Annotated in this window: 49 protein-coding genes (1 of these 49 running past the window's edge); 18 read left to right on the top strand and 31 right to left on the bottom strand. The window is 66.7% G+C overall.

The window, feature by feature from the left end; all coding sequences use genetic code 11:
- On the top strand, positions 1-431 hold the 3' end of the coding sequence (locus A5752_RS15805; protein WP_067087437.1) for a winged helix-turn-helix transcriptional regulator. 436 nt of this gene lie to the left of the window's left edge; 431 of the gene's 867 nt are visible here — the last part of the coding sequence; the start codon falls outside the window, past its left edge; its stop codon occupies positions 429-431.
- 111 nt (positions 432-542) lie between these two features.
- On the top strand, positions 543-992 hold the full coding sequence (locus A5752_RS15800; protein WP_067087341.1) for an Hsp20/alpha crystallin family protein: 450 nt from the start codon (positions 543-545) through the stop codon (positions 990-992).
- Between the two features lie 82 nt (positions 993-1074).
- Here the strand turns inward: A5752_RS15800 and A5752_RS15795 are convergent, their stop codons facing one another.
- Positions 1075-1695, bottom strand: coding sequence for a GNAT family N-acetyltransferase (locus tag A5752_RS15795; RefSeq protein WP_067087336.1), 621 nt, complete (start codon positions 1693-1695; stop codon positions 1075-1077).
- Positions 1677-2093 carry a hypothetical protein gene (locus A5752_RS15790; protein ID WP_067087333.1) on the bottom strand — a complete coding sequence of 139 codons (417 nt, stop codon included), beginning with the start codon at positions 2091-2093 and terminating at the stop codon, positions 1677-1679. Before A5752_RS15790 ends, A5752_RS15795 begins: the two co-directional genes overlap by 19 nt.
- Positions 2094-2171: 78 nt before the next feature.
- Here A5752_RS15790 and A5752_RS15785 point away from each other — a divergent pair, with 78 nt between their 5' ends.
- Positions 2172-2618 carry a cupin domain-containing protein gene (locus A5752_RS15785; RefSeq protein ID WP_067087330.1) on the top strand — a complete coding sequence of 149 codons (447 nt, stop codon included), beginning with the start codon at positions 2172-2174 and terminating at the stop codon, positions 2616-2618.
- A 3-nt stretch (positions 2619-2621) separates the two neighbouring features.
- Here the strand turns inward: A5752_RS15785 and A5752_RS15780 are convergent, their stop codons facing one another.
- A complete protein-coding gene (locus tag A5752_RS15780; RefSeq protein WP_082963913.1) occupies positions 2622-2987 on the bottom strand; it encodes an RNA-binding S4 domain-containing protein in 366 nt (121 codons plus the stop codon).
- 117 nt (positions 2988-3104) lie between these two features.
- On the opposite strand from A5752_RS15780, the gene A5752_RS15775 reads away from it, so the two are divergent.
- Positions 3105-3683, top strand: coding sequence for an SDR family oxidoreductase (locus tag A5752_RS15775; RefSeq protein WP_067087325.1), 579 nt, complete (start codon positions 3105-3107; stop codon positions 3681-3683).
- Positions 3684-3690: 7 nt separating this feature from the next.
- On the opposite strand, the gene A5752_RS15770 is transcribed toward A5752_RS15775, so the two are convergent.
- Positions 3691-4464: a VOC family protein gene (locus tag A5752_RS15770; protein ID WP_067087322.1), complete on the bottom strand. Its 774-nt coding sequence runs from the start codon at positions 4462-4464 to the stop codon at positions 3691-3693.
- 138 nt (positions 4465-4602) lie between these two features.
- Entirely contained in the window at positions 4603-5505 is a 903-nt protein-coding gene (locus A5752_RS15765) for an amidohydrolase family protein (protein WP_067087320.1), read from the bottom strand.
- Positions 5506-5509: 4 nt separating this feature from the next.
- Here A5752_RS15765 and A5752_RS15760 point away from each other — a divergent pair, with 4 nt between their 5' ends.
- Complete coding sequence (locus tag A5752_RS15760) at positions 5510-5830, top strand: DUF1330 domain-containing protein (protein ID WP_197500640.1); 321 nt, start codon at positions 5510-5512, stop codon at positions 5828-5830.
- Here A5752_RS15760 and A5752_RS15755 read toward each other — a convergent pair.
- The 12 genes from A5752_RS15755 to A5752_RS15700 all read right to left on the bottom strand — a co-directional run bounded on the left by A5752_RS15755 (position 5827) and on the right by A5752_RS15700 (position 20448).
- Positions 5827-7263: an aldehyde dehydrogenase family protein gene (locus A5752_RS15755; protein WP_067087317.1), complete on the bottom strand. Its 1437-nt coding sequence runs from the start codon at positions 7261-7263 to the stop codon at positions 5827-5829. The two genes, A5752_RS15760 and A5752_RS15755, sit on opposite strands and share 4 nt — an antisense overlap.
- Positions 7264-7290: 27 nt before the next feature.
- Positions 7291-9006 carry a thiamine pyrophosphate-binding protein gene (locus tag A5752_RS15750; protein ID WP_067087314.1) on the bottom strand — a complete coding sequence of 572 codons (1716 nt, stop codon included), beginning with the start codon at positions 9004-9006 and terminating at the stop codon, positions 7291-7293.
- A 19-nt stretch (positions 9007-9025) separates the two neighbouring features.
- Entirely contained in the window at positions 9026-9979 is a 954-nt protein-coding gene (locus A5752_RS15745; RefSeq protein ID WP_067087312.1) for an acyl-CoA dehydrogenase family protein, read from the bottom strand.
- Complete coding sequence (locus tag A5752_RS15740) at positions 9979-11145, bottom strand: acyl-CoA dehydrogenase family protein (RefSeq protein ID WP_067087311.1); 1167 nt, start codon at positions 11143-11145, stop codon at positions 9979-9981. The genes A5752_RS15745 and A5752_RS15740 overlap by 1 nt, the downstream gene beginning before the upstream one ends.
- Entirely contained in the window at positions 11142-12068 is a 927-nt protein-coding gene (locus A5752_RS15735; RefSeq protein WP_067087310.1) for a Gfo/Idh/MocA family protein, read from the bottom strand. The genes A5752_RS15740 and A5752_RS15735 overlap by 4 nt, the downstream gene beginning before the upstream one ends.
- On the bottom strand, positions 12065-12982 hold the full coding sequence (locus tag A5752_RS15730; protein ID WP_067087432.1) for an acyl-CoA dehydrogenase family protein: 918 nt from the start codon (positions 12980-12982) through the stop codon (positions 12065-12067). The genes A5752_RS15735 and A5752_RS15730 overlap by 4 nt, the downstream gene beginning before the upstream one ends.
- A gap of 5 nt (positions 12983-12987) precedes the next feature.
- On the bottom strand, positions 12988-14139 hold the full coding sequence (locus A5752_RS15725; RefSeq protein ID WP_067087308.1) for an acyl-CoA dehydrogenase family protein: 1152 nt from the start codon (positions 14137-14139) through the stop codon (positions 12988-12990).
- A 2-nt stretch (positions 14140-14141) separates the two neighbouring features.
- Positions 14142-15362 (bottom strand): CaiB/BaiF CoA transferase family protein, encoded by a 1221-nt coding sequence (locus tag A5752_RS15720; RefSeq protein ID WP_067087429.1) that lies wholly within the window; start codon positions 15360-15362, stop codon positions 14142-14144.
- The gene (locus tag A5752_RS15715) at positions 15355-16302 is read right to left on the bottom strand and encodes an SDR family NAD(P)-dependent oxidoreductase (RefSeq protein ID WP_067087306.1); all 948 of its coding nucleotides are present in this window, start codon (positions 16300-16302) and stop codon (positions 15355-15357) included. The genes A5752_RS15720 and A5752_RS15715 overlap by 8 nt, the downstream gene beginning before the upstream one ends.
- A 72-nt stretch (positions 16303-16374) precedes the next feature.
- A complete protein-coding gene (locus A5752_RS15710; RefSeq protein WP_067087304.1) occupies positions 16375-18219 on the bottom strand; it encodes a flavin-containing monooxygenase in 1845 nt (614 codons plus the stop codon).
- Between the two features lie 3 nt (positions 18220-18222).
- Positions 18223-19593, bottom strand: a complete 1371-nt coding sequence (locus A5752_RS15705; protein ID WP_067087301.1) for an aromatic ring-hydroxylating oxygenase subunit alpha — start codon at positions 19591-19593, stop codon at positions 18223-18225.
- A 9-nt stretch (positions 19594-19602) separates the two neighbouring features.
- Complete coding sequence (locus tag A5752_RS15700; RefSeq protein WP_067087298.1) at positions 19603-20448, bottom strand: SDR family NAD(P)-dependent oxidoreductase; 846 nt, start codon at positions 20446-20448, stop codon at positions 19603-19605.
- A gap of 139 nt (positions 20449-20587) precedes the next feature.
- Here A5752_RS15700 and A5752_RS15695 point away from each other — a divergent pair, with 139 nt between their 5' ends.
- From A5752_RS15695 to A5752_RS15670, 6 genes are all read left to right on the top strand, one after another.
- Positions 20588-22195, top strand: a complete 1608-nt coding sequence (locus A5752_RS15695) for an SMP-30/gluconolactonase/LRE family protein (RefSeq protein ID WP_067087295.1) — start codon at positions 20588-20590, stop codon at positions 22193-22195.
- Positions 22192-22929 (top strand): GntR family transcriptional regulator, encoded by a 738-nt coding sequence (locus A5752_RS15690; protein ID WP_067087292.1) that lies wholly within the window; start codon positions 22192-22194, stop codon positions 22927-22929. Before A5752_RS15695 ends, A5752_RS15690 begins: the two co-directional genes overlap by 4 nt.
- Positions 22930-22937: 8 nt before the next feature.
- Positions 22938-24482: an AMP-binding protein gene (locus A5752_RS15685; protein ID WP_067087290.1), complete on the top strand. Its 1545-nt coding sequence runs from the start codon at positions 22938-22940 to the stop codon at positions 24480-24482.
- Positions 24483-24502: 20 nt separating this feature from the next.
- Entirely contained in the window at positions 24503-25282 is a 780-nt protein-coding gene (locus A5752_RS15680; RefSeq protein ID WP_067087423.1) for an SDR family NAD(P)-dependent oxidoreductase, read from the top strand.
- The gene (locus A5752_RS15675; protein ID WP_067087426.1) at positions 25279-26739 is read left to right on the top strand and encodes an acyl-CoA synthetase; all 1461 of its coding nucleotides are present in this window, start codon (positions 25279-25281) and stop codon (positions 26737-26739) included. Before A5752_RS15680 ends, A5752_RS15675 begins: the two co-directional genes overlap by 4 nt.
- A gap of 89 nt (positions 26740-26828) precedes the next feature.
- Complete coding sequence (locus A5752_RS15670; RefSeq protein WP_156613914.1) at positions 26829-27116, top strand: hypothetical protein; 288 nt, start codon at positions 26829-26831, stop codon at positions 27114-27116.
- A gap of 82 nt (positions 27117-27198) precedes the next feature.
- Here the strand turns inward: A5752_RS15670 and A5752_RS15665 are convergent, their stop codons facing one another.
- The 8 genes from A5752_RS15665 to A5752_RS15630 all read right to left on the bottom strand — a co-directional run bounded on the left by A5752_RS15665 (position 27199) and on the right by A5752_RS15630 (position 37150).
- A complete protein-coding gene (locus A5752_RS15665) occupies positions 27199-27645 on the bottom strand; it encodes a type II toxin-antitoxin system Rv0910 family toxin (RefSeq protein WP_067087284.1) in 447 nt (148 codons plus the stop codon).
- A 3-nt stretch (positions 27646-27648) separates the two neighbouring features.
- On the bottom strand, positions 27649-27891 hold the full coding sequence (locus A5752_RS15660) for an antitoxin (protein WP_067087283.1): 243 nt from the start codon (positions 27889-27891) through the stop codon (positions 27649-27651).
- A gap of 10 nt (positions 27892-27901) precedes the next feature.
- Complete coding sequence (locus A5752_RS15655) at positions 27902-30307, bottom strand: cation-translocating P-type ATPase (RefSeq protein WP_502686739.1); 2406 nt, start codon at positions 30305-30307, stop codon at positions 27902-27904.
- Positions 30308-30321: 14 nt separating this feature from the next.
- Positions 30322-31905 carry a serine hydrolase gene (locus A5752_RS15650; protein ID WP_067087276.1) on the bottom strand — a complete coding sequence of 528 codons (1584 nt, stop codon included), beginning with the start codon at positions 31903-31905 and terminating at the stop codon, positions 30322-30324.
- Positions 31906-31992: 87 nt separating this feature from the next.
- Positions 31993-33111, bottom strand: a complete 1119-nt coding sequence (locus A5752_RS15645; protein WP_067087273.1) for an MBL fold metallo-hydrolase — start codon at positions 33109-33111, stop codon at positions 31993-31995.
- Entirely contained in the window at positions 33111-33845 is a 735-nt protein-coding gene (locus A5752_RS15640; protein ID WP_067087271.1) for an enoyl-CoA hydratase, read from the bottom strand. Before A5752_RS15640 ends, A5752_RS15645 begins: the two co-directional genes overlap by 1 nt.
- Before the next feature lie 27 nt (positions 33846-33872).
- Positions 33873-35996 carry an amylo-alpha-1,6-glucosidase gene (locus A5752_RS15635; protein WP_067087267.1) on the bottom strand — a complete coding sequence of 708 codons (2124 nt, stop codon included), beginning with the start codon at positions 35994-35996 and terminating at the stop codon, positions 33873-33875.
- On the bottom strand, positions 35993-37150 hold the full coding sequence (locus tag A5752_RS15630; protein WP_502686738.1) for a glycosyltransferase family 4 protein: 1158 nt from the start codon (positions 37148-37150) through the stop codon (positions 35993-35995). The genes A5752_RS15635 and A5752_RS15630 overlap by 4 nt, the downstream gene beginning before the upstream one ends.
- Positions 37151-37269: 119 nt before the next feature.
- Between A5752_RS15630 and A5752_RS15625 the strand changes: the two genes are divergently transcribed.
- Together A5752_RS15625 and A5752_RS15620 are read left to right on the top strand one after the other, a co-directional pair.
- The gene (locus A5752_RS15625; RefSeq protein WP_067087264.1) at positions 37270-38739 is read left to right on the top strand and encodes an acetyl-coenzyme A carboxylase carboxyl transferase subunits beta/alpha; all 1470 of its coding nucleotides are present in this window, start codon (positions 37270-37272) and stop codon (positions 38737-38739) included.
- Between the two features lie 34 nt (positions 38740-38773).
- Positions 38774-39466 carry a hypothetical protein gene (locus tag A5752_RS15620; protein ID WP_067087261.1) on the top strand — a complete coding sequence of 231 codons (693 nt, stop codon included), beginning with the start codon at positions 38774-38776 and terminating at the stop codon, positions 39464-39466.
- A 7-nt stretch (positions 39467-39473) separates the two neighbouring features.
- Here the strand turns inward: A5752_RS15620 and A5752_RS15615 are convergent, their stop codons facing one another.
- From A5752_RS15615 to A5752_RS15600, 4 genes are read right to left on the bottom strand one after another with little or no spacing between them, the layout of a single operon-like run.
- Positions 39474-39719: a hypothetical protein gene (locus A5752_RS15615; protein WP_067087258.1), complete on the bottom strand. Its 246-nt coding sequence runs from the start codon at positions 39717-39719 to the stop codon at positions 39474-39476.
- Positions 39716-39931, bottom strand: a complete 216-nt coding sequence (locus A5752_RS15610; protein WP_067087255.1) for a DUF3072 domain-containing protein — start codon at positions 39929-39931, stop codon at positions 39716-39718. The genes A5752_RS15615 and A5752_RS15610 overlap by 4 nt, the downstream gene beginning before the upstream one ends.
- 28 nt (positions 39932-39959) lie before the next feature.
- Entirely contained in the window at positions 39960-40406 is a 447-nt protein-coding gene (locus A5752_RS15605) for a hypothetical protein (protein WP_067087252.1), read from the bottom strand.
- A 12-nt stretch (positions 40407-40418) separates the two neighbouring features.
- Positions 40419-40961: a TetR/AcrR family transcriptional regulator gene (locus A5752_RS15600; protein ID WP_067087234.1), complete on the bottom strand. Its 543-nt coding sequence runs from the start codon at positions 40959-40961 to the stop codon at positions 40419-40421.
- Between the two features lie 102 nt (positions 40962-41063).
- Between A5752_RS15600 and A5752_RS15595 the strand changes: the two genes are divergently transcribed.
- On the top strand, positions 41064-42197 hold the full coding sequence (locus A5752_RS15595) for an FAD-dependent oxidoreductase (protein ID WP_067087230.1): 1134 nt from the start codon (positions 41064-41066) through the stop codon (positions 42195-42197).
- On the opposite strand, the gene A5752_RS15590 is transcribed toward A5752_RS15595, so the two are convergent.
- Entirely contained in the window at positions 42175-42567 is a 393-nt protein-coding gene (locus A5752_RS15590) for a hypothetical protein (protein ID WP_067087227.1), read from the bottom strand. The two genes, A5752_RS15595 and A5752_RS15590, sit on opposite strands and share 23 nt — an antisense overlap.
- Before the next feature lie 53 nt (positions 42568-42620).
- On the opposite strand from A5752_RS15590, the gene A5752_RS15585 reads away from it, so the two are divergent.
- The 4 genes from A5752_RS15585 to A5752_RS15570 all read left to right on the top strand — a co-directional run bounded on the left by A5752_RS15585 (position 42621) and on the right by A5752_RS15570 (position 46554).
- The gene (locus tag A5752_RS15585; protein WP_067087224.1) at positions 42621-43724 is read left to right on the top strand and encodes an epoxide hydrolase family protein; all 1104 of its coding nucleotides are present in this window, start codon (positions 42621-42623) and stop codon (positions 43722-43724) included.
- On the top strand, positions 43725-45104 hold the full coding sequence (locus A5752_RS15580) for an NAD(P)-binding protein (RefSeq protein WP_067087221.1): 1380 nt from the start codon (positions 43725-43727) through the stop codon (positions 45102-45104).
- Between the two features lie 303 nt (positions 45105-45407).
- Positions 45408-45743 carry a hemophore-related protein gene (locus A5752_RS15575; RefSeq protein ID WP_197500639.1) on the top strand — a complete coding sequence of 112 codons (336 nt, stop codon included), beginning with the start codon at positions 45408-45410 and terminating at the stop codon, positions 45741-45743.
- Between the two features lie 157 nt (positions 45744-45900).
- Positions 45901-46554, top strand: coding sequence for a methyltransferase family protein (locus A5752_RS15570; RefSeq protein ID WP_090275735.1), 654 nt, complete (start codon positions 45901-45903; stop codon positions 46552-46554).
- A gap of 59 nt (positions 46555-46613) precedes the next feature.
- Here A5752_RS15570 and A5752_RS15565 read toward each other — a convergent pair.
- Positions 46614-57671, bottom strand: an 11058-nt coding sequence (locus tag A5752_RS15565) for a non-ribosomal peptide synthetase (RefSeq protein ID WP_156613912.1), incomplete at its 5' end; no start/stop codon positions are given.

The following is a 57671-nucleotide window of genomic DNA, read 5'->3' as shown; positions in this document are numbered from 1 at the left end:
CGCGTCGACGCTCGGAGTCCGACCAGCACGCCGCGGCCGGCCTCTTCCCGCAGACGATGAGCGTCATGGGCAACCGCTGGGGCTTCGCGCTGCTGGTCGCGGCGTTCGTCGGCGTACGACGGTTCACCGACTTTCAGGTCCAGCTCGGCGCGCCGCCTGGGTCTATCGCCGACCGGTTGGCGATCTTCACCGCCAACGGCGTGCTCATCGACACCGGCAACCGGTACGACCTGACCGAGAAGGGTCGCGCGCTGTTCCCGGTGCTGATCTCTGCGCTGCAGTGGGCCCAGCGGTGGTTCCCGGACCCCGAGGGGCCCGCCGTCCTGCTGACACACACCACGTGCGGCGACCCCTTCACCGCCGTCTTCGCGTGCGATCAATGTGGCCGGGGGCTGGCCGGCGCACAGGTCTCGATGGTTCCGAATTCGTGAAGAATTTGTGCTAGCACTCTCATAGTGAGAGTGCTAAACTCGCTGGTGCGCACAGTGATTTGGCTGCCCGCCAGGGTGGCGGGCTCTGAGATACGTAGGAGGTGAATTGCTGTGCTTCGCTTTGATCCGTTCACCGAACTAGATGCTCTGACCCGGGGTCTGCTGACGAATCAGACCGGATCAAACCGTTCACCCCGGTTCATGCCGATGGACCTCTGCAAGGTCGATGACCACTACCTACTGACCGCCGATCTCCCGGGCGTCGACCCCGGTTCGGTCGATGTCAGCGTCGACAACGGCACTCTGACCATCTCCGCACACCGCACGGCACGCTCGGATGACGGGGTGCAGTGGCTGGCCAACGAGCGATTCTTCGGCACCTACCGCAGGCAGCTGAGCCTTGGCGAAGGCATTGACGCGTCGAAGATCTCGGCCACCTACGAGAACGGCGTGCTGTCCGTGACCATCCCGATGGCCGAGCGCGCGAAGCCGCGCAAGATCGACGTCGCCCACGGCGGCGGCCAGAAGTCGATCGAGACCACGACCGTCGAAGCCGGGTAACCGCACCTAGTCGAGACTGCGGTCAGATCGCGTTCCCGTCCGGTTCTGCGATCTGACCGCTGTCTCGGCGCGTCTCCGCGCGTCACGCGTGACGGTTCAACCGGTACTGCAGGTTGTTTCGCACGGCCGGCCATTCGACGTCAAGGATCGAGTACACGACCGTGTCGCGGCGCGACCCGTCGGGCAGCACCTGGTGGCTGCGCAGGATCCCGTCCAGTTTGGCGCCGAGCCGCTCGATGGCCGCACGGCTGGCCATGTTGAAGAAGTGAGTACGGAACTCGACTGCGACACAACCGAGTTCGTCGAACGCATGGCCGAGCATCAGCAGCTTGGTCTCGGAGTTGACGCCGCTGCGCCTCGCCGAGGCCACGTACCACGTGTTGCCGATCTCGAGCCGCCGGTTGGGTGCGTCGACGGCCATGTAGCTCGACGACCCCACCAGAGTCCCGTCGTGACGCCGCACCACGAACGTCAACCCGGTGTCGGGTGCCTGCACCGCCAATCGGGCGTCCACCCACCGCTCGACGTCTTCCGGTGCGGGCGCTGCGGTGAACCACAGCCGGCCGAGCTCACCGTCGGCGGCGACCGCCGCGATCTCCGAGACATGCTCTCGGCGCAGCGGTTCCAGGGTCACCCAGCGGTCGCCGGTCAAACCGACCGGCTGGACGAAACCGCTTCCGCCGTCTACCCGACCGTCGCCCACGAGGTCACCATCGCCCAGACCGACAGGACGGCCGCGACCACGGCCATGGCAGCGCCGATGTAGAGCCCGTAACCCGCGGACACGGGCGAGTACACGTAGAGCCGGTAATACCACACGGCCAGCACCACCAACAGAACCGAAATCGCCAGCGCGGCAGTCGATGCGAGGCGAGCCGAGAAGCCGCGGGCCGACATCGCCCCCGCGACGATCAATAACGACGCCAGCAGCACGATCAGCTGGCCCACCCCGAAGCCCGGCTTCGGCGCGGGCAGGTCACCGAAGATTCCACCGATCGCACTGACCCGACCGCCGTTCGCGGTCAACCACGGCAGCCATCCGCTCACGGAGACAATCGCCCCGCACAGGGCGACCAGCCATCCGGGGCGCACGCGCGGCATGCCACGAGCCTATCGGCTGGATCGCGCCGCAACGGTCTCTAGTCTTGAGTGTCCGACACCGAAAAGGCAGGTACTGGAATGGCCGATCTTCCGGACTGGGCACAACGCCTCGACCTGTCCCCCCACCCGGAGGGCGGCTGGTACAGGGAGACGTGGCGCAGCGACCTGACGGTGCCGCAGTCCGCGCTGCCGCCGGCCTATACCGGCCCGCGCAGTGCGGGCACCGCGATCCTCTTTCTGTTGATGCCGGGCCAGCAGTCGGCGTGGCACACCGTGCGCAGTGCGGAACTGTGGTTGTTTCACGCGGGCAGCCCGCTGCTGCTCGAGGTCGGACCCGAGCAGGACCGTGCCGCAGCCCATCTACTGGGCACCGACATCCTCGCCGGTGAGCAGCCCCAGTTCGTCGTGCCGCCGGGCCACTGGCAGCGCGCCCGCCCCCGCGACGACGAGCCGAGCCTCGTCAGCTGCGTGGTGGTGCCGGGCTTCGATTTCGCCGACTTCGAACTCGCGCCCCCTACCGGCTGATCGTCATCGCAGGCCCGCGCGCAGCCGTTCCAGCATCCGGCGGTCCCGCTTGGTCGGCCGCCCCGCACCGCGGTCGCGGGCCGCGAACTGCATCGTCTCGCTGACCGCCGGCTTCGGCGTCCGGTCGAGGTAACACGTCGACGCGTCCGCTGCGCCCACCCGCTTCTGAATCACCCGCAGCACCTCGACGACGCGGGTGGTCTGCCCGATTCGAGCCCGGACCTCGTCGCCGGGCGACACCATGGTCGCCGGCTTGGCGGGTCGACCGTTGACCCGGACGTGCCCACCGCGACACGCCTCTGCGGCATCCGGCCTGGTCTTGGCCAGCCGGACCGACCACAACCACCTGTCTACGCGGGTCGACTCCACGTCACCATCATGAACCCTCCACGGCAACCTTATTGTGACCTTATTTCTGCCTTATTTTTCTTAGAAAGAGGTGTACGGTGAGTCCACGCGGGCGCTCAGCGACGGAAGGAGCCCGACATGGATCACGATCCCGAACGCATCGTTCTGGTCACCGGCGGCTCGAGGGGGCTCGGCGCACGGGTCGCGCGCCAGCTCGGCAGCGTGGACACCCACGTCGTGGTGACACGCGACGTCTCCGACGAGGTCGAATCCGCGGAGGTGATCGAGGGCATCGCATCCCGCTTCGGCCGGTTGGACACCTTGATCCTCAACTCGTCGGATGTGCTCGACACCGGGGCGGATCCCGAGTGCGCGATGCGCCTGAACCGCGATGCCCAACGGCGCCTCGCGCTGGCGGCGCTCCCGTTGATGCCGGTCGGCGGCCGGATCGTGTTCGTCACCAGCCACCAGGCCCACTTCTTCCCCGACAAGGCGGTGCCCAAGGGCTATACCGCCGTCGCGGCGAGCATGCGGGCTGGCGAAACCGCCCTGCTGACAAGGCGTTCGGAGTTCCGCCAGGCCGGCGTCCAGCTCACGGTGGTGTCCGGCGACATGAGCCACATGACATTTGCCGACGCCGTCGTCGAAGCGGCCACCACGGCGAACCCGGCGAGCATCGTGTTCGTCGGCAGGACCGACTACTTGATGACCGCCTGACACTCGCTTACTGCAGCGAGCTCAGGTTGAAGGCCGCGCCGGTGCAATCAGCCACCGCGGCCAGCCGCCCGTAGGGCGTGTCCTCGGCGTCGCGGATAACGCTGCCGCCGTTGTCGAGTACCAGCTGCACGGTCTTGTCGACGTCGTCGGCGCCGAGGAAGAAATTCCAGTTCGACGGCTGTTCCGCGGGCAGGAACGCGCTGCCGTCCATCAGGCCCAGCAGCGCCTCGCCGCCGAAGCTCGCTGTGCTGTACCGGAATTCGTCGGTGTCGGATACCGTGTCGACCTGCCAGCCGAACAGCTCGCGATAGAACCGTTGGGTGCTGGCGTAGTCGCGGCCGGTCCACTGGAAGTACACCGGCGCGCCGTGTTCGTTGACGATCTCGAATCCGCGGTGCCCGCCCGGCTGCCACAGCCCGACGAACGCTCCGCTGGGGTCGGACAGCATTCCCATCCAACCCTTGTCCTGGATCTCCATGACGGGCGCTCCGCAGGTGGTCGCGCCCAAGGCGATCGCGGCATCGAGCGTGGCCTTGGCGTCGGTGGTGTGGAAGTAGGTGGTCCAGCCGTCGGGGCTGTTCCACTGCGGATCATTTGGCATCAGGCCGGCGATCGGCCTGCCGTCCTTGGACGCGGTGACGTAGCCGCCGAACTCGGGGCCCGCCGACTCGAACTTCCAGCCGAAGACCTCAGCGTAGAAGGCTTGCGAGCGTTCGACGTCCGAGGACGCCAGGTCGATCCAGATCGGAGCGCCCACAGGGGCGGAATTGCGGACGGGCACGGCGGTCTCCTTCGCGGTGAGTGGTCAGTCACCGGTGCAGACCGCCGTCGTCTCGAAAACTCAATCGCCATCTTCGGCGAGCAGACGCAAAGCTGCCCAAAATGCCGCGAAAAGGGACAGTTTTGCGTCTGCTCCCGGTCAAGGGGTGACGCCGAGGACCCGCAGCGCGTTCTCCTTGTAGACCAACGACTGCACCGCCGGATCGACGTCGAGGGTGTCGAAGTCGCTGCGCCACCGGTCGATCTGGATGTACGGGAAGTCCGTGCCGAACAACACCTTCGTCCGCAGCTGCCTGCTCATCGCGCGAACGAGCTGCGGCGGGAAGTACTTCGGGCTCCAGCCGGACAGGTCGATGTACACGTTGGCCTTATGAGTGGCGATCGCGATCTGCGAGTCGACCCACGGCACCGCGGGATGGGCCATCACGATCGTCAGGTCCGGGAAGTCGGCGGCGACGTCGTCGAGCAGCATCGGATCGGAATAGCGCAACTTGATGCGGTGCCCGCCCGGTAGTCCCGACCCCATCCCGGTCTGGCCGGTGTGGAACAACGCGGGCAGCCCGGCCTCGGTGATCGCCTCGTAGATCGGGTAGAAGCGACGATCGTTGGGCTCGAACGCCTGCATGCTCGGATGGAACTTGAAGCCCTTGACCCCGTAGTCGCGGACGAGTTCGTGGACCCGGTGCACCGCACGGCGCTCGTGCCAGGGGTCGACGCTGCCGAACGGGATCAGCACGTCGTTGTTGCGCGCTGCGCCCGCGACGAGATCCTCGATCGAGTTCGGTGTGTGCCGCATCGCGGTCCGCGCGTCGATCGTGAACACCACCGCGGCCGTGTTGTGCCGCCGGTACAGGTCGGCGATCGCGTCGACACCCGCCATCGCGCCGGGCGGCATCTTGAAGTACTTCTCGGTCGCTTCGACGAGCTCGTCGACGTACGCCTTGTGGCCGTGGCCGTCGATCTCGACGTGGGTGTGGATGTCGACCGCTGCGATGCTCGCGAAATCGATGCCGTATTCGTACTTCTCGCCGCGTACCGTCACCTACGTGACCATATATGCGCTGAACCTGTTCGACGTCGCCGACCGCGAGGAGTACCTCGCTTATTCGAGGCGATCCCCCGCCGAGGTCGCCAAACACGGCGGTCGCGTCGTCGCGCTGGGCCAGTTCCGCGAGGCCGTGCTCGGCGACATCGAGCCCCGCAAGGTGCTGATCCTCGTCGAGTGGGACTCAAAGGACGCGTTCGACGGCTACTGCAACGACCCCGAACTCGCCGACCTCCACGCGCACCGAGAGAACGGGTCGTCGTCGTACGTCTGGCACCTGTTCGACCGCCTGGACGACCTGCGACCGCTGCTCAAGCCCTAGCCGGCTGCGGCCTCCGGCGCGTAGCCCAGAGCGGCCTTGATCTCCAGGAACTCGTCGAACGCGAAGTGTCCCCATTCGCGACCGTTGCCGCTGCGCTTGTACCCACCGAAGGGCGCGGCCATGTCGAAGCCGTGGTTGATGGCGACCGATCCGGCCCGGATTCGCCGCGCGACCGCGCGTGCCTTCTCCAGGTCGGCACCCGAAACATAGCCAGCCAGACCGTATTCCGTGTCGTTGGCGATCTCGAGCGCCTGGTCGAGGTCGTCATAGCCGAGGATGCACAGCACCGGGCCGAAGATCTCCTCGCGGGCGATCGTCATGTCGTTGGTGACGTTGGCGAACACCGTCGGCCTGACGTAGTAGCCCTTGTCCAGCCCGTCCGGCCGTCCGGTACCGCCGATGGCGACGGTCGCGCCCTCGTCGATGCCCTTCTGGATCAGACCCTGGATCTTGTCGAACTGCGCCTTGGACGCGACCGGGCCGATCGCGGTCTTGTCGTCGGGATCGCCGACCTTGACCGCACCCGCCACCTCACGGGCGATCGCGATCGCCTCGTCCATGCGTGAGTTCGGCACCAGCATGCGCGACGGCGCGTTACAGCTCTGGCCGCTGTTCATCATCATCACCGAGACACCCGCGGTGACGCTTTTGGCGAAGTCATCGTCGTCGAGCACGATGTTCGGGCTCTTGCCGCCGAGTTCCTGGGTGACCCGCTTGACCGTCAACGCGGCGTTCTTCGCGACGTCGACACCGGCGCGCGTCGACCCGGTGAACGACACCATGTCGATGTCGGGATGCGCCGACAGTGCCGCACCGACACCCGGACCGTCCCCGAACACCAGGTTGTAGACGCCGGCGGGAACGCCTGCCGCATCGAGGATCTCGGTGAAGATCTGACCCGAGTACGGTGCGACCTCCGACGGTTTGAGCACCATCGTGCAACCCGTGGCCAACGCGGGGAACACCTTGCAGGCGATCTGGTTGATCGGCCAGTTCCACGGCGTGATCAGCCCGCACACCCCGATCGGCTCCTTGACCACCAGCGTGGCGCCGTGCTGCTCCTCGAACTCGAAGTTCTTCAGCACCTCGATCGCCGTCGCGAGATGGCCTAGCCCGAGGTTGACCTGGGGTCCGGCCGCGAGCGAGGCGGGCGCACCCATCTCCTCGTTCACCGCGTCGGCGAGGTCGCCCGCGCGCTTCTGATATTCGCCCATGATCGCCTGCAGCAGGTCGAGCCGCTCGTCGCGGCTGGACTGCGACCAGGTGGCGAACGCCCGCCGGGCGGCCTGCACCGCCACGTCGACGTCGGCCGACGAACCGATCGCGATCTTGCCGGAAACCTGTTCAGTGGTCGGGTTGTCAACCTCGAGGGTGTTGGGCCGGATCGGATCGACCCACTGACCGTCGATGTAGAACTTCAGATATTCGCGCATGCTCTCACTCTTCCCTAGATGGCCGGCCTACTGGGTGCCTTCTGCATACCAGGTGCGGAATCGGTCGTACTTCGGCATCTCCTCGGAATTGGCCTTCGGGTCGATGCAGACGTGGACGACGGCCGTCTTACCGCTCGCGAACGCCCGCTTGATCGCCGGGCCGATCTCGTCGTCCTTCTCGACGTACTCGCCGTGGCACCCGAAGCCCTCGGCGACCTTGTCGAGCCGGACGTCCTTGCTCCAGTGCACGCCGGGTTGCGGTGACGGCTGCTCGAACGTGCGCTTGTAGACGCCGACCTCAAGGCCCCACTGGTGGTCGACGCCGACGACGCAGACCAGCGGCAGGTTCTCACGCGCCGCGGTCTCGAGTTCGGCGATGTGGAACAGGAACGCGCTGTCGCTGGTGAGCAGCATGACCGGGCGTTTGCGTCCCTCCGCGACCGAGGCGCCGACGGCGTACGGCAGCCCGGTGCCGAGGTGGCCGAAGTTCTGGTTCCAGATCACGTCCCGCGGTTTGGTCTGCGAGTACGTCCACTGGAAGATCACCGTGGCGCCGCCGTCGCGCACCAGGATGCCGTCCTCGGTGCATTCGTCGAACGCCTTGGTGGCCTCGACGACGTAGCGGGCCGGGTGGATCGGCGCGCGACCGCTGGGCGCCTCCTCGGCTACGCGCGCAATCTCGGCGGCGTCGGCCTTGATCAGGGCATCGAGATCTGCCGACGGTTTCCGCGGATTGTCGCGCAGTGCCTCGACGAGCTGCGGAACCACCCCGCGAAGGTCGCCGACCAGCGGCACGTCGATCGGCCGGTTGACCCCGATGGCGGTCGGATCCTGTTCCACGAGAATCCATTTGCGATTCGCATCGCCGTCGGCCCAGTGTTGGGTGCGGCCGTAGTGCATGGGTTCGCCGAGCTCGGTGCCCAGCGCCAGGCACAGATCGGATTTCTCGACGGCCTCGTTGGCCGCCGGTGAGAACAGGTAGGGGAAGGTGCGGTCCTGAAGGCCGGGGATGAACGACGTGCCGCCCGATGTCTGGATCACCGGGCAGGCCATCAGCTCGGCGAGCTCCCTGACCTGCTCCTGGGTCCGCGAGGTGTGAACGGCGTGGCCCACCAACAGGATCGGGTTCTCCGCCGCCTTGATCAGCGCGACGGCTTCGGCGACCTCACGTTCGCCAGCGGTCTGATCGACGAGCCGATACCGGTGTGGCGGCAACGGATCCGGCACGTCGAGTTCTTCGAGGATCACGTGCGACGGATATTCGATGTAGCTGGGGCCCGGTGTGCCCGACATGGACTGGCGGATCGCTTCGCGGATGATCTCGTCGGTCTGGTCGGCGTATTCGATCGAGCTGCTGTACTTGACCGACGGCGCGAAAAGCTCCTCCTGCTGGACGAATTGGATGCGGCCGCGCCGGACCCGGCGTTCGGTGATGCGGGCGCGCTGGCCGCCGAGGAAGATGACGGGCGAGTTCTCCACCAACGCACACTGAATCGCGCCCGCGATGTTGGCCATGCCGGGCCCGAGGGTGCCGATGCACAGACCCGGTGCGCCGGTCATGCGCGACGCCGCCTCGGCCATGAACCCGGCGCTCAGCTCGTGGTGCGGTGCGACGACCGACCATCCACGGGCATGGGCCTCGGTGAACATGTGCACGAAGTTCGGGTCGGGTATGCCGAACAGCGTGTTGACGCCCTCGGCCTCGAAGAGGTCGAGGATGCGCTTGTATACGGGTACTCCCACGGGGAACTCCTTGCCTTGTCTATAGATAGCGTTGTGTCAGTCGTTTGCGGTGTTCGGCCGGGGAGCCGAACAGTGAGCGGTTGAGGGTTGCGCGCTTCAGGTAGACGTGGATGCCGCTCTCCCACGTGTATCCGATGCCGCCGTGCAGTTGCATGGCCTTGCCCGCGATGTCGACGGCGGTGGAGCAGGCGTGGGACTTGGCCATGGCGACAGCAGCCCCGGCGTCTGGGGATTCTTCGGTGACGGCCCGGACAGCGGCACCGACGAGTTGGCGGGACACCGCGATGCCGACCTGCATATCGGCGCAGGCGTGTTTGACGGCCTGAAACGAGCCTATGGCCCTGCCGAATTGCTGACGCACCTTCACGTATCCGACGGTCGCGGCGAGCATGGCTCCGCTCAACCCGAGGCTGTCGCAGGCGATCGCCACGGCGGCCCGATCCTGTAACCGTTGCACGGCGACCGCGGGATCACCGGCGAACGGGAGGGTGTCGATGACTTCGGCGTCGGTCTCGACGGCGGCGAGTCGGCGCGTCTCGTCGACTACTGGCCGCGGTGTGGCCCCTTGCCCCGTCACCGCGACGCCGCGGTCCGTCACGAGCAGGATTCGATCGGCGCCCTCGGCGTCGGGCACGAAGTCATGCGGTTCCAGTGCGACGGCGGCCCTGGTCACGCCGCTGGCGATGTCGGCCAGCATTTCGTCGCGGGTTGTGCTGGGCTGTACCGCGTTCAGCGCTCCAACCGCGAGAACCGCGCTGCCGAGGAAGCTGGTCGCGCTGGCGGCACGGCCAATTTCCTCGCAGACCACCGCGGCTTCGGCGAACGACGCACCCGCTCCGCCGAACTGCTCGGGCACCTCGAGCCCGACCCAGCCGGCGTCCACCAGCGTGGACCACTCGACGCTGCGGTCCTTCGCGAGCAGATCGCCCGCGACGGAGCGCAGTTCGTCGTGGAACTCGGTGAAGTCGGCCATCAGACGGCACTCGGTTCTCGAGGCAGCCCGAGCCCGCGCTCGCCGATGATGGTGCGCTGGATCTCGCTTGCGCCGCCGGGAATCGTCCACTCCCACGACCCGATGAAGTCGAGCACCCAGGCGCCCGACTCCCACCCGCTCGACATGGGCTTGGCCAACTCGGTGTGGGCGGTGAGCCCGCCGATTTCGGCGCCGAAGTCGGTCATGCGCTGCAGTAGTTCGCTGTAGAACAGCTTGACGATCGACGCGTCGGCGGGGCCGGCGGTCCCGCTCTCGTTGTCCTCGACCAGCTTTCGGCACAGTCCGCGCAGCCCGCTGATCTCGGTCTCGAACTGAGCCAGCCGGTCCGCGACTATCGGGTCGTTTACCGGCGCACTCTGGACCAGCCAGCGGAAGCCCGCGTTGCCCAGCCGCTCGGCGAGTTCCAGCATCGTCATGCCGCGCTCGGCGCCGAGGGTGGCCTGTGCGACGCGCCAGCCGTCGTTCTCCGCACCGATCAAGTTGGCGGCGGGAATCGACACGTCGTTGAGGAAGATCTCGCAGAAGTGGGAGTCGCCGATCGCATTGCGAATCGGCCGGACCTCGACGCCCGGGGTGGTCATGTCGAGCAGGAAATATGAAATGCCCTTGCGTTTCGGAGCATCCGGGTCAGTGCGGGCCAGCAGCAGGCACCAGTCGGCGTGCTTGCCGCCGCTCGCCCACAACTTCTGGCCGTTGACGATGTACGAGTCGCCTTCCTTGCGGGCGGTGGTGCGCAGGCTCGCCAGGTCGGACCCGGCCTCGGGTTCGGAGAATCCCTGCACCCAGATCTCGCCGTCGAGGATCGCGGGCAGGTGTCGTCGCCGCTGCTCGTCGGTGCCCGCGACCAACAGCGTCGAGGCGGCGTGGTGGATGCCGACGAACGCGAGCACCAGTCGCGGGGCATCGTGGGCGGCCAGTTCCTGGTACAGCACCACCTGTTCGGCCACGGACATGCCGCCGCCCCATTCGGCGGGCCAGTGCGGGACGGCGAAACCCGCGCCGTGCAGTTCGGCGAACCAGGCTTTTTGGAAGGCCACGAAGCCTTCGTCGCTCGCACCGGTCTGGGTCTGGCGCCAGTCGGGGGGAATGTGTTCGACGCACCACTGCCGCACGTGGTGCCGAAACTGCTCGAGGTCCGCGCTCACAGGCGAACCGCCCTGGCGCGCAGGAGGTCCATGGCGCGTGCGACGGCCAGACCGTCGTCGAAGGACGGGGTGATCTGTGTGCCGGTGCGCAAGGCGTCGGCGACGTGACCGAAGAACGTCGACAGCGCGGGCGGCGGTGAGCGCCGCGGCGGTGGAGCGAACTCGACGGTCTCGGGGTCGACACCTGCACGGCGCACCACGAGCGTCGTGTCGGCTGCCAGCTCGACGGTGCCGTCGCTGCCGAGCAGCGTGACCGACGGGGCCGACGGTACGGCCGCGGCGAAGCCGGTGTCGTGAGTGGCCGTGCAGCCGTTCGCCATTGCGAACCACGCCGCATACGCGTCTTCTGCGGTGGCCGACTCGGGCGATCCGTCGATGCGGGTGATTCCGCCGCAGTCGGTGATCTCGCTGTCGAAAAGCCACCGGGTGAAGTCGATCAGATGGGAGCCGTAGGCGCCGATCCATCCGCCGCCGAGGTCGCGGTCGTTGATCCAGCCGAACTTACGGCCGCGCAGACCGCTTCCGTAGAACGTCCACTGCAGATGTTTGGGTGTGCCGATCGTCCCGTCAGTGGCCAGTTCCTTGAGCCGGGTCCACGATTCGTTGAACCGAAACTCGAAGTTGAGGAAGTGTGGCACGCCGGCGTCGCGGGCCCTGTCGCGCATCAGCGCCGCCTCGTCGGCGTTGCGCCCGAACGGTTTGTCGCACAACACCGCATGCCCGTGTTCGATCGCGCCGGTGACGTGCTCGAGGTGCAGGAACGGAGGTGAGTGCACCGAGACCAGGTCGACGTCCGAGGCCAGCGCGGCCTTGACCGCGGCCTCGTCGCGCGGGCTGACGACCTCGACATCGAAGCCGAGCCCGGCGTATGCGGGTGCCGCGGCGTGCCTGCCGAACCCGGCGCCGATCACCGCGACTTTCATGCGTACAACCCCGTCAGCCCTGCGCGTCCCGCCGCGCTCGTCAGCGCGTCGCGTGTCGCGGACAACCCGAGCGGCAGCCGGCGCAGCGGTTGGCTGTAACGCGACAGCCACGACAGCGTGGTCTCGTCGCAGAAGCCGACCGCGCCGTGCAGCTGATGGCACACGCGGAACACGACTTCGGCGGCCTCGAGCGCCGACATCCGCAGGGCCAGAGCGTCGGTGAGCGCTTCGGGGCGCGCGGTGGCGATGCTCCACAGCGCGTACTTGGCGAGGATATCGAGTCCGTTGCGCTCGACCTCGGCGTCGGTCAGCTGGAATTGCACACCCTGAAACGACGAGAGCGTCTGGCCGAACTGCTTACGCAGGCTGACGTGGGCGACCGTCAGCTCGATCGCCCGGTCCAGCATGCCGAGCAGCGTCCAGCAGGGCAGCACCAACCCGAGCGCGACGTCGGAGGCGCCCTGCCCGTCGACGGCGGCCGTCTGCAATTCGGAGACGAAGCCCGGGCCGGCGGGTCCGACGTCGGTCACCGTGCCGCGCGCGCCGTCGAGAGTCACCGTCGTCCAACGATTTTCGAGCCCGGCCACCGCGCCCGCGGGTCGAGTACCCGATACCACGATCAGTCCGTCGGTGTCGAGATCTGTCGGGGCGGCCAGCCGTTCGGCGACCGGATAGGGCAGGGCCCAGTATCCGGCGCTGCGGCAGAGCGCGGCTGCTGCCTCCAGGCCGTCGGCGTCGTTGCGCGCATCGAGTTCCCAGGCGCCGATCCCCGCGAGGCTGGGACCGACCAACGACTCGCGCGCCTCGGGTTTGGCCTCGGCCTGCTGGACGAGCTGGTCTCCGCCCGCGGCCTCGAATGCCCGAAGCGCTTCGCGGCCGTACTCTTTCGCGTCGTCGGACAGGTCCAGGATCATCTCGCTCATTTCGCCGCCGCCAACAGAGCCCGCGACAGAAGGATTCGCTGCATCTCGATGCTGCCCGACGAGACGGTCGAGGCCTGGGAGTACTTCCAGTGGTCCTCGACCTCGCCGAGGAACCACGAGGCCTTCGGATCGTCGTGCGACACCTCGGCTGCGATATCCATCAGGACTTCAGCGCTGTCCTGGTCCAGTTTGGTGACCGCGATCCGATATGCCGCGGCGTCACCCGGTTGGATGCGGCCGCTGCTTTGCAGCGACACCACCCGGTAGGCCATCAGGCGGGCCCGCCGACAGTGCGTCAACATCCGGATCCATCGCCCGCGCAGTTCGGCGGGCAGATCATCCCACCGGTCGCCGAGAACCGCCGGCGCTGCGGCGAGCAACCGTTCGCAACGCGCATAACGGGCGATGCCGACACGCTCGAAGGCCATCACGTCCTGCACCACGGTCCAGCCCTGGTCGACCGTCCCGAGCACATCGGCCTCGGTGACGCGCAGGTCGTCGAAGAACACCTCGTTGAGGTGGTGCGGGCCCATCATGCACCGGATCGGGCGCACCTGGATGGCCGGATCGTCCATGGGCACAAGGAAGATCGTCAAACCCTGCTGCTTCTTCTCGCCCCGAGTGGTCCGAGCAAGCAGGAAGCACCACTGCGCCATGGTGGCGTACGAAGTCCAGATCTTCTGCCCGCTGACCAGCCAGCCGTCACCATCGCGCCGGGCGGCGGTGCGCAATGAGGCGAGGTCGGATCCGGCCTCGGGTTCGGAGAAACCCTGACACCAGATCACTTCACCGCGCGCGATCGGCGGAAGGTGTTTGCGCTGCTGCTCTTCGGTGCCGTGCCGCATGATGATCGGGCCGACCCAGTTGACGCCCATGTACTGCGCGCCGCGCGGTTCGTGGTGTGCCCACATTTCCTCGCGGACCACCGTCTGCTCCCACACCGACGCCCCGCCACCGCCGAACTCCTTGGGCCATGCCAGGCACAGCAGTTCGCGTTCGGCGAGCGTGCGGCAGAACCGTTGGGCGATCTCGAGGTCATCGGGGTCGTCGGTGAAGGCCCCGAGATAGTCCTGCGTCACATGCTCTTTGACCAGAGCGCGCAGGTCGCCGCGCAGTTCCGCGGCCCTCTGTCCCATCTCGAAATCCATGTTCACCCCAGCTCCGAGGCGCCGACGCCACGGTTCTTGACGAGTTCGGCCCCGTTTTCGACAGGAATTGCGGGCTCGGCGGAGTCGACGAGGCCGAGTTCGGCGAGCACGTCATCGGTGTCGGCGCCCAGCGTCGGCGCCGGTCCTGCCACCTTGCCCGGGGTGCGGGAGAACCACGTCGGTACTCCGGGAAAGCGAACGGGTCCGTTGGCGGTCTCGACGGTCTCGAAGAGTCCGACCGCGTTGAGGTGTTCGTTCTCGAACAGGGCATCGGGAGTGTTGAGAGCGGCAGCCGGAATTTCGAGTTCTCGGAACAACTCCAGCCATTCGGCGGTGGTGCGCTCCGTCATCGTCTGGGCCAGCAGGCCGTACACCGCATCGATGTTGTGCGCCCGTTGTTCGAGGGTGGCGTACGACTCGTTGTTCCACGCCGGACTCACCGCGTTGATGAACGCGTTCCAATGCTTGTCGTTGTAGATCAGTGCGGCGATGTACCCATCGCTGGTGCGGTACGGCCTGCGGTTCGGCGCCACCGTCCGCGGGTACACGGCGGGGCCCAGCGGGGGGTCGAACATGGCGCCGTTGGCATGTTCGACCAGCATGAAGGAGGCCATCGTCTCGAACATGGCGACCTCGACCTCTTGTCCCTCCCCGGTGCGCTCACGATGGAACAGCGCCATCGTCGTCGCGTAGAGGGCGGTCAGGCCGGCCACCTTGTCGGCCATGATCGTGCCGACGAAGTCGGCCTCACCGGTCAATTGTTGTTGTACCGCCGGCAATCCGGCTTCGGCCTGGATGGTGTCGTCGTAGGCGGGCCGGTCCCGGTCGGGCCCGCGCCGGCCGTAGCCGTAGCAATTGGTGTAGACGATCGCCGGATTGATGGCGGCGACGTCGTCGTAGCCGAAGCCCAGCTTGGCGACCGCCTTGGCCCGCATGGAATGGATGAACACGTCGGCCCGTTCGATCAATGCCCGCATCGCGGCTTTTCCACGCTCGGTCTGCAGGTCGAGCACGACGCTGCGCTTACCGCGGTTGACGTTGACGAACACCCCGCTCATCCCCGATTCGGGACCGACGGAGATGAAGCGGGTGTTATCGCCTTGAGGTGGCTCCACTTTGATCACGTCGGCACCCATGTCCGCCATGATCTGTGTGCAGTACGGCCCCATCACCATCGCGGTGAGGTCGACGACACGCACGCCGGCCAGCGGCCCGCTAGGCATGGACACCATCTTTCTGCGCCATTGCGAAGCTGTACCTGATGTGGTCGCCGTGCCCATCGGGGACCACCGGGAACACGACGGGTTCGGCGATGTCACGGATCTCTGCGATGTGCGCGCCGACCTCCTCGATCGACCACGACGGCCGGTAGACCCCTGGCGTCTCCGCGATCACGGCCCTGGCGATCCGGCCGGCCAACGCGATCAGCACTTCGCCGGTGATCGAACAGGATTCGTGTGCCAGCCATCCCACCGCGGGGGCGACCAGTTCGGCGCCCATCGGCGGGTAGGCGGACGTGTCGATACCCGCGGCCATCCGGGTCACCGCGGCGGGCACGATCACGTTGCTCTTCACCCCGTGGGCGGCGCCTTCCATCGCCGCCACGTTGGACAGCCCGACGACGCCGGCCTTTGCGACCGCGTAGTTGGCGACCTCGTGATTGCCGTACAGGCCGCCGATCGACGATGTCAGCACGATGCGGCCGTACCCGGCGTCGCACATCGACGGAAACGCCGGGCGCACAACGTGAAACGCACCGCGCAGGTGGACATCGAGCACCGCTTCGAAGTCCTCGTACGTCATCTCGACCAGAGGGGCACGGCGGACGATGCCGGCGTTGTGGATCAGGACGTCGATGCGTCCGTAGTGCTCGAGGGCGGCGTCGACGATCGCCTTGCCCCCGGCCGGGGTGGCCACGGAGTCGGTGTTCGCCACGGCCTGTCCGCCGGCGGCGGTGATCTTCCGCGCGACTTCTTCGGCGGGACCGGGTGCTTCGGACGGCGGATGAACAGGATCGTAATCGTCGCCGGCCAGGCTGCCGCCCGGATCGTTCACGACGACCTTGGCGCCGCGCTCCGCGAGGAGCATGGCGTATGAGCGGCCCAGACCCCTGCCGCCGCCGGTGACGACCGCTACCCGGCCGTCGAAGCGCGACTCACCCATCCGTCGAGAGCACGCTTCCGTACGCGAATCGCGGGTCGGGGCGCGAACAACCGTGCGGTCGCGGTGTCGGGTTCACGACCGCAGCTCCAGGCCGTCGAGGTCGCCCTTGTCGCGCCACTCCTTCAGCAGATCGCCGAACGCGTAGAAGCCGGGCCCGTAAGGTTCACCGAGGTGCGAGCGGATGCCCTCACCACCGCCACCACCTTCGTTGTTGTAGTAGCCCGGGGTGCAGGACGCGTCGAAAGCCGAGTTGTCGACGGCGGTTTCGCGGATGGCTTTACACCACTGCTCCTGCGCCTCGGCCGTCGGCTCGACGACCGTCGCGCCGCGTTTCAGCGCCTCGGCGACGATGTAGGCGATGTGCTCGCCCTGCAGTTCGTAATTGGCCGCGATGTTGGCCGAGATGCCGACCTGGGTGAAGCCGGTGAAGAACTGGTTGGGAAAGCCGCGGCTCGTCATGCCGTGCAGGGTCTTGTAGCCGTCGTGCCAGTACTCGTAGAGCGACAGGCCGTCACGGCCCTCGATCGCGTCGATCGAGTAGCGCCTGCTGATCTCCGTGGTGATCTCGAACCCGCTGGCGTAGATGATGCAGTCGACCTCGTACTCCTGGCCGTTGGCGACCAGGCCCTTCTCGGTGATCCGTTCCACCCCTTTGGATCCGGAGACGTCGACCAGCGTGACGTTCGGCCGGTTGAAGGTGGGCAGGTAGTCGTCGTTGGACAGCGGCCGCTTGCACAGGAACCGGTAGTACGGCTTGAGCGCCTCGGCGGTGTCGGGGTCGTCGACGATGTCGGCGATCCGGCGGCGCAGCCGCTCCATGATCTTGTAATCCTCTTCCTCGCGGATCGCCATGAACTGTTCCGGCGTCATCGAGGCGGGGTCCTCGAGCGAGAGCACCCGTGCCGCGGTGTTGCGGCCGAGTTCGGTCCAGAAGTCGCACACGAGGTCCGGTTGCCCCAGCGCCATGCCCTCGAACGTCCACGCGTGGAAGTTCCGCTGGCGCTCCTTCTGCCAACCGGGCCCCAGCGTCTTGACCCATTCGGGATCGGTGGGCGCGTTGTTCCGGACGTCGACGGTCGACGGCGTGCGCTGGAACACGTAGAGGTGCTGTGCGTCTCGGGCCAGGAACGGCACGACCTGAATGCTGGTCGCACCGGTGCCGATGATCGCGACGCGTTTGTCGGCGAGCTTGTCCATGCCGCCGGTGTAGTCCCCGCCGGTGTACTGGTAGTCCCACCGCGACGAGTGGAAACTGTGGCCCTTGAAGTCCTTCATTCCGGGGATGCCCGGAAGCTTGGGCCGATGGAACGGCCCGGAGGCCAGCACCACGAACCGCGCGCGGATGTCGTCGCCGCGGTTGGTGGCCAAGCGCCAGCGTTTGATGTCCTCGTCCCAGCGCATGTCGCGGACCTGGGTGGAGAAGATCGCCGAGTCGTACAGCCCGAAATGCTTGCCGATCCGCTTGCAGTGCTCGTAGATCTCGGGTCCGTCGGCGAACTTCTTGCTCGGGATGTAGTCGAGCTCCTCCAGAAGCGGTATGTAGCAGTATGACTCGTTGTCGCACTGGATGCCCGGATAGCGGTTCCAGTACCACACACCACCGAAGTCGCCGCCGAGCTCGATGATGCGGACGTCCTCCACACCGGCCTTCTTCAGATGCGCCGCCGAGAGCAGCCCGCCGAAGCCGCCGCCCAGCACCGCGACGTCGATGTCCTCGACGATCGGGTCACGCGGCGCGACGGGCGTGTACGGGTCCACCTCGTAGTAGCCGGCGAAGTCGTCGGACAGCTCGACGTACTGCTTGGAGCCCTCGGGACGAAGCCGTTTCGCCCGCTCCTGGGCGTACTTCTCCCGCAGCGCGTCGATGTCGATGTCGTCGGGCGTCTCGGTGGGCCCGCAGGTGTCGGACATTGTCATAGCTCAGAGTTCTTTCGGTTCGCCGGTGCCCATGTACTTGGACAACTGGTAGTGGAGGTTCACGGTGCTGCGTTCGCGGTACGGGTTGGGTCTGGTGCCGGGGAAGCCGAGCGACTTCATGCCCTGCTGCACGGCGGCCATGTTCGAGAAGTCCTGGGGCAGCACCGACAGCCAGTTCGGGCTGTCCTTGGGTGTGTACTCCCAACGCGTCTGCGGCTCTTGGCCCTTCGGGAACAGCTCCAGGGTGGCCACCTCGAAGATGCACTTGTTCGGGTCATAGCTCGGATGGGGGCGGGCGCCGTAGCACAGCGCTGTGGTCAGCCCCTGCCCGACTTGGAAATTCGGGAAGATCTGCCAGGCCGTGCCCGCTTGCCCGAGGATGTCGGGCGGGATGGTCGGCCAGACGACACCGCGGGCTTCGTCGTCGCGCCGCGCCGACGCCAGCCAGTGCTCGAGCACCTTGTCGGGAGGTGTGCCCTCGGGTAGTTCGTCGACCAACCTCTTGGCGGCGTTCACCAGCGTCTCGGTGGTGGTCGCGTTGGTCTGCTCCCAGGTGTACATCTGCATCTCCGCAGTGGAGATGCGCGGGTCGTCGCCGGTACCGAGCCGGATCTTGGACTTGGTGGCTTCCATGTCCTTCGGTGCGTCGTACCCGATGTTGCTGTGCCTGCCCTGCGCCTTGGCCCAGCCCTTGAACTCGCCGAACTTGTTGAACTCCGGATGGGTGGTGAACACGTGGTAGGTCTCGTTGAACGCCTCCAGCGCGACCTTCCAATTGCAGTCGAAATACAGCCATTTGCGCCACTTGTAGCGCATGTTCTCCAGCCCGAACGGGTCGAGGATCTTGGCCGCCGGGAACAGGTAGTCGGCCAGCGGTTCGCAGTCGGGGTCCATGTTGATGAACAGCCAGCCGCCCCAGGTGTCGACCTTGACGGGGACGAGGTGGGTGTTCTGCGGGGTGAGCGCGCCGTTCCAGTCGTCCTGTTCGCGGATGTGCGTGCAGGCACCGTCGAGACCGTATGTCCAGCCGTGGAATCCGCAGACGAAGGACTTGCGGGCGCGCCCGACGGCGTTCTTCTCGCCGTCGGGTGTGTCGACGAGACGGCGGCCGCGGTGCATGCACACGTTGTGATGGGCCCGAAACTCGTCGGGGCCGGTACGCACCACGATGATCGAGTCGTCGAGAATGTCGTAGGTCAGGTAGCTGCCGACCTCCGGAAGCTCCTCGACGCGTCCCACCTGCTGCCACACCTTGCGCCACAGCTTGTCCCGCTCGGCGCGCGCATACTCCTCGGAGACGTAGGCCTCGACAGGGATCGTCATCGGCTCGCAGAGTTCCTCTGGCGCTTCGATTCTGGGCTGTGTATCGGTCATCTCAACTCCTTAGAACCGACTGATCTCTGCGCGGAAGGTTTCGTCTTTCAAGAACAGCGACGTGTTGTCGGCGCCGAGGTGTGTCCACTTCAGGTTGAGCCCACCGTCGACGAGCAACGTCTGTCCGGTGATGTAGCTCGAGAGGTCCGACAGCAGGAACAGGATCGCGCCCGCCTGCTCTTCGGGGCGGCCGCGCCTACCCATCGCGATCGCCCGCCGATCCCGGTCGGGGTCGACGTCGACGTAGGTGCGCGATGCGGCGGTCTCGGTCACCCCCGGCGCCACCGCGTTGACGCGAATGTTGTCGAGTGCCAACTCGGCGGCCATGGTGCGCGTCATCGCGACCACGGCCGCCTTCGCCGTTCCGTACGCGATGTGGAACGGTGCGGTGTTCATCCCGCTGATCGACGACACCGAGACGATCGATCCGGGATTGCCGCCGGTACGGATCTCGGCCGCGACGGCCTGGCTCATGAAGAACGCGGTTTCGAGGTTGGCGGTGAACAACGCGCGCCAGTCCTCCCGCGCCACCCGGGTGGACGGCATCCAGGTCGACGGCGCCGCGCCGCCCGCGATGTTCACCAACCCGTACAGTTCGCCGTCGGTTCGACGGACCCGATCCATGACCGCGGCGATGCCGTCATCGGTGGAGGCGTCAGCAGAGACCGGAATGACCGGCAGGCCCGCATCGACCAGAGGCCCGACGTGCTCGTCGAGGTTCCCCTTCGACCGACTGACGGCCACCACCGTGGCACCCGCCTCGGCGGCCATCCGGGCCACGGTGGTGCCGATCCCCCCACCGCCGGCACCCGATACCACCACGATGCGGCCGTCCAGGCTCAGAAGGTCGCCCATTGCTATTTGTCCGGACAACGAATACTGCTCTCCATGTTGCAGAACACTATTCCCCAGCGCGAATCGAGCCGTCAAGGGCCGCGCAGCTTCTTTCGCGGCCTATTGTCTGGACTAAGCGGGCTTGCTAACGTGCCAGGTCATGACGCGATCGGCGACGGGGTCCCTGCAGCAGTCTCGCTATCCGGGCGGCAGCCCGACGGCAGCGCAGGGCTGGCACGTCGAGCGGCTCACCGCAGCAAGCCGCCTGTTCGGCGCGAACGGTCTGCGCACCGGTCCGGACGGCCGCGTCTATGTCGCCCAGGTGACGGGCAGCCAGATCAGCGCGCTCGATCTGGGCACGGGAAAACTGGAGACGGTCAGCGCCAAGGGCGGGGACATCATCGCCCCCGACGACGTCGCGTTCGACGGAGACGGCAACCTCTTCGCCACCGAGGTGATGGACGGGCGAGTCAGCGCGCGTGACGCCTCGGGGCGGACACGGGTACTGCGCGACGACCTGCCGTGCGCAAACGGCATCACCGTGCATCAGGATCGCCTGTTCATCAACGAGTGCCGCGATGGCGGGCGGCTGATGGAACTCGACCGTGCCACCGGCGCGGAGCGGATCCTGCTGGAGAACCTTCCGTCACCGAACGCCATGGAGGTGGGCCCCGACGGCCTCCTTTACTACCCGCTGATGACGGCCAATGAGATCTGGCGTATCGACCCCGCGGGCGGGGAGCCGCAACGGGTCGCCGCCGACCTCGGTGTTCCCGACGCGGTGAAGTTCGATGCGCAGGGCAATCTGGTCTCGACGCAGGTGGCCAGCGGTCAGGTACTGCGGATCGATCCGCGAAGCGGCGAGAAAACCCTTCTGGCGCAGCTGAACCCGGGACTGGACAACCTGACCTTCGTCGGAGACCGATTGTTCGTCTCGAACTTCACCGGTGAGATCACCGAGATCGTGGGCGTCGGCGAGACCCGCACGCTGCTCGGCGGCGGCTTGAACTGGCCGCTCGACCTTGCGGTGGGCGAGGACGGACGGCTCTACGTCGCCGACGGCACCTACTTCTACACCGTCGGTGACGATGGATCGCTGCACACGGTCGGGATGCTGTTCTCCCCCGGCTACCCCGGATTCCTGCGCGGCCTGGCGCCGGTGCCGGGCAATGCCTTTGTCGTCGCCACATCCGGTGGGCAGATCGCGCGCTACCGTCCGGCCGACGGCGAGACAGACTATCTGGCAGACGGTTTCGACCAGCTCTACGGTGTTGCGGTCGGACCGGGCGAGCGAATCGTGTTCACCGAACTCGGCACCGGACGAGTGCACGCGCTCGGATCGGGTGGCACCGAGGTGCTGGCGACGGACCTGCGGGACCCCGTCGGCGTGGTGTTCGACGACGACGGCCGCGTGCTGGTCGCCGAGTCCGGAGCTGGGCGCGTGGTCGCGGTCGGCGGCGCGACGGAAACCGTGGTCGACGGCTTGACGAAGCCGCAGGGCGTCGCGATCGCCGACGGTGTGCTCTACATCGTCGACGCGGGCGCCAAGGAGGTCGTCGCGGTGAACCTGGCCGGCGGCGAGCGCACCACGATCGCGTCCGATCTGCCGGTGGGTCCCCCGCCGGGCGTGGAACCCAAGCCGCTCAGGGGGATGCCGCCGTTCTCCGGCCCACAGGGACCGTTCGCGGGTATCACCGTCGGCCGTGACGGCACGCTGTATGTGTCGGCCGACGGCGAGGGCAGCGTGCTGGCGCTGCGACGAACATGACCGTCAGCCCCACCGACCATCGCTACCTGCAGGTGGCGCGCACGCTGCGCAAGGAGATCGTCGACGGGATCTACCCGGTCGGCTCGCAGTTGCCCACCGAACAACAACTGTGCGAGCGGTTCGCCGTCAGCCGCTACACCGTTCGCGAGGCGCTGCGCCGGCTGCGCGAGGACAACCTGATCGCATCGCGACCGCGGGCGGGCACGCTGGTGGTTCCCCGTCCGGCATCGAATTCGTATGCCCAGGACGTGGTCTCGATCGACGACCTGCTGGCGTTCGCGGCGGGAGCCCAGCTGACCATCGAGTCCAACGCGATGGTGACCGTCGACGACGACCTGGCCGACCACACCGGACTCAAGGCCGGTTCCCAGTGGCTGGCGGTGCGCGGTTGCCGACAAGCCGAGGGCAGCGACACGCCCGTCTGTACGACCGAGTACTACATCAATCGGGCGTTCGCGGCGGTCGGTCGTCTGCTGCAACGTCATTCGGGCCCTATCTTCCCGCTCATCGAGGACCTGTTCGGGGTCAGCATCGTCGAGGTGCATCAGGAGATGGCGGCCATCACCGTGACGCCGGAACTCGCCGGCGCGCTGAAGGTCGAAATGGGCAGCGCCGCCCTGGAGATGCGTCGCACCTATACGACGTCGGACGGTGAGGTGGCGCAGGTGACCATCAACACCCATCCCTCGTCGCGGTACCGGCACTCGATGACCATGCGCCGGATCAAGGGTTAGGTCTACCCGTGCGTGTCGACGAGAAGCGCAGCGCGGACGCTTACCGGCGAGGGCTGTGGGCGCACGACACGCTGGCCGACGCGCTGCGCGATGCGGCCACCTCGACGCCCGACCGAACCGTGTTGGTGGACGGCGAAGTTCGGGTCAGCTGCCGGGAGCTTCACGACCGGGCGCTCACGCTGGCGCAGGTGTTGATGTCGCGGATGCCCGCCGGCAGCGTCGTGTCGTTCATGCTGCCGAACTGGCAGGAGGCCGCGGTCGTCTACCATGCGGCGACATTGGCGGGCATGGTGGTCAACCCGATCCTGCCCTCGCTGCGCGATCATGAACTGTCGTTCATCCTGCGCGACGCCGATGTTCGGGCGATCTTCGTGCCATCAACCTTCAACAAGCACGACTACGTCGCGATGCTCGACCGGGTCACCGGTGCGATGGCCGCCCCGCCCGAGGTCATCGTGGTGCGTGGGGATGCGGGTCAGCACACTCCGTACGAGTCGCTGTTCGGCGGCGCCGGACCGGGCGTGCTGCCGGTGCTGAACGCCGACACGGTGCGCATGATCCTCTACACGTCGGGAACCACAGGCCGGCCGAAAGGCGTCCTGCACACGCACAATTCAATCCATGCCCTGATTCGCCAGATCGGAGCGCACTGGTGCGTCGAGGCCGGCGACACGTTCCTGGTGCCGTCCCCGATCGCGCACATCGGCGGTTCGATCTATGCGTTCGAATGCCCCCTGCTGCTCAGCAGCACCGCCGTGCTGATGCAACGTTGGGACCCGGACGCGGCCGTGGCGCTGATGCTCGACGAGCGGGTCACGCACATGGCCGGGGCCACCCCGTTCCTCGACGGGCTGCTCGCCGCCGCCGAGCGCGCCGCGACGCGGTTACCCGAGTTGAAGGTGTTCATCTGCGGGGGCGCTTCGGTACCGCCATCGCTGATACGCAGCGCCACCGCCTATTTCGACAAGGCGGCGGTGTCGCGCGTCTACGGATCGACCGAGGTTCCGGTGACGACGGTGGGCTCACTGGACGACCCCGAGCACGCGGCAGACACCGACGGCAGGCCGGGCATCGCCGACGTCAAACTGGTCGACGGTGAGATCCGCGCCCGGGGACCGCAGATGCTCGTCGGCTACCTGCATCCCGAAGATGAGACCGCGGCTTTCGACGACGAGGGTTACTTCCGCACCGGTGATCTCGGCCGGTGGGTCGACGACGGCTTCCTCGTCGTGACCGGTCGCGCGAAGGACATCATCATCCGCAACGGCGAGAACATCTCCCCCAAGGAGATCGAGGACATCCTCATCGGGCATCCGGGCATCGCGGAGATCGCGATTGTCGGCGTTCCGGATGAGCGCACCGGTGAGCGGGCGTGCGCCGTCGTCGTCGCCACCGATCGGCCGCCTCCCGACGTGGCGGACATGCGGGTTCTGCTCGAGGAGCACGGTGTGGCGCGGTTCAAAGCGCCTGAGCAGGTGGTGGTTTGGGAGGCGTTGCCGAAGAACGACGCAGGGAAAGTGTTGAAGCATCGGATACGAGCGGCGCTGGAATGACCGCGGACGCGAGGAGCAAAATGGTTCAGGTAGCGATCGTAACGGGGGCGAGCAGCGGTATCGGTTTCGGATGTGCGACCAAGCTGGCCGAGGCGGGTATGACCGTGCTGGGCACCGCCCGCGACGAAAGCCGGCTTGCCGAGTTGGAGCAGGCCGTCGGTGACGCCGACCGTATCGCGACCGTCGCGGTCGACCTCACCGCCGACGATGCACCGCAGCGGATCGTGCAGACGGCTCTCGACCGGTGGGGACGCATCGACTTCCTGGTGAACAACGCCGGGGTTGGCAGCCCGAAACCGTTGCACGAAACCGACGACGAGTCCCTCGACTACTTCCTCGGACTGATGCTGCGGGCGCCGTTCCGGCTGGCCCGCGATGTGATCGTGCACATGGAGGCGGGGTCCGGGATCGTCAACGTGACGTCGACGTTCGCCGTCGTCGGTGGTCTGCGTGGTGGTGCGTACTCCGCGGCCAAGGGCGGACTGACCTCGCTGACGCAGCACATCGCATGTCAGTACGGCCCACAGGGAATCCGTTGCAACGCAGTGGCTCCCGGCGTCACCCTGACACCGATGGTGTCGACACGCCTCGAAGACGAGCGGTTCCGCAAGATCAACACCGAGATGACACCGTATCCGCGGCTCGGTGAGGTGAACGACATCGCCAGCACCGTGGCGTTCCTGTGCTCGGACGGCGCGAGTTTCATCAACGGGCAGACGATCGTGGTTGACGGCGGGTGGAGTTCGACGAAGTATCTGTCGGACTTCGCGCTGAACTCCGAGTGGGTGGCGCGGCAGTGAACCTGTTTGCCCTGCTCGATCAGGCCGCGAGCCGCTTCGGTGACCGCGGAGCGGTGTATCACGGTGAGCGGCAACATCAGACGTGGACGCAGCTGCGTGAGCGGTCCCTGCGCCTGGCCGCGTCGCTGGGTGACCGTGGCGCGCGGATCGCCGTCGCAAGCGAGAACTGCCCGCAGATCATCGAGCTGATGTTCGGGGTGTGGGCGGCCGAATGTGTGTATGTGCCCATCAACTACAAGCTTCATCCGCGGGAGATGGTGCAGATCCTCGAGGACTCCGGCGCCACACAGGTTTTCGCCTCGCCGAAGATCGCGGCGACGCTCGGGCCGGAAACCGAGGTGCCGATGGCGGTCATCGGCAGCGACGGCTACGACGAGTGGTTCACCGCGGAGCCGTCGCCGCCGCCCACCACCGATCCCGGAACGCTGGCGTGGCTGTTCTACACCAGCGGGACGACGGGCAAATCCAAGGGCGCGATGCTGTCGCACCGCAACCTGATGGCGATGACGGTGTCACACCTGGCCGACTTCGATTCGCCCGACGAGAACTGCACGCTGGTGCACGGCGCTCCGATGTCACACGGCTCGGGCCTCTACATCCCGCCGTACGTGCTGCGCGCGGCGCGCCAGGTGATCCCCGAGTCGGGGGCGTTCGAGCCCGACGAGTTCCTCGACCTGTGCGAGCGCCATCCCGGGTGCAGCGCGTTCCTGGCGCCGACGATGGTGCAGCGCCTGGTGCAGACCGGCCGCGCATGCCCGCACAACCTGCGCACCATCGTCTACGGCGGCGGCCCGATGTACGTCGAGAGCCTGAAGAAGGCGATGGCCGCGTTCGGGCCGGTCTTCGTACAGCTGTACGGCCAGGGCGAGGCGCCGATGACGATCACCGGATTGCGCCGAGCCGACCACGCCGGGGCCGACGACGCGGTGCTCGGGTCGGTGGGCTATGCGCGGTCCGGGGTGGACGTGGCGGTGCTGCGCGCCGACGGGACACCCGCCGACGTCGGCGAGATCGGAGAGATCGTGTGCCGCGGCGACGTCGTCATGTCCGGTTACTGGCGGAACCCCGAAGCGACCGCCGCGACGTTGCAGGACGGCTGGTTGCACACCGGTGACATGGGCTCGTTCGATAACCGCGGCTACCTCACGCTGCGCGACAGGTCCAAGGACGTTGTGATCAGCGGCGGCAGCAACATCTATCCCCGCGAGGTCGAGGAGGTGCTGCTCGAGCATCCGGCGGTGGTCGAGGCCGGCGTCGTCGGCGCACTCGATGAAGAGTGGGGTGAGGTCGTGGTCGCGTTCATCGTCGGGTCGGTGTCGCCCGAGGAGTTGGACGCGCATCTGCTCGAGCGCATCGCCCGGTTCAAGCGGCCGAAGCGCTACGAGTTCATCGACGAACTGCCGAAGAACAGCTACGGCAAGGTGCTCAAGCGGGAGCTGCGCGACCGGGTGCGCTGAGCTCTGTGCGCGCGATCACAGTTGACCGTCGGTTTGGGGCCGGATTCGCAGGGGTACTAAGGGCCCTGCTACCTGCGAGAAGGAAATCGATGACCGACCACATGCTGACCACCGGCAGTTCGCCCGCCTCCGACTGGCTGGCGACGTCGGCGCTGTTTCTGCATGCGGGCGCGTTGTTGGCCTCCACGGCCTGCCTGGCCGCCTTCCTCGTCGGTCAGTCGACGATCGCCATCGCGGCCGGTGTGCTCGCGGTGCTGCACCTCGTCGGCGCCCGGGCCAGCCTCGTCCTCGACGGCAGCCTGGAAAAGCGTCGCCAGAGCCGCGACCGATCCGTGAGCGCCCTCGGCGAATACGCCCTGGCCGGCGGCACTGTCTGACCCTTGCCCTTCCTCCGCGAGCAGACGTAAAACTGCCGGAAATCGCGCGAAAAGGGGCAGGTACGCGTCTGCTCGCGAGTGGTCAGGCCGGGGCGAAAACCGACTTGAACCGGTTAAGGGACTCCTGGATGTCGCCCTTGAGCGCTCCGGCGACGACCATGCCGATGGGACCGAACAGCGCGGGACCGCCGAGGTGGACGTCGAACGTGACGGTCGATCCGGCGGGATCCTTCGCGGCGGGCTTCACCTTGCCGATCAGTTTGACCTTGACGCCGCCCTTGCCGTCGCCGTTGAGCGTCATCGCCTCCGGCGGGCGGTAGTGCACGATCGTCCACTTGATCCGGTTCGGCATGCCCTTGACCTCGACGATCGACTCGAGCGTCGTGCCCTTTTCGAGCGTCTCAGGCAGCTTGCTGCGCCACACCCGGTGGATGCTCAGCCACTCCTTGTAGCGGGCGAGGTCGGATGCGCACGACCACGCCTGCTCCGGCGGCAGGGGTACGTCGACGGATACGGAGAGTTTGGCCATGTCTCAGGGCTGCTGAGGCGGCTGCGGCGGAGCCTGGGGCGGCTGCTGCGGCTGCTGCGGGGCGTTCTGCGCGGACGGGTTGTCCTTGTTCACGTAGTTGCGCGCAGCGTCTTGGACCTTGTCGACATGCTGGGCGTATTTACCCTGCGTCTTCTTGTCGACCATGTCACCGGCCTTGTCGATCGCGGTGTCCACCTTGTCGGCGTTTTTGGCCAGCAGATTCTTCACCTTGTCGAGGAATGCCATGGGCCCAACCCTACTCGGAACGCCACAGCCGACGGCGCTCTCCCAGCACCGCTCCCTGCACCCACCAGATCACCTCGATGGCGGCGGCGGCGACCACTCCGATGCCCAGGGCGATCGACGTCGTCTTGACGTTCGAGATGTCGAGCATGAACAGCTTCTGAGCCAGTGGCAGCGAGAAGATCACCACGTAGGCCAGGCCCGACACCGCGACCAGCGCCACGCGCCACCACTGGTACGGCCGCGCCACGACCGCGAGCACCCAGATCGCCCCGACCAGCAGGGTGATGAGCGCCGCGGTCGACGCCTGGGTCTGCTCGGCGGGTGTGGCCTCGCGGCCCTGATAGGCGGCGAGGTACGAGACGAACGTCGCGACGCCGATGACCAAACCGGACGGCAGGGCCGCCGTCATCACGCGGCGCACGAATCCCGGATGCGCACGTTCCTTGTTGGGCGCCAGCGACAGGATGAACGCCGGGATGCCGATGGTGAACCACGCCGCGATCGTGACGTGGATGGGCTGGAACGGGAACAGCAACGGGTCGGTGCCGAAGATCTTCGACGCCAGTCCGGCCAGGCCGACGAACGTCGCCAGCAGCACCGAGTAGACGGTCTTGGTGAGGAACAGGTTCGAGACGCGTTCGATGTTGCCGATCACCCGGCGACCCTCGCCCACCACGTAGGGCAGGGTCGCGAACTTGTTGTCCAGCAACACGATCTGCGCCACCGCGCGCGATGCCGAGCTGCCCGAACCCATCGCGACGCCGATGTCGGCGTCCTTGAGCGCGAGCACATCGTTGACGCCGTCGCCGGTCATCGCGACCGTGTGCCCGCGGGACTGCAGGGCATGCACCATCGCGCGCTTCTGGTCGGGGCGCACGCGGCCGAACGTCGTGTGCGTTTCGAGCGCATCGGCCAGCTCGCCGGTGGTCTCCGGCAGGTTCCTGGCGTCCATGCACTCGCCGTGCAGACCCAGCGATCCCGCGACCGCACCCACGGACACCGCGTTGTCGCCGGAAATCACCTTGATCGAGACCTTCTGGGAGGCAAAGTAATCGAGGGTGTCACGAGCGTCGGGCCGGACTCGCTGTTCGAGCACGACCAGCGCGGTGGGGGCCACGCAGCCGGGCGCGTCGGGGTGATCGACGGGTAGGTCGCTGGAGCCGAGCAGCAGCACCCGAAGCCCGGACGATCCGATATGTTCGGCCTTGTCCGCTATCGGCGAGCCCGGTTCGCACAAAACGTCGGGCGCACCGATCACCCAGTTGCCGTGCTCGCCGTAGGAGGCGCCGCTCCACTTGGTGGCGGATTTGAACGGCGCGACGGCCGTGGCTGTCCAGCCGGGCGGCATCTTGTACGCCTCGGCGATGGCCTGCATGCTCGCGTTGGGCCGGGCGTCGTCGGCGGCCAACTGCGCCAGGATGTTTCCGACGTTCCCCAGCTCGCGCGTGGGCCCAGCCTCGTCGAGCGGTTCGAGATCGGAGATCTGCATACCGTTCTCGGTCAGGGTGCCGGTCTTGTCGGCGCACACGACGTCGACCCGCGCCAGGCCTTCGATCGCGGGCAGTTCGTTGACCAGACACTGCCTGCGGCCCAGCCGGATCACGCCGACGGCGAACGCGATCGACGTCATCAGGACCAGACCTTCGGGCACCATCGGCACCAGCGCGCCGACCATCGCCAACACGGACCGCCGCCAACCGGATTCGGTGGTGAACAGCTGAGTGTAGATCGTCAGCAGCCCCGCCGGGATCAACAGGTACGTGATGAACTGCAGGATCTTGTTGATACCGCTGCGCAGTTCGGAGTTCACCAGGGTGAACTTGCTGGCCTCGTCGGCGAGCTTGGCCGCGTACGCTTCCCGGCCGACCTTGGTGGCGCGGTAGGCGCCCGAACCGGCGACGACGAAGCTGCCGGACATCACCTGATCTCCGGCGTCTTTCGCGATCGGATCGGCTTCCCCGGTCAACAGCGACTCGTCGACCTCGAGGTTGGCCTCCTCGACGACTTCGCCGTCGACCACGATCTGGTCGCCGGGTCCGAGTTCGATGATGTCGTCGAGGACGATTTCGTTGGGACTCAGCTGCTGTACGGCCGATCCGGTCGCAGTTTGCCTGCGTACCAACGGTTTCGCTTGACCGACGATCGCGAGCTTGTCGAGCGTGCGCTTGGCGCGCAGCTCCTGGATGATGCCGATTCCACTGTTGGCGATGATCAGCAACCCGAAGGCGCCGTTGATCACCGACCCGGTGGACAACACGATGATCAGCAGGACGCCGAGGATCGCGTTGATGCGGGTGAACACGTTGGCCCGCACGATGTCGGAGACGCTGCGCGCGGCCCGCGTCGGGACGTCGTTTGTCTTTCCTTCTGCGATGCGTTGCGCGACCTCGGCTTCGGTGAGCCCGCCGGCCTGCAGTTCGGGTGCGGTGGTCACTTGACGAACGTCCCCTTCTTGAACGTGTCGTAGTACTCCAGCGTGAGGTTGTCGCCGTCGAACGTAGCGGTCGAAATCGTCCCCGGCGGCGCGTTCTCGGTGACGAAGGAGAACGTGAAGGTGTTGCCGTCCCAATGCTCGAGCGCCACATCGAACTTCGGGCCGAGCGCCAACCGCAGCCGGCCGTCGCGCTCGGTGATCCTGGCCGGCCCCCAGTAGTCGTTGTTGTAGGTGCCGACGTAGGACGCCAATGGTGCCGCGGGTGCGGGGTTGGCTGGCGGCTTCTTGTCCACCAGCGACCCGACCGGCTTCTCCATCTTGACGAACGCGGCGTTGTAGAGGCCGTACCAGTCCTCGCGCACCTCACCGAACTGCACCAGGTCGGCGAACTGCGCGGTCAGCGCCTCGGGAACCCCCGAGGGGGTGGCGTTGGTGAGCGCGACGATCGCCACGTCCGCGGACGGCAGGATCAGGAAGTTCGTTCCGGTGCCGAGTTCGAACGCGCCCGAATGACTCAGCTCCATCCGGGCCGCCGAGGTCGAGCTGACGTTGAAACCGAACCCGTAGAAGCCCGACCGCATGGCGGGCTCGGTGGCCGGACTCGACACGATCTGGGGTGTGAGCGCCGGCAGCAGCGCATCCGCGGCGACGATCTGCTTGCCGTCGTCGCCGCCGTTCGCGAGCACCATGGCCAGCCAACGGGTCATGTCGTTGACCGACGAACTCGCCCCGCCCGCAGGCGCTTCCGGATCGGCGTCGCGGACGAAGGCCGGCTCGTAACGCCCGTCCATGTGGATGTGGCCGATCGCGCGGTCGGCTCGGGATTCGTAGTCCGCGAAGCGGTAGCTCGTCTGCCCCATGCCGAGAGGACGGAACACCACGTCGTCGGCGAGCGCCTCCCACGGCTTCCCGGCGGCCACCGCGACCGCCTCGGCACCGGCCGTGTACCCGAAGTTGGTGTAGGCGTAGGAGATCCGGAATGGGTCGAGTGGTAGCTGGCGGAGTCGCTCGAGCACCTGCCTGCGGTCGTACCCGAGGTCCTCGAGCATGTCGCCGGCATGGTCGGGCAGTCCGGAGCGGTGCGACATCATGTCCCCGACGGTGACCATCGGGGTGACCGCCGGGTCGGACAGCGCAAACCACGGCAGCTTGGACACGATCGGGGTGTCCCAGCCGACGGCGCCCACGCCGACCTCGTGTGCGACGACCGTCGCAGCAAGGGATTTCGACACCGAGGCAAGCTGGAACACCGTGTCCGGGTTGACCCGGTTCGCCTCATCGTCGGGATTGGTGGCGTCCTTGACGCCGAAGCCCTTCGCGTACACGGTCTTTCCGCCGTGCACGACGGCGACCGCCATACCCGGGATCCCCGACTTGCGCATCAGGTCCTCGGCGATGCCGTCCAGCTTGGCCACCGCGTTGTCGACCGCATTCTCCGGCAGCGGCATCGCGGGCACCAGCGGCGGCGGGACGTCGGACTGCGCGGTCGGCGACGGCTGCGGGGCGGGTTCAGCGGCCTCGGCTCCGCAGCCCGCAACGAGTAACAACCCCACGACAGCCACCCTGGCCAGTGCTTTCATGAGCTGAACGGTAACCCGGCGAGCGCACGGTTGCGGTACGCAAACCGCGAGTCCAGCTGCAAATAAGCGTGCGCTGGACGGAAGGAGCTAGAACCGCCACCAGTGGTCGAGCGGCGGGGCCGCGTCCAGCCGAACCCGCTGCCCCGGTTTGGGCACCGCGATCTGCACCTGCTCGGCGTCGGCGGCACGCAGCAACCGCTCGACCGGTTCGGCCCACGGATGCGGGGCGAGCCGGAAGGTGGCCCAGTGAATCGGCACCAGAAGGCCCTTGTCGGATTCGGCGACGTCGAGGTGCGCCTTCACCGCCTCTTCGGGATTCATGTGAATGTCCGGCCACGCCGGGTGATAGGCGCCGACGGGCAGCAGCGTCAGGTCGAACGGCCCGTGATCCATGCCGATCTGGGCGAAGCTCTTGGTGTATCCGGTGTCGCCGCCGAAGAAGGCCTTGTGCCGCGGGCCCATGATCACCCACGACGCCCACAACGTGGTGTTGCGGGACAGCAGCCGGCCCGAGAAGTGTCGCGCCGGTGTGCACACCAGGGTGAGCTCGCCGATCGTGTGGCTCTCGTGCCAGTCGAGCTCGACGATCCGGCTCTCCGGTATCCCCCATTTGCGCAGGTGGGCACCGATGCCGAGCGGCACGACGAACGGCGCCCGCTGAGTGCGCGCGAGCCCGGTGATCGTGTCCATGTCGAGATGGTCGTAGTGGTCGTGGCTGACGATGATGGCGTCGACGGCGGCCAGCGCCTCGAGCGGGGCAGGCACCTCGTGCATGCGTTCGGGACCGACCGTCTGCGACGGCGAGCACCGCCGACTCCACACGGGGTCGGCCAGCACGCGGTATCCGTCGAGTTCGACCAGCGCCGACGAGTGGCCGAACCAGCACGCCGAGACCTGCGTCGAGTCCGGTTCGGAGGGCGACGGCGTGACGACGGGGATCTCTCCTGCAGGCTTCGAGACGCCGCGCGACCCGATCAACTCGCGCACCAACAGGCGCTGCTGCTCCTGGTCGATGCTCATCATCGACGCCGGTTCGAGGTTGACGAACACCCCGTCGCGGTAGTTCTCGGAGCGCCGCGCGACCCGCTCGATCTCCGTGGGTGAGGCGCCGAGCGCCGCGGGCGCACCCTGCAAAGTGCGCAGCAGCCACCCGCCCGCCAGCAGTGAGGCCGTGCCGAAGCCGATGCGCAGCGCCGCCCGGATCATCAGGCGCCCTTGAACCTCGGGGGACGCTTCTCGATACGCGCGACCTGCGCTTCGATGATGTCCTGGCTGGCCCACGCCCGGTCGAACAACTCCTGGTGAGCGGGCCACGGATCCTCGTAGGCGCCGTCGTCGTTGAGCACCCGCTTGGCGTGCTGCAGCGCCAGCGGCGCGTAGCCCGCGATCTCCTGCGCCCAGGCCTGAGCGTCCTCCAGTGTGCCGATGCGATTGGCCATCCCGGTCTGCAACGCGACGTCGGCGGTGAGCCGCTCGGCGGCCAGGAGCATGCCCCGCGCCCGGCCCGCGCCGACCAGCGACGTCAGCCGCCGGATGCTCCAGTTGTCCAGAGCTATGCCGTATTTCGCGACCGGGAACTGGAAGTAGGCCTCGGGTGCGACGACGCGCAGGTCGCAGATCATCGACAGGATGACACCGGCGCCGATGGCGGGACCGTTGATCGCGCCGATCACGGGGACGGGAGCGGCATCGATCGCCAGGTTGAGCGCGCGGGCCTTGTCGGGCAGTTCGTCCGCGACTCCCTGGCCGCCGGAGAGGTCGGCGCCGGAGCTGAAGACTTGGCCCTGCCCGGTCAACACGATCGCGCGGACGTCCTCGGCGGTGGCCTTCTCGATCGCCTCGCGCAGACCGTCGACGAGTTCTGCGTTGAGCGCGTTGCGGCGCTCGGAACGCTGCATCTCCAGGGTCATCACGTGGCCGTCGCGGGTCACACCAATCATGTCGCCAGCCTATCGACCGGTACCAGGTCAACCCTGTGGGGTGACCACCTCCCAGTTGTCGGGCAGGCCGTGGACCTTTGCGAACTGCCCCTCGGCCTCGATCTGAACGCTCGCGTCGCCGAGCTTCAGTTCGGTCAACGCGAGGCGGCCCCACGCCTGTGGCAGCGCCGGCGACACCGTGACGCGGTGGTTCGGCACGTCGGGCTCGAGGCCCAGAAATGCACGCATGACCAGCAGCGGAGCGGCGCTCGCCCACGCCTGCGGTGAGCACGAGGTGGGATAGGGAACCGGCGAACGAAACTCCGAGCGAGAGAACCCGCAGTACAGCTCGGGAAGCCGCCCACCGAACGCCTCGGCCGCGTCGAGCAGGCCGGTGGCGAGACGCTCGGCGAGCTCGACCGCGCCCGGGAGATGCCGGTAGCGCATGAGACCCGCGACGACGATGGCGGTGTCGTGCGGCCACACCGAGCCGTTGTGGTAGCTCATCGGGTTGTAGGCGCCCATCGTCGTCGACAGCGTCCGCAGCCCGAAACCGGAATCCATCTCGGGACCGGACAACCGCTCGATCATCGTCGCCGCATGCTCGTCACTGGCGATGCCGGTCCACAGACAGTGTCCGACGTTGCTCGTCAGCGCGTCGACGGGACGCTTGTCGCCGTCCAGCGCGACGGCGTACCAGCCGCACTTCGGCAGCCAGAACGCGTCGAGGAACTTCTCCCGCAGCACTTCGGCGCGGGCACGGAGCCGCTGCGCGGTCGCGGGCTCGCCGAACGCCTCGGCCAACGCGGCGCGGCCCTGCAGCGCCGCGTACTGGTAAGCCTGCACCTCGCACAACGCGATCGGTGGGGCGGCGATGCGACCCGACGCGTCGTTGATGCCGTCGAAGCTGTCCTTCCACCCCTGGTTGACCAGGCCGCGGTCGGTCGCGCGCCGGTATTCGATGAAGCCGTCGCCGTCGCGGTCGCCGTAGCGCGCGGCCCAGTCCAGCGCTGCGTCGGCCGCGGGCAGCAGCGACCGGACTAAGCTTTCGTCGGCACCCCATCGCCAGCTTTCGGCGAGCAACATGACGAACAACGGTGTGGCGTCGACCGAGCCGTAATAGACGCTGCCTCCGAAGACCGCGTCGCTAGCCGGTCCGCGGCGGATCTCGTGCATGATCCGCCCGGGCTGCTCCTCGGTGATCGGATCCACCTTGCGCCCCTGGGTCTCGGCCAGCTGGTGCAGCGTTCCGACGGACAACTCGCAGTCCAGCGGCAGCGCCATCCACGCGGTGAGGATGCTGTCGCGGCCGAACAGCGTCATGTACCACGGTGCCCCGGCCGCCACGAACGGCCTGCTGTCTCCCGTCTCGTCGCGGATGAGCAGCGACCCGAGGTCGGTTTCGGTGCGCCGCAACACTTCTGCGAGAATCCGGTGGTCGGTCTCGACCGTCGTGGTGGTGTGGCGGAACGCCTCCATCTTCTGCGCGGGCTCGCTGAATTCGAAGTGCTCGCCGCTGCGAAAGCGGCTTTTGACGCTCTGGTTGGCCCACGTCGGCTGCACGACGATCTCGGTCTGCCAGCGCTGACGCGGCGGCACCACGATGCGCCAACGCATCAGTCCCGGCGCCACCGACGGCTGACCAGACGCCGAGACGGTGATGCCGCGGACGTGGTCGCTGCGATCCTGCAGCACGAGTTCGTCGTTGACAACGGACATCTCGGTATCGCCGAGCACCGGACGACCCTCCTTGACCGTGAAGAGATCGGCGAAGTCCGCGTCGACGAACATTTCGACGGTCACCACCGTGCTCTCGGCGTCGAGGTTGTGCACCGAGATGGTCTCCCGCATGCCGTCGGCAACCAGCCGCTCCCGCACCACCAGCAGCGTGCTGTCGGCGAGGCCGGCCCGCGGTGTGCGGCGTGAGATGAAGTGCGCCGCAAACGCTTCGGGCGTATCGACCGACAGGGGCTCGGGTGGGCGGCCGTCTACTCGGAGCTCCCAGCGGGACAGCACACGCGCGTCGCGGAAGAACAGACCCTGCGAACGACCCGCCTGCACGTCGCCGTGGCGGTCGGAGACACAGAAGGTGGCACCTTCCACCAGCGTCACGGTGTCCCCGCCGGGCCCGATACTCGCCGTGCCGCCGTTGAAGGGCGCCGGGGCGCTCATGCGCTGGTCCGATCCGAACCTTGCGGCTCGATGACCCGGCGCAGGCTGATCTGCTCGCGCACCGCCGGGGCGGCGCCGACCACCGACCGGTAGATGCGTTCATAGCCAGAGCCGAACTGGCCGACGGCAAAATGCCCGGCGACGTGGCGTCGGCAGGTGGCCGGATCGATAGTCGACGCCTTGTGGATCGCGTCGGGCAGGTCGTCAGGCTTATCGCACACGAATCCGGTCACGCAGTCGACGACGACCTCGGGGACGGCGCCACCGCGCAACGCGACGACCGGTGTGCCGCAGGCCATCGCCTCGATCATCACCATCCCGAACGGCTCCTCCCACTGGATGGGGAACAGCAGGCAACGGGCGCCGGCCAGCAGTTTGCGCTTGCTGGTGGCGTCGGCCTGGCCGAACACGTGGTCGTTCGGGGTGAGCCGGGGTCGCACATACTCGTCGAAAAACGCCTGTTCCGAGGGTTCGTCGCATTTGCCGGCCAGCACGAGCGGAATCCCGGCCTCATGCGCCGCGTCGAGCGCCAGGTGCGCGCCCTTGTACGGCGCGTAGCGGCCGAGGAACAGCGCGTAGTCCCCCTTGTCGGCGCGAAACGGCCACTCGTCAATACGCAGCGCATTGTGCACGCGGCCAACCCAATTGAGGTCCGGTGCCAGCTCGCGCTGGCGGTCGCTGATCGCGATGAGGCCGACGTCCGGACCGAGTTCGCGGTAGTACGGGTACAGGTCGTCGTCGATCGGTCCGTGCACGGTGACCACCGTGGGCAGGCCGAGCGACCGGTACACCGCCGCGTTGAGCGGGCCCGCGAAGGTGTGGTCATGCACGACGTCGACGCCGTCGGTTTCCGCGATCCGTTCGATCGCGCGTCGCACCTTCAGCGCGTGCATGACCTCGGGAAACGGCTGGCCCAGGCGGTCGGAGAGCGCGTCGTCCCACAGCGGGACGAAGCGGGCGGCGGTCCCGGGCTCGCCCGCACCCAGCACGGTGACGTGGTGACCGCGCTTGACCAGCGCGTCGGCCAGATCGGCGACGACGGCTTCGGTGCCGCCATAACCCTTGGGCGGAATGTCGAAATACGGCGGTGCTACGAGCACTATGCGCAACGGATTCATCGGATCGTTATGCAGGGCGAAGTCCTTGCCGCTCACTGAATTTCCTCCTTACCTCCCAGCCAGCGGTTAGCACTCTCATCCGTCGAGTGCCAATTATGACCAGGTCGTCGCCGCCGCGCCAGCGATGGGACCGGACGCCGCGATAACCTCGCCTGATGAGCCGGATCGGTGCCCTCGAGGTGCGCGATGCCGTGCTCGACGCCGGGTCGTTTCGGAGCTGGGACGGCCCTCCGCGCGACGTCGACGCGAGCGCCGACTACCGCCGGGCGCTCGCCGCCGCGGCGGCGAAGACGGGCCTTGACGAGTCGGTGGTGACCGGCGAGGGCACCGTGTTCGGCCGCCGAGTGGCGTTGGTGCTCTGCGAGTTCGACTTCCTGGCGGGATCCATCGGAGTGGCGGCGGCCGAGCGGATCACCGCCGCGGTGCAGCGGGCGACGGCCGAGCGGCTGCCGCTGCTCGCGTCGCCGAGTTCGGGTGGCACGCGGATGCAGGAGGGCACCGTCGCGTTCCTGCAGATGGTCAAGATCGCCGCGGCCGTCGAGCTGCACAAGCGTGCGCATCTGCCGTATCTGGTGTACCTGCGGCACCCCACGACCGGCGGGGTGTTCGCCTCGTGGGGATCACTGGGGCATGTGACCGGCGCCGAGCCAGGAGCGCTGATCGGCTTCCTCGGGCCGCGGGTGTACGAGCACCTCTACGGTGAGCCGTTTCCCGAGGGCATCCAGACCGCCGAGAACCTGCACCGGCACGGCGTCATCGACGGGGTGGTGCCGCTCGAGGCGCTGCGCGCCACGCTGAACCGAACGCTCACCGTCGTCGCCGATCCCGCGGACCCGCCGCCTCCGCCGCCCGAGATGGGACCGCTGCCCGACGTGCCTGCGTGGGAGTCGGTGGAGGCGTCGCGGCGGCCAGACCGGCCGGGCGTGGGATATCTGCTGCGGCACGGGACGGCCGACCGGGTGCTGCTGTCGGGAACGGGACAGGGCGAGGCGGCCACCACGCTGCTGGCGTTGGCCCGGTTCGGCGGTCAGCCGGCGGTGGTGCTCGGACAGCAGCGCGTGGTCGGGGGCATGGTCGGACCCGCGGCGCTGCTCGAGGCGCGCCGGGGCATGGCGTTGGCCGAGGGGCTGCAACTGCCGCTCGTGCTCGTGATCGACACCGCCGGACCGGCTTTGACCGTCGAGGCCGAGCAGGGCGGATTGGCCGGCGAGATCGCGCGCTGCCTGGCCGAACTGGTCACGCTGGATACACCGACGGTGTCGGTGCTGTTGGGTCAGGGCAGCGGCGGACCCGCGTTGGCGATGGTGCCCGCCGATCGGGTGTTGGCCGCGCTACACGGCTGGCTCGCGCCGCTCCCACCGGAAGGAGCGAGCGCGATCGTGTTCCGGGATCTGGACCACGCCCCGGAACTGGCTGCGGCACAGGGCATTCGGTCTGTAGATCTGTTGCGCAACGGCATCGTCGACGTGGTGGTTCCCGAGAACCCCGATGCGGCCGACGAACCGATGCAGTTCACGCAGCGGTTGTCGGCGGTGATCGCCAACGAACTGCATTCGCTGCGTTCGGTGGGCGGCGAGGAACGGCTGCAGGCGCGCCTGGCGCGCTACCGAAGGATCGGCCTGTGAAGCTCGGCCACCGTCCGATGGCATGCTGGGTTGAATGGAAGCTCTGCTCCATTTCGCCGGAAATTTCTGGTGGCTGATCTTCCCGCTGGGCGGTGCGATCGGCGGAACGGTGCGTGCGGTGGCGGCGGCCAACGAGCGTCGTGCCCAACGTCGCCTCGAGCGGTACCGCATCAAGCAAGAGACCAAGGTGGCGCTCGCAGAGGCATCGCGGCGGGCGCACACCGACGAGGCGGCTAACCGGCGCGAGATGACCAAGGTCATGCAACGTCACGCCGAGACCGACACTCGTTGGCTTGACTACGAGGTCGATGTCGCCAAGCTGCTGGACTTTCCGCTGATGACCGACATGCGCGCGCCGTTGACCATCGCCTTCCACAAGGCCAAGAGCCATGCGGACCTGCTGCGTCCGGAAGCCGTCGACGACATTCTCGGCGACCGCGCCGCGCAGGTCGACTACCGCGACGCCGTGCACGAGTACATCGCGGCGTTCGACGTCGCCGAGGCCGATGCGATTCGCCGCCGCCGAAGCGACTTCTCGGCTGAGGACCAGGCGCGCATCGAGCGAGCCCAGCACCTGTTGCGCCTGGCCTCCGACGAGGCCGCGACCTCCGACGAGCGCAAGGCCGCCTATGCCCGCGCGCAGAAAGAACTCGACGGTCTCATTGCCTTGCCGGCGACGACCCGGGCGAGCATCGAACGCAAGATCGTCGGCGAAATCGAGGCGTGAGTCGAACTCAGCCGCCCAGTTCGGTGACCGCGGTGTCGAGTTGCGCTGCCTGCTCTTCGATTTCGCGATCGGACGGCGTCTCGCCGATGCGGTTCACCAAATCCTCGCGCGACACCACCTCGAGCGCGCCGCGATACTCGGCCGACGCGAGCCGGCCCGCGCCGATCACGTCTACGCGGCCCTCCACCACGACCAGCACGGCGTTCTTCTCCTCGGACTGCAGCAGCGCGCGTACATCCTCGGTCGAGATCATGATGAATTCCGTCCTGTCTGTTGTTGCAGCCGGTCGATCATCTCGGAAGCCTGCGCCTTTGTCAGGTTGTCGGGGACCTGTTCGCCTGCCTCCTGCGCCAGCGTCGTCAAATAGCTGCGCTGCGGACCCGTCATCGGCTCGTCACCGGTGACCCAGTTCGAGCGGTCCTTCTGCGGATTCTCCTGCGGCGCGCGGCCGGCGTCCTCACTCATGCCCTACTTATGCCCGCTTCAGACCGGTCTATGCGACCGCCAGCGCGGCGAGCGTTGCGATGCAGGTGACGAGGTCCAGCGGCAACCGCAGGAGGCTGCGCCGCGTCCAGCGCACCGCCGCGGTCTCGTCGACCTCCGCCGGATCGGCCTTCTCGAACGCCACCGCCTTGGGCACGAAATCGATCAGCGACCACACCCGCATCAGCGCATGGCTGACCAGCGCGACCAACAGCGCGGTGCGCACGTCGGGATGCGCCCACCCGACGATCAGCGACACGACGAGCAGCAGTTCGAAAACCGTGTGCGCCGCAATCCAGAACCGGCGTCGCGAGATTCCGCCGTTGTGCGCCTGGATGATGCCGGGCCGCTTCGGCCACGCCGGATCGATGACGATGGTCTCGTAGAGTCCGCCTCCGAGCAGGACGCACGCCATCAGCGTGGCGGCGGCGATCAGGATGAGCGTCGGGGTCCACATCACCGCCGATTATTACGGGGCGTCGAGGTAGCGCTGCACGGTCGGTCCCATCGCCGCGACGATCTCCTCGTGGGTCATCGCGACGATCGGCGGTAACTGCAGCACGTACCGGCACAGCGCCAGACCCAACGTCTGCGTCGCTATCAACGCGGCCCGCCGCTCCGGGGCGTCCGAGTTGATCTCGGCGACGGCGGGCAGCAGCTGCCGGGTGAAGATCTCGGTCATCCGTTGGGCCGCGTCGCTGTTGGTCGCACTCGACCGCAGCAACACGATCAGCGCCTCGTCGCGTTCCCACCGGTTCATGAAGTGCGCGACCAGGCCGGCGCCGACCCCACCGGGATCGATACCGGACACGTCGGGGATCTGCAGGTCGAAGTCGGCGGCCGCCGCGAACAGCTGGTTCTTGTTGCCGAAATACCGCATCACCATCGACGGGTCGATGCCGGCGTCGGCCGCAATCGCCCGGATCGTGGCCCGCTCGAACCCCGATCTGGCGAACCGTTCCCGGGCCGCCGCCAGGATCACCGCCTTGGTCTGTTCGGAGGATCTACGCATGCCAACAATTGTAGGCCAACAGTTGTTGACATAGCAGCATCGACGGCGCATGCTTATGCCAACAAGCGTTGGCATACATGGAGCCGGCGGAAGGAGAGAGAAATGAACACAGACGTTCTCATCGTCGGGGCAGGCCCGACCGGGTTGGCCGCGGCGGTTGCGCTGCGCTCCTGCGGCGTGGCCGTGACGGTCATCGACCGCCAGGCGGCCGGTGCCAACACCTCGCGCGCCGCGGTGGTCAACGCCCGCACGCTCGAAGTGCTCGAGGGCCTCGACGTGGCGCGGCGACTGGTCAAGGAAGGAGTGGAGGCCCCGCGATTCACCATCCGCGACCGCGGCCGCACCCTGATCCCCGTCGACTTCAGCGGCCTGCCCACCGACTACCCCTACTCGTTGATGGTGTCGCAGGCGACCACCGAACGCCTGCTGCTCGAGCGGCTGGAGGAACTGGGCGGATCCGTGCTGCGCCCGAAGACGCTGACCTCTGTCGAACAGGATTCGGCCAGCGTCACCGCGACGTTCGACGACGGCGACACCATTCGCGCGCGTTACGTCGTCGGCGCCGACGGGATTCACAGTGTCGTACGTGAGCAGGCAGGCATCGGCTTCGCCGGCAGCGTGTACGACGAATCGTTCGCGCTGGCCGATGTCCGACTCACCGGCAGCGCACCCGGAGACGAGGTCATCCTGTACTGGGCCAAGGAGGGTCTGACGGTGGTGGCCCCGCTGCCCGGCGGCGTGCATCGCATCGTGGCACCCGTCGCCGAGGCGCCGGAGGAACCGTCGGCGGCATTCGTTCAGCAGATCCTCGACACCCGCATCGGCGCAGGGACACTGAAGGTCGATGAGGTGATCTGGGGTTCGCGATTCCGGATCCACCACCGGGTCGCCGACGCGTTCCGCGCTGGCCGGTTGTTGTTGGCCGGTGACGCCGCGCACGTTCACAGCCCGGCCGGTGGTCAGGGCATGAACCTGGGCATCCAGGACGCGGTGGCAGTGGCCGACGCGTTGGCCGCGGTCCTCGCGGGCGAGCCCGAGACGCGGCTCGACGAGTACAGCCAGTCGCGGCGCCCGATCGCGAAGGAGGTGGTCGAGATGACCGATCGCCTCACCCGGTTGGCCACGCTCCCCCGCGCCGTGCGGCCGATCCGCAACACCGCGATCCGGCTCGCCGGGCTGGTGCCCGCGGTGCGCTACGGCCTGGCCCGTCGGCTCAGCGGTCTGGTGTACCGCTGAGCTCCACCACCCTGCCGCGACTGTGCACGTACAGCACGGCCGCGGCGGCGGCGGCCTCGACCATGGCGACCACGGTGGCCATTCCCATCACCGTCGACGGCGAGGCGGCCGCGGCGCCGTGGTGATGGCCGGGCGCAGGCAGATGAATGGCGATCATCGCGAGGTTCATCAGCGCGACGATCACCCACGCGCGCTGTCGTCCGTCGCGCCAGAGGTCGCGCGCGCAGTACAGACACGCAGCGGCCATGGACGCCATCAGCGCCGCCGCGAACGGGGTCTGCGCGTGACCGAGCATGGCCGCGTGCAACAGGGCCGAGCAGGCCGCGAGCACGGCGCACACCCGTCGCCCCACCGTCCCGATCGTCGTCATACAGATATCGACTCCCGCCGTCGCGGAAATTCATCCCGTGACAGGATCCGGACATGGCAGCCATCCGCCCGTTCCGAATCGCGATTCCCGACGACGATCTCGCCGACCTGAAGTCTCGCTTGCGCCGAACGCGGTGGCCGGAAGCCGAATGTGTCGACGACTGGAGCCAGGGCATCCCGCTGGACTACACCCGCGAACTGGCCGAGTACTGGGCCGACGAATACGACTGGCGGGCCCGCGAAGAGGCGTTGAACCGCTTCGACCACTACACCACCGAGATCGACGGCCTCGACATCCACTTCATCCATCAGCGCTCATCGCAGCCCGACGCGTTTCCGTTGTTGATCACCCATGGCTGGCCAGGGTCGATCGTGGAGTTCCACAAGGTGATCGAACCGCTCACCGAGCGCGGCTTCGACGTGGTCTGCCCGTCGCTGCCCGGCTACGGCTTCTCCGGAAAGCCCGCCGCCAAGGGGTGGGGCATCGAGAAGATCGCCTCGGCGTGGGACACCCTGATTGGCCGGCTGGGTTACGAGCGGTTCGGCGCGCAGGGCGGCGACTGGGGTGCCGCGGTCACGACGCAGATCGGCCGCAACGGAGGGAGTTGCGCAGCAATCCACCTGAACATGCCGCTCGGTTTCCCGCCGGGCAAGCTCGAGAATCCGACCGAGGAAGAACAGCGGGCGCTGGAGCGCGGCCAGTACTACCAGAAGTGGGACTCGGGCTATTCCAAACAACAGTCCACGCGGCCGCAGACCCTCGGTTACGGGCTCGTCGACTCCCCGGTCGGGCAGCTCGCATGGATTGTCGAGAAGTTCTGGTCGTGGATGGACTGCGACGGCCATCCGGAGAACGTGCTGACCAAGGACGAACTCCTCGACAACGTGATGCTGTACTGGCTCACCGCATCCGGCGCGTCGTCGGCCCGGCTCTACTGGGAAAGCTTCAACGCGTTCGGCGGATTCGACCGCGTCGAACTTCCGACCGGTGTCGCATCCTTCCCGAAGGAGATCCTGCAAGCCCCGCGCAGTTGGTGCGAGAAGGGATACAACATCACCCACTGGTCGACGATGCCACGCGGTGGTCACTTCGCGGCGTTCGAGCAGCCCGACCTGTACGTCGACGACGTCGCCAAGTTCTTCTCCGGCGTGCGGTAGATGGGGCGGACGCTGGAGGCCGACTACCTCGTCGTGGGCGCGGGGGCGATGGGGCTGGCATTCACCGACACATTGGTCCACGAATCAGATGCGACGGTCGTGGTGGTCGACCGAAACGATCAGCCCGGCGGGCACTGGACGACGGCGTATCCGTTCGTGCGACTGCACCAGCCGTCGGCCTACTACGGGGTGAACTCCCGCGGGCTCGGCAGCGACACCGTCGACCAATTCGGGCTCAACGCAGGCTATTACGAGCTGGCCAGCGGAGCCGAGGTGTGCGCGTACTTCGATGCGGTGATGTCCCAGCACCTGTTGCCGACCGGCCGCGTCACATACCTGCCGATGAGCGAGTATCTCGGCGACGGTCGGGTGCGCACGTTCGGCGGTGAGGACATCGAGGTGGTGGCGCCGCGGCTGGTGACCACGCGGGTGGAGGTCGTCGTGCCGTCGATGCGGCGCCCGAACTACGCCATCGCCGACGGCGTCGACGTCGTCCCGCCGAACAGCCTTCCGCGCGTACGCGAGCCGCACGACCGCTATGTGGTTGTGGGAGCGGGGAAGACGGCGATGGACTCGTGCCTGTGGCTGTTGCGGCACGGCGTCGCGTCGGAGCGGGTCACGTGGATCAAGCCCCGCGAATCCTGGGTGCTGGACCGGTCCGCCATCCAGCCCGGTCGGCAGTTCGCGAAGAACACGCTGCGGGATTTCGGCAATCAATTGGCGGCGGTGCGCGAGGCGGACTCGCTCCCGCATCTGTTCGAACTGCTGGAGGACAAGGGTTGCCTGCAGCGCATCGACCGGTCCGTCGAACCGACGATGTATCGGTGCGCGATCCTGTCGCAAGCCGAGCTGGCCGAGCTGCGTCGCATCACCGATGTTGTGCGGATGGGCTACGTCCAGGCGCTCGAGCCCGGTCGCATCATGCTCGCTGACGGTGTGCGCGACGTCGACGGTTCGGTGCTTTACATCGACTGCACCGCAGACGGTTTGGGCAAGGAGCCGGTCACGACCATCTTCGACGGCGACCACATCGCGCTGCAGACGGTGCGCACGTGCCAGCCCGCCTTCAGCGCCGCCGTGATCGCGCACGTCGAGAACGCCTATCCCGATGACGGGACCCGCAACTCGTTCTGCAAGCCGGTGCCGTACCCGCACGTGCCCATCGACTGGCTGCGAATGATGTTGATTTTCAATGAGAACCAACTGAAGTGGTTCTCCGACCCGGACATGATGGCGTGGGTGGATGCGGCGCGACTCAACGCGCTGCACCACGTGACCGCCAATGTCAGCGAGCGCGCGCGGAACCGGGTCATCTCGATGCTCAGCTCCGAGCTACCGGCGATCAACGAGAAGTTGGAGGTCCTGCTGGCGCAGGTCTAGCCGGTGCCCACTAACACTTTCCGAGTGCTCCGGCACTATGGCGGGCGATGCCTCGTTGCCTAGCCCGCACGTCGGATGCGGGATGCCGAGCCGTACACTTCGTAAATTCGAGCACACGTTCGAGGGCGGCAGCTCTACCCTGAGAAGCTGGCGCCGCCAAGGACGCCCGAGATCGGAAAAGAAATGTTGCGAGCTTCAATGATTCGGGTATCGAACAATGTAACGCCCGGTTTGAGCCGAGCGATTAAGGTCGAGTAACAGCGTTATCAGCAGGAATTTGCGCGAGGGAGAGAGAGTCCACACATGATCAAGATTTCGTTGGGCAAGATGGCTGCCGGTTTCGGCGGACTGGCGTTGGCGTTGACAGCCGGGGCGGGAATCGCGTCTGCACAGCCCAATCTGGATTCAGCTGTCAACACGACGTGCAGTTACCAGCAGGTCCAAGCAGCGGCAAACGCTGCGGATCCGAGGGCTGCGGCAGTGCTCAGCGACCCAGCGACATCCGCCGGCGTGCAGCAGTTCCTTGCCTCACCGCCTGCTCAACGTCGCATGATGGCTCAGCAGATCGCGAGCATGCCGGCGAACCAGCCCTTCCTTCCGATCTACCAACAGATCTTCGACACCTGCCAGAATTTCTGACCTAGGCGGTGGCCATGCCAATTCGATGATGGCCGACCCCGTATAGCCCGCACTGATGGGGCTGATCTGCTCTCCGACCAGATCAGCCCCATCACGCGTTGCTGGTACCGTGCATCGGGCGGAGTTAGGAGAATGCGTGAAACCCGTTTTGAAGGCGATGGCGGTCGGTCTTGTCGAGCCTGTCTTGTTCGGGTTGATCATTCTTCTGGCGGCAGGCACGATTGACTACTGGCAGGCGTGGGTCTTCCTCGCGGTGTTCGCCCTGACCACGTGGATACTTGGCTTGTATCTGCTGCGCACCAATCCCGACGCGCTCAGGCGACGGATGCGCGCGGGTCCCACAGGCGAAACCCGAGCCAAACAAAAACTCCTGATCGCCGCCTGGTACCTCTCACTGCTATCAGCTTTTGTGGTAAGCGCGCTTGACCGCCGGTTCGGTTGGTCGCAGGTACCCGCCGCGATCTGCTTGCTCGGCGACGTTTTGGTCGTCACCGCGCTCGGGGCGGTGATGCTGGTGGTGATCCAAAACAATTACGCCGCAGCAACCGTGCAGGTCGAGGAGGGCCAAAAAGTCGTCTCCACGGGGCTGTATGGGCTGGTGCGCCACCCCATGTATACGGCGAATGTGATCTTGATAGTGGGCATTTCCCTCGCCCTCGGCAGCTACTGGGGACTGCTCGTCGTCGTACCGGCCGTCCTCGTGCTCAGCCTGCGCATCCGCGATGAGGAGAAGCTTCTACAAGACGAGTTGGACGGCTACCGCGAATATACGCAGGCAGTCCGCCATCGCCTCGTTCCCGGCGTTTGGTAACCAACCGCATTTCTTGCAAGCTGCGTCTCGCACGAGCGCAGATCAAGCAGTCGCACTGATCAGCGATCGCCTGCCGGCCCGCAGCGCGAACTCCCCCCTTCAGCTAGCGCGCTGCCGACGTGCTCGCTCAGGGTTCTGACGGACGGGGCATCTACCAAATTGGCCACCCCGAGGTCGGTATCAAGGGCGATGTTGATTGCCGTGATCGCCCGCATCGCCGAAATCGAATCCCCACCGAGATCGAAAAATGACTCATCGACGCCAACACGGTCCACGCCTAACACCTCGGCGTAGATGCCGGCAAGGATCTGTTCCACCAGAGTCGTCGGCGCTAGGTAGTCCCAGGCGGCGTCATCACCGTCGGGCGCGCGCACCGGTGCGCTCCCTGACTGGGTGGACGCCGCCCGTTTGCCGATCTCCTCCAACGGGGAGTGCTCTATCCCATCGAGCACATCCATCGATGACAACGGCCGCCTCGGTTCGACGGTCATCTCCACCAGAACCTGCTTGTACCGGTCGATGAGCGCTCGAACGCTGGCCGCGTCGAAGACATCCGTACGATATTGAACGCGGAGTTCCAGTTCGCGGCCCGGCCCGGCCTGCACCGTCAACGGGTAGTGGTAATAGTCGCGGCTCGTGAAGCCGGTGACGGCCAGTTCATTCACGCCGGGCGGCGTGGCGATGTCGGTCGGGTAGTTCTCGTACACGAACACGGTGTCGAACAATCTTTCATGACCGGTGATGCGGTGCATCTCGCTCAGAGCCAGGTGCTGGTGCTCGAGGGTCTCGTTGTGGGCACGCTGCAACTGATTCAGCAATTCCGATGTCGTCGTGTTCGGTGCGATGTGGGCCCGAACCGGCACCGTGTTGATCAACAGCCCAACCATCGATTCGGCGCCGTCGACTTCAGCCGGCCGGCCCGATACCACGGTTCCGAAGGCGACGTCCGGCTGCCCGGTGAGCGAGGAGAGAAGCAGCGCCCAGGCGCCCTGCAACACGGTGTTGACGGTGGTGTGATGCGAGCGCGCCAGCTTGGTGAGGGCCCGCGTGGTCTTCGCAGGCACCCTGAACGATTCGACGCGTCGCTGACCGAACGCCAGTTCTTGCGGGGGGCCGACGAGGATGGGGGTGTCGAAGTCGTTGAGAACCTCACGCCACGCCTCTCGTGCGGCAGCGTGGTCGCGCTCAGCGAGCCAGTTGATGAAGCTGCGATATGGGGATGCTGCGGGCAGCCGGTACCCGTGGTAGCCGGCGAAGATCTCCTGCAGCAGGATCGGCATCGACCACCCGTCGAGCACGATGTGGTGATTGGTCAGCACAAATCGATAGTTGTCGTCCCCGATACGGATCAGAGCTGCCCGGAAAGCGGGCTGATCGACGAGGTCACATACTGCGGCCCGTTCGGCTGCACAAAGGCGTTCGAGCTCCCCATGGGAATCGAAATCGGTTCCGGCGGTGCTCAACTCAACGTACTGCCACGGCGCAACGGGCTCAGCGGGGACGATCTGCACCGGCTCCTCGAACTGCGGACAGAATCGGGCCGCCAGGTGAGGATGCCGCCTGACCACCGCCTGCACGGCATCACGCAGTCGGGGCACATCGATCCGGCCGCTCAGGGCGATGTCCAGCTGCACCGCATACACATCGTCGTCGGAATCCTTTGCGATGCTGGCGTGATAGAGCAGTCCCTGTTGTAAGGGGGTGAGCGGCAGCACGTCGGCTATCGGGAACTGGGCCTCCAGCTCGTCGATCTGCTGTTGCGTCAGGCGGGCGGGGGCGATATCGGACGGGGTCAGCCCCCCACCGCCGCGCCTGACATGCGCGCAGATACCGGCCAAGGCATCGAACCACAAACGGTTGATCCGCGTGACCGCCGTGCGATCCAACGCCGAGGGCGCCCAAGTCCAGGTGGCGTTCAGATGTGGACCGGTGTCAGTGTCGATGGTGACCGCGTTCAGCTCGACGGTGTGCGCGAGGGCGATGGGCATCGCCTCGACGGCACCGGTCAACGACAAGCCCTCCTGGCTGAACCGCCACACATCCCCAGACGCATACGCCGCCGGCGAGCCCAACCGCCCGAAATAGTTGAAGCCGATCGTCGGGTCGGATCCGCCCAACTCCACATCGGGATTGAGATACCGCAGCAATCCGTAAGTCAGGCCGTCGGGCAACGAGCGAAGCTGCTCTTTGGCGTCTTTGAGCACTGCGCCCAGCGCTGAGTCACCGGTCACGACCTGCGTCCAGCTCAATTCGCCGACCGCTAATGCGACCGGGTATTTGGCGGTGAACCACCCGACCGTGCGCGACAGATCCACATCCGCGGCCGGCTCAGCCAAGTCCTCCTGGCGACCATGGCCCTCCACATCGATGGCGATCGGTGCGCCGCCGGTACCCAGGAACTGCGCCCATGCCAGCCCGAACGCGATCAACAAGATTTCGTGAACCCCTGCGTGAAACGCGGCGGGTACCTCACCGAGCAGCATGTGTGTGGTTTCAGCATCCAGCAACTCCGTCAGGTATCCGGCGCTGGCCAACGTATCCACGAACGCCCGCGGGGCGGGTAACGCCGCAGGGACCGTTGCCACCCGCCGCCACTTATCGGCCAAGCCGACCACGTCCGGGTGCCGCGCGTGCTGATTCAGCAGCTCGGCCCACCGGGCAAACGACGTCCCCGCCGGCGGCAGGAGCACGGGCTGACCGCCGCGGTGCTGGGTCAAAGCGATGTTGATGTCCTCCAACAAGATCCGCCAAGAGACACCATCCACGGCCAAGTGGTGAACGATCAACGCCAACTGGCCGGTGGCAGAAGCCCACACGGCGCTGAGCATGACCCCATCGGACGGGTTCAGCCGCAACCGCGCCGCTACCAGCGCCTCGTTCGTCAACGTTTCCACCGACTGCAGGCGATTTCGCGCGGCCACCGACCCCGGCTCGGGCACTGTCAAGGACCAGCCCCCGGCTCCGTCGTCCGTGGCACGCAGCCGCAGCATGGCGTGGCGATCCAGCAGGGCCTGCAGCACGATCACCACCTCGGCCTCCGTCACCCGCGCAGGAGCCTGCAGAAGCACCGTCTGGTTGAACTCGTCGATCGGGCCTTCCACAGTCTTGAGCCAGCGCATGATCGGGGTCGCGATCACCGGCCCGACACCTTCGTCGATCTCGTCGGCGGAGCTGTCGGCCAGCCGGACCACTCGGGCCAGTCGCGCCACCGTCTGCTGGACGAATATGTCACGCGGCCGACCGACCAAACCAGCGGCTTGAGCCCGCATCACCACCTGGATCGCAGAAATGCTGTCACCGCCGAGATCGAAGAACGATTCGTCGACCCCGACCCGATCCAGCCCGAGAACCTCTGCGTAGATATCCGCGAGGATCTCCTCGACCGCGTCGGCCGGGGCGCGGTAATGGTCAACGTCGGAGTACTCCGGCGCCGGCAGCGCTCGGATGTCGAGCTTGCCGTTGACCGTCAGCGGCAGAGCGTCCAGGGACACGACCGCGGCGGGCACCATATACGCGGGCAAGCGCTCGGCGAGCTGAGCGCGCAGTCCAGCCGGATCGTCGATTCCGGTGACATAGCCGACGATGCGCTTGTCGCCTGGGCGATCCTCGCGCGCGATCACCGCCGTCTGCTCGACACCCTCCAAATGCGCCAGAACAGCTTGGATTTCGCCGAGCTCGATGCGGTACCCGCGGATCTTGACCTGATCATCGGCGCGACCGAGGTACCTCAGCTCTCCGTCGGCGTCCCAACACACGAGATCGCCGGTGCGATACATGCGAGCGCCTGGCCCGCCGAAGGGACACGCCACAAAACGAGTCGAACTCAACCCGGGGCGGCCCACATATCCGACGCCTACCCCGCCGCCGGCCACGTACAACTCGCCGACGACACCAATCGGTACCGGCTGTAAATAGGAGTCGAGCACGAAGAACCCCAGATGCGCCAGCGGCACGCCAATCGGGCTGACCGCGTTGTCGATGTCGTCGAGACGGATCTCCCGCAACGAGGCATGCACCGTCGTCTCGGTAATTCCGTACATGTTGATCAGGCGCGGCGAATCAGGGTGCCGGTTCAGCCACGATTTGAGTCGTGCGGGCTCCAGCGCCTCACCGCCGAACACCACCACGTCGAGGGCCAGCTCAGCCGCCGAACCCGGGGTCAGCTCATCGATGGACTGCAGCGCGTAAAACGCCGACGGCGTCTGACTCAGCACGTTGACCTGCTCGTCGATCAGCAAGTCGTAGAACTCCTCTGGCGACCGAGCCACCGAATCCGAGACGATCACGAGCCGTCCGCCATGTATCAGACAGCCGAAGATCTCCCACACGGAATAGTCGAAAGCCAACGAATGGCTCTGCGACCACACATGCTCCGGAAACAGCTCCAACCCGGCGTCGACGGACTCCAGCAGACGCGTGACATTGCGGTGCGGGATCGCCACTCCCTTGGGTACACCAGTCGTGCCCGAGGTGTAGATGAGGTAGGCGATGTCGTCTGGACACGGCCCAGGCAGCGCGCTGGTGGGTTGCTCGTCAAGCGCGCCGTCGGCCACGTCGATGACCGTCAGCCTGTGTCCAGCGAGGCGATGGGCGTGATCCGCCGTGGTCAGCACAGCCACCGGTGCCGCATCACCGAGCACAAAATCCAACCGAGCGTCGGGCACCGACGGATCGATCGGCACATACGCCGCACCGGTCTTCATAACCGCGAAGATCGCCGCGATCGCCTCGATCGAACGGGTTAGCAGCATCGCCACCCGCTGCCCATGGCGTACACCGCAGCCAACCAACATGTGGGCCAACCGGTTTGCCTGCTCATCCAGTTCGCAGTAGGAGATGCTGCGGCCGTCGAAGGTGACGGCTACGGCCTCTGGAGATCGGGTGACCTGTGCCTCGAACAACGCCACGATGGACTTCCACTCAGCCTGCTCGGTAAGAGCCGGCCGATTACCGATCGCATCGACGCGGGCGTGTTCGTCGGCACTGAGGACATCGATCGTCGACAACGGCCGCGTGACGTCAACAGTCATCACCTCGAGTACCCGTAGCAGCCGCTCGATCAGCATCTCGATGCTGGCCGCGTCGAACACATCGGTGCGGAACTCCACTGTGCCCGAAATACCGTCAGCCTCGCCGGTTTTGGTCCAGCGCTCTTGCAACGAGATCGAAAGATCCATGCGAGCGGTGTGGGTGTCGAGCGGAAGCTGAGTGACCTGCAGATCGCCCAACGCCAACTGGGTCGCCGACTCACCCGCGAAGTTCTGCCAAGCCAGCAAAACCTGCACCAACGGATGATGGGTCAACGATCGCGCCGGATTGAGCCGCTCGACGAGCACTTCGAACGGCACGTCCTGGTTTTCGTATGCGGCCAGACTGCGAGTACGCACCTGAGCAAGCACGTCGGCAACAGTGGGGTCTCCGGTCAGATCGACCCGCAGCACCAGCGTGTTGACGAAGAACCCGACCAACTCATCGAGCGCGGGGTCACGCCGCCCGGCGATCGGAAAACCAACCGCCACATCAGAACTCGCGCTGAGCTTGGACAGCAGCGTCGCCAGGGCAGCCTGCACGACCATGAAGCTGGTAGCGCCGTGCGCACGGGCGAGAACCCGCACCCGCTCGTGTAGTGCCGCGGACCACTCCACCGCCACCCGCGCGCCCTGCTGATCAGCGACCAACGGGTATGGCCGGTCGGTCGGCAGTGTTATGCGCTCGGGCATTCCGCTCAGTGCGTCTTCCCAGAATTTGATCTGCTTGGCGATCCGGCTGCCGCTGTCGTCGGGGTCACCGAACTGCGCGCGCTGCCACAACGTGTAGTCGGCATACTGCACCGGCAGCGGCGCCCAAGCCGGGGCATGACCGGCACATCGGTTGGCATACGCCACCCCCAGGTCAGCCACCAACGGTCTGACCGACCAGCCATCCGCGGCGATGTGGTGCACCACCGCCACCAGAACGTATTCGTCATCGTGGCAGCGGAAAAGCCGTGCGCGGAGGGGGATCTCCTCGGCCAGGACGAAACTGTGCCGCGCGGTTTCCTCAACGGTCTCTTCCAGACGGCGTATCGACCACCCGGTCGCATCCACTGTCTCCCAGCCGAATTCAACTCGATCAAAGGGTACGACCAGTTGCTGAGGTATGCCGTCGACCGCCGGGAACACGGTGCGTAGGGTTTCGTGACGGTCGATCACATCTGCGAACGCTGCGCCGAGCGCGTCGACATTGACGTGACCTCGGAGCCGAAGTCCCACAGCCAGGTTGTAAACCGGTGATGGGCCCTGCAATTCATCGATGAACCACAATCGGCTCTGTGCAAACGATAGCGGCATCACCGCCGGGCGATCGTAGGCCACCAGCGGCGCCAGCCGGCCCTCTTCTTCTCCCACGCGGAGCGCCAATTGCGCAACTGTGGGGGCCTCGAATACGGTTCCGACCGCAAGGCCGGTGTCCATCGACTTGTTGATCGCCGCAACCAGGCGCATCGCCGACAGGGAGTCGCCGCCCAGGTCGAAGAACGAGTCGTCGACGCCGACGCGATCCAGTCCGAGGACTTGGGCGTAGATGCCTGCGAGGATTTCTTCGGCCGCATTCGCCGGGGGACGGTACCGATCTATTGCTTGGTATTCCGGCGCGGGCAGTGCCCGCTTGTCGAGCTTGCCGTTGACCGTCAACGGCACCGCCTCAATCGCCACCACAGCGGACGGCACCATGTAGGCCGGTAGCTGCTCGGCCAGCGCGGCACGCGCCGCTACTGGATCGGCGGTGCCGGTGATGTAACCCACCAACCGTTTGTCGCCAGGACGGTCCTCGCGAGCGACGACCACCGACTGGTCGACCCCGTCGAAAGCGGCGAGGGCAGCCTGGATCTCGCCGAGTTCGATGCGGTATCCGCGGACCTTGACCTGCTCATCGGCGCGGCCGAGATATTCCAGTTGTCCGTCTGGACGCCAGCGAACCAGGTCACCGCTGCGATACATCCGTTGTCCTGGTGCTCCTGCACCGCTGAAAGGACACGCCACGAACCGCGTGGCGCTCAGATCCGCTCGACCCATATAGCCATAGCCCAGCCCTGCGCCGGCCACATACAACTCGCCCACCACACCCGGCGACACCGGCCTCAGCCAGCCGTCGAGCACAAAGAAGGCAAGAGAGGGCAGCGGCACCCCGATCGGGCTCGACGGGGTCGTGGCGTCCGAACCGACGATTTCGCGGAAGGAGGCGTGCACCGTGGTCTCGGTGATCCCATACATGTTGATGAGCCGCGGTGATCCCGCATGGTTGGCCAGCCACGGACCGAGACGAGACGGTTCCAGGGCTTCACCGGCGAAGAGCACGGCCTCGAGCCGCAACCGGTCACGCAGTTCATGCTGCTGGGCATCGACGGATTGCAGCGCGTAGAACGCCGAAGGGGTCTGGCTCAGGACGGTGACGCCTTGGTTCACCAACAGTGCGTAGAAGTCCTCGGGCGACCGGACCACCGACTCGGGCACCACCTCCAGTCGTCCGCCGTGCAGCAGCGCGCCCCACATCTCGCACACCGAGACGTCGAAGGCCAGCGAGTGGCACTGAGACCAGACCTGTCCAGGCGACAGCCGTAGGCGAGCATCGATCGCGGCAAGCAGTCGCGTCACGTTGTGATGCGGGATGGCCACGCCTTTGGGCGTTCCCGTCGTGCCCGAGGTGTAGATCAGATATGCGACCTCGTCGGGATCCGGCCCCGGCAGCGCAGTACTCGGTTGAGACTCCATCAGCGGATCGTCGATGTCGATGACCACCAACCCGTGCCCGGCGAAACGATCGGCCAGATCAGCAGTGGTGATCGCTGCGATCGGCGCGGCGTCACGCAGCACAAAAGTCATCCGCGCATCAGGCACCGCCGGATCGATCGGCACATACGCCGCCCCCGTCTTGAGGACGCCAAGAATCGCCACGACCGCCTCGGCTGACCGAGATGACAGCAGCGCCACCCGTTCTCCGGCGCTCACGCCGCGAGCAATAAGCAAGTGCGCCAGACGATTCGATGCCTCGTCCAACTCCCGGTACGTCATACGGCGGTCATCGAAACTGACCGCGATCCTCTCGGGAGTACGTGCGACCTGCTCGGCGAACAACGTCGGGATCGCCACCGGTGGCGCGGCGGGCCGCGTCAACGCCGCCCGGTTACCCCATTCGTACAGAGCATCGCGCTCGTCGTCGTCGAGCAGATCCGCCGGCAAGAGTCGCTCGGTGGCGCTGACGAGTGCCCGCTCGAACCGGGCGATGATCTTCCGAACGCGGTTCACGTCGAACAGGTCGGTGTCGAATTCCACGCGGAGAACCAGCTCGGTTCCGGGCATGGCCTGCATTGTCAGCGGGTAGTGGTTGAATTCGCGTTCGTCAAAATCGGTGATGGCCATTCCGTCGGCCATGACCATCCCGGCCGTCTCGACCGGATAGTTCTGGTAGACGAACAGGGTGTCGAAGAGCTGATCGTGGCCGGTAACGCGGTGAATCTCGTTGAGAGCAAGGTGTTGGTGGTCGAGTGTGTCGCCGTGTCGGCGTTGCAGGTCGCCGAGCAGGTCCACGATGGTGGTCGCCGGGGTGATCGTGGCCCGTACCGGCACGGTGTTGATCAGCAAGCCGACCATCGTTTCCGCGCCCGCCACCTCGGCCGGCCGACCTGAGACTGCGACGCCGAATGCGACGTCGTGCCGCCCCGTCAGCCACATCAGTACCTGTGCCCAGGCGGCTTGGAGCACGGTGCTGGCGGTGGTGTGGCTGCTTCGCGCGAGTTCGTTGACGGCCTGCGTTGTCGCGGCCGGCAGTCGGAACGATTCCGCACCTCGGCGCCCCGGCCGCGAGGACCGGACTTTCGGTGCGACCAGCGTTGGGGTGTCGAAACCGGCCAAAATATCGCGCCAGACGGTTCGAGCCGCGTCGACGTCTCGATCGGCCAGCCACGTGACGAACCTGCGGAAGGGCACGGCGGCCGGGAGATGCTGCCGGTAGTAGCCGGCGAATACCTCCCGCAAGAGGATCGGCAGAGACCAGCCATCGAGCACGATGTGGTGATAGGTCATGACGAATCGGTGCGCCTCATCGCCGGTGCGGATCAGCGCCGCGCGGAAAGCGGGCTGGTGGGCTACATCGCGCACCGCGGCGCGTTCGGCGGCGCACAGCCGCTGAATCTGGGCCGGGGCGTCAAGTGCTTCAGTAGCGAACTCGTGGTACGTCCACGGAACGCTCGGGTCCGCCGCGATGATCTGCACCGGTTCGTCGAATTCTTGACTGAATCGGGCCACCAGGTGGGGGTGGCGGTTGGCCACGGTCTGCACGGCCGCGCGCAACCGATCGGCGTCCAACGGACCAGTGATCGTGACGTCGAGCTGCATCGCGTAGAGGTCGTCGTGGTCGTCGTCGTTTGCGGCGTTGACGTGGAACAGCAGCCCCTGCTGCAGGGGGGTCAAGGGCAAGACGTCCGCGACCCGGTGGTGCCGGTTCAGCTCGTCGAGGTCTCGCTGAGTGAGGTGAGCGGGCGCGATGTCGGAAGGTGTCAGGCCGCCGCCACCGGCGGCGACGTGTGCGCAGATGCCGGTCAAGGCGTCGAACCACAACCGGTTCAACCGGGTGATCTGGGCCTCGTTCAGTGCCGAGGGAGCCCACGTCCACGCGGCGTGCAATGCCGGGCCGTTCTCGGTATCGACCGTGCTGGCGTTGAGTTCCACGCTGTGTCCGAGCGGCATGGCTATCGACCCGGCGGCGGCGGTGTGCGACAAGCCGTCGCGGCTGACCCGCCATATACCGGCGAAACCTCCACCATCCGCCGTGTCGGTCAACCTGCCGAGGTAATTGAATCCGATTGCGGGGTCGGATCCGGATAGGTCGACATCGGTGTTGAGGTAGCGCAGCAGTCCGTAAGTGAGGCCGTCGGGTAGGGCGCGCAGTTGTTCCTTTGCACCCTTGATCACATGACCAAGAGCCCGATCACCCGCCACGACCTGCGACCAGCGCAGACCGCCGACGTCGAGTGCGACCGGGTACTTGGTGGTGAACCAGCCGACGGTGCGGGACAGGTCGACGGGCGCGTCGGAGCCTCCGAGGTCCTCGACGCGACCGTGCCCTTCGACGTCGATCCCGACCGACGTGGCGCCGGTATCGAGTAACTGTGTCACCGCCAGCCCGAGGGCTATCAGCAGGATGTCCTGAATGCCTGCGTGGAACGCCGCCGGTACGTCACCGAGGAGCGCTCGGCTCGTCTCGCTGTCCAATGACGCGGTCAGATGCCCAGCGGTTTCATAAGTGTCGAACTCGGGTTGAACCGCAGCCAACGCGGCCGGGGTCGCCAGGACTCGTCGCCAGGTGTCGGCCTCGTTCACGACTGCCGGGGAGTGAGCGTGTTCGCCGAGCAGCGATGCCCACCGGGCGAACGAGGTTCCGGTCACGGGTAATGCGACCGGATGACCATGACGGTGTTGGGCCCAGGCAATGTTCAGGTCCTCCAGCAGAATCCGCCAGGACACCGCGTCGACGGCCAAGTGATGGATGATCAGCACCAGTTGGCCTGTCGACGTGACCCACAGCGGACTGACCACCGCGCCGGAAGCCGGGTCCAGCCGGGTCCGGGCTGCTATCAACGCCTCATCGGTCAAGACGTCTACCGATTCCAGGCGCAGGTGCACCGACTCCTTCTCGGGTACCAGTAAGGAGAAGCCCCTCGCGCCGTCATCGATGGCACGCAGCCGCAGCATGGCATGTCGCTCAAGCAGCGCCTGCAAGACGACTTCGACATCGGTCTCGGTGACTCCCTCCGGAGCCTGGATCACCATCGTCTGGTTGAACTCATCGACCGGACCGCCTGCGCGCTTGACGTCGTGCAACCACCGGATGATCGGGGTGGCCAAGACGGGTCCGACGCCCTCGTCGGTCATGCCGGCGTCATCGCCGCCCACCTCGACGACTCGAGCGAGCCGCGCCACGGTCTGCTCGACGAAAATGTCGCGGGGCCTGCACTGCACACCGGATGCCCGGGCACGAGACACCACCTGCATCGACAGAATGCTGTCCCCGCCTAGATCGAAGAAGGAGTCGTCGACGCCGACGCGGTCGAGCCCGAGGACTTGGGCATAGATACCGGCCAA

Origin of the sequence: Mycobacterium sp. 852002-51961_SCH5331710 (genome assembly GCF_001665535.1) — a bacterium.
In the GTDB taxonomy this organism is placed as follows: Bacteria; Actinomycetota; Actinomycetes; order Mycobacteriales; family Mycobacteriaceae; genus Mycobacterium.
This window is presented reverse-complemented; position numbering and strand designations above follow the sequence as displayed.

Bases quoted from the DNA above. Each gene is read 5' to 3' on its own strand.
- A5752_RS15600 (WP_067087234.1), bottom strand. From the start codon at position 40,961: ATGCGTAGATCCTCCGAACAGACCAAGGCGGTGATCCTGGCGGCGGCC.
- A5752_RS15705 (WP_067087301.1), bottom strand. From the start codon at position 19,593: ATGACCGATACACAGCCCAGAATCGAAGCGCCAGAGGAACTCTGCGAG.
- A5752_RS15785 (WP_067087330.1), top strand. From the start codon at position 2,172: ATGGCCGATCTTCCGGACTGGGCACAACGCCTCGACCTGTCCCCCCAC.
- A5752_RS15775 (WP_067087325.1), top strand. From the start codon at position 3,105: ATGGATCACGATCCCGAACGCATCGTTCTGGTCACCGGCGGCTCGAGG.
- A5752_RS15710 (WP_067087304.1), bottom strand. From the start codon at position 18,219: ATGACAATGTCCGACACCTGCGGGCCCACCGAGACGCCCGACGACATC.
- A5752_RS15595 (WP_067087230.1), top strand. From the start codon at position 41,064: ATGAACACAGACGTTCTCATCGTCGGGGCAGGCCCGACCGGGTTGGCC.
- A5752_RS15660 (WP_067087283.1), bottom strand. From the start codon at position 27,891: ATGGCATTCCTCGACAAGGTGAAGAATCTGCTGGCCAAAAACGCCGAC.
- A5752_RS15695 (WP_067087295.1), top strand. From the start codon at position 20,588: ATGACGCGATCGGCGACGGGGTCCCTGCAGCAGTCTCGCTATCCGGGC.
- A5752_RS15665 (WP_067087284.1), bottom strand. From the start codon at position 27,645: ATGGCCAAACTCTCCGTATCCGTCGACGTACCCCTGCCGCCGGAGCAG.
- A5752_RS15650 (WP_067087276.1), bottom strand. From the start codon at position 31,905: ATGAAAGCACTGGCCAGGGTGGCTGTCGTGGGGTTGTTACTCGTTGCG.
- A5752_RS15570 (WP_090275735.1), top strand. From the start codon at position 45,901: ATGGCGGTCGGTCTTGTCGAGCCTGTCTTGTTCGGGTTGATCATTCTT.
- A5752_RS15720 (WP_067087429.1), bottom strand. From the start codon at position 15,362: ATGCCTAGCGGGCCGCTGGCCGGCGTGCGTGTCGTCGACCTCACCGCG.
- A5752_RS15700 (WP_067087298.1), bottom strand. From the start codon at position 20,448: ATGGGCGACCTTCTGAGCCTGGACGGCCGCATCGTGGTGGTATCGGGT.
- A5752_RS15790 (WP_067087333.1), bottom strand. From the start codon at position 2,093: ATGCCGCGCGTGCGCCCCGGATGGCTGGTCGCCCTGTGCGGGGCGATT.
- A5752_RS15725 (WP_067087308.1), bottom strand. From the start codon at position 14,139: ATGGATTTCGAGATGGGACAGAGGGCCGCGGAACTGCGCGGCGACCTG.
- A5752_RS15585 (WP_067087224.1), top strand. From the start codon at position 42,621: ATGGCAGCCATCCGCCCGTTCCGAATCGCGATTCCCGACGACGATCTC.
- A5752_RS15670 (WP_156613914.1), top strand. From the start codon at position 26,829: ATGACCGACCACATGCTGACCACCGGCAGTTCGCCCGCCTCCGACTGG.
- A5752_RS15610 (WP_067087255.1), bottom strand. From the start codon at position 39,931: ATGAGTGAGGACGCCGGCCGCGCGCCGCAGGAGAATCCGCAGAAGGAC.
- A5752_RS15730 (WP_067087432.1), bottom strand. From the start codon at position 12,982: ATGATCCTGGACCTGTCCGACGACGCGAAAGAGTACGGCCGCGAAGCG.
- A5752_RS15615 (WP_067087258.1), bottom strand. From the start codon at position 39,719: ATGATCTCGACCGAGGATGTACGCGCGCTGCTGCAGTCCGAGGAGAAG.
- A5752_RS15640 (WP_067087271.1), bottom strand. From the start codon at position 33,845: ATGATTGGTGTGACCCGCGACGGCCACGTGATGACCCTGGAGATGCAG.
- A5752_RS15690 (WP_067087292.1), top strand. From the start codon at position 22,192: ATGACCGTCAGCCCCACCGACCATCGCTACCTGCAGGTGGCGCGCACG.
- A5752_RS15735 (WP_067087310.1), bottom strand. From the start codon at position 12,068: ATGAAAGTCGCGGTGATCGGCGCCGGGTTCGGCAGGCACGCCGCGGCA.
- A5752_RS15645 (WP_067087273.1), bottom strand. From the start codon at position 33,111: ATGATCCGGGCGGCGCTGCGCATCGGCTTCGGCACGGCCTCACTGCTG.
- A5752_RS15755 (WP_067087317.1), bottom strand. From the start codon at position 7,263: ATGCGCGAATATCTGAAGTTCTACATCGACGGTCAGTGGGTCGATCCG.
- A5752_RS15745 (WP_067087312.1), bottom strand. From the start codon at position 9,979: ATGGCCGACTTCACCGAGTTCCACGACGAACTGCGCTCCGTCGCGGGC.
- A5752_RS15590 (WP_067087227.1), bottom strand. From the start codon at position 42,567: ATGACGACGATCGGGACGGTGGGGCGACGGGTGTGCGCCGTGCTCGCG.
- A5752_RS15620 (WP_067087261.1), top strand. From the start codon at position 38,774: ATGGAAGCTCTGCTCCATTTCGCCGGAAATTTCTGGTGGCTGATCTTC.
- A5752_RS15605 (WP_067087252.1), bottom strand. From the start codon at position 40,406: ATGTGGACCCCGACGCTCATCCTGATCGCCGCCGCCACGCTGATGGCG.
- A5752_RS15580 (WP_067087221.1), top strand. From the start codon at position 43,725: ATGGGGCGGACGCTGGAGGCCGACTACCTCGTCGTGGGCGCGGGGGCG.
- A5752_RS15575 (WP_197500639.1), top strand. From the start codon at position 45,408: ATGATCAAGATTTCGTTGGGCAAGATGGCTGCCGGTTTCGGCGGACTG.
- A5752_RS15625 (WP_067087264.1), top strand. From the start codon at position 37,270: ATGAGCCGGATCGGTGCCCTCGAGGTGCGCGATGCCGTGCTCGACGCC.
- A5752_RS15635 (WP_067087267.1), bottom strand. From the start codon at position 35,996: ATGAGCGCCCCGGCGCCCTTCAACGGCGGCACGGCGAGTATCGGGCCC.
- A5752_RS15715 (WP_067087306.1), bottom strand. From the start codon at position 16,302: ATGGGTGAGTCGCGCTTCGACGGCCGGGTAGCGGTCGTCACCGGCGGC.
- A5752_RS15680 (WP_067087423.1), top strand. From the start codon at position 24,503: ATGGTTCAGGTAGCGATCGTAACGGGGGCGAGCAGCGGTATCGGTTTC.